General features: G+C 68.6%; 51 protein-coding genes. 27 read left to right on the top strand and 24 right to left on the bottom strand.

Annotation, left to right across the window (positions count from 1 at the left end):
- The 3 genes from CF8_RS08325 to mobF form a co-directional block, all read right to left on the bottom strand.
- The coding region (locus CF8_RS08325) for a hypothetical protein (RefSeq protein WP_036490576.1) at positions 1-1,161 on the bottom strand (1,161 nt) is incomplete at its 3' end.
- Positions 1,158-2,204 carry a helix-turn-helix domain-containing protein gene (locus CF8_RS08330; protein WP_198016975.1) on the bottom strand — a complete coding sequence of 349 codons (1,047 nt, stop codon included), beginning with the start codon at positions 2,202-2,204 and terminating at the stop codon, positions 1,158-1,160. The genes CF8_RS08330 and CF8_RS08325, both read right to left, overlap by 4 nt.
- A 244-nt stretch (positions 2,205-2,448) precedes the next feature.
- Positions 2,449-8,316, bottom strand: coding sequence for a MobF family relaxase (gene mobF / locus CF8_RS08335; RefSeq protein ID WP_036490578.1), 5,868 nt, complete (start codon positions 8,314-8,316; stop codon positions 2,449-2,451).
- A gap of 299 nt (positions 8,317-8,615) precedes the next feature.
- On the opposite strand from mobF, the gene CF8_RS08340 reads away from it, so the two are divergent.
- Both CF8_RS08340 and CF8_RS08345 read left to right on the top strand, forming a co-directional pair.
- On the top strand, positions 8,616-9,026 hold the full coding sequence (locus CF8_RS08340; RefSeq protein WP_010832685.1) for a hypothetical protein: 411 nt from the start codon (positions 8,616-8,618) through the stop codon (positions 9,024-9,026).
- Entirely contained in the window at positions 9,004-9,531 is a 528-nt protein-coding gene (locus CF8_RS08345; RefSeq protein WP_084623054.1) for a hypothetical protein, read from the top strand. The genes CF8_RS08340 and CF8_RS08345 overlap by 23 nt, the downstream gene beginning before the upstream one ends.
- Positions 9,532-9,596: 65 nt before the next feature.
- Here the strand turns inward: CF8_RS08345 and CF8_RS08350 are convergent, their stop codons facing one another.
- The 7 genes from CF8_RS08350 to CF8_RS08380 form a co-directional block, all read right to left on the bottom strand.
- On the bottom strand, positions 9,597-9,944 hold the full coding sequence (locus CF8_RS08350; RefSeq protein ID WP_010832687.1) for a hypothetical protein: 348 nt from the start codon (positions 9,942-9,944) through the stop codon (positions 9,597-9,599).
- Positions 9,941-10,183, bottom strand: a complete 243-nt coding sequence (locus CF8_RS08355; RefSeq protein WP_010832688.1) for a hypothetical protein — start codon at positions 10,181-10,183, stop codon at positions 9,941-9,943. Before CF8_RS08355 ends, CF8_RS08350 begins: the two co-directional genes overlap by 4 nt.
- Positions 10,180-10,479 (bottom strand): hypothetical protein, encoded by a 300-nt coding sequence (locus CF8_RS08360; protein ID WP_010832689.1) that lies wholly within the window; start codon positions 10,477-10,479, stop codon positions 10,180-10,182. The genes CF8_RS08355 and CF8_RS08360 overlap by 4 nt, the downstream gene beginning before the upstream one ends.
- Positions 10,476-10,715 (bottom strand): hypothetical protein, encoded by a 240-nt coding sequence (locus CF8_RS08365; protein ID WP_010832690.1) that lies wholly within the window; start codon positions 10,713-10,715, stop codon positions 10,476-10,478. The genes CF8_RS08360 and CF8_RS08365 overlap by 4 nt, the downstream gene beginning before the upstream one ends.
- Positions 10,712-11,008, bottom strand: coding sequence for a hypothetical protein (locus CF8_RS08370; protein WP_010832691.1), 297 nt, complete (start codon positions 11,006-11,008; stop codon positions 10,712-10,714). Before CF8_RS08370 ends, CF8_RS08365 begins: the two co-directional genes overlap by 4 nt.
- A gap of 76 nt (positions 11,009-11,084) precedes the next feature.
- On the bottom strand, positions 11,085-12,089 hold the full coding sequence (locus CF8_RS08375; RefSeq protein WP_010832692.1) for a DUF932 domain-containing protein: 1,005 nt from the start codon (positions 12,087-12,089) through the stop codon (positions 11,085-11,087).
- A gap of 115 nt (positions 12,090-12,204) precedes the next feature.
- A complete protein-coding gene (locus tag CF8_RS08380) occupies positions 12,205-13,782 on the bottom strand; it encodes a ParB/RepB/Spo0J family partition protein (protein WP_036490580.1) in 1,578 nt (525 codons plus the stop codon).
- A gap of 312 nt (positions 13,783-14,094) precedes the next feature.
- Between CF8_RS08380 and CF8_RS08385 the strand changes: the two genes are divergently transcribed.
- From CF8_RS08385 to CF8_RS23035, 7 genes are all read left to right on the top strand, one after another.
- A complete protein-coding gene (locus tag CF8_RS08385; RefSeq protein ID WP_084622825.1) occupies positions 14,095-14,550 on the top strand; it encodes a hypothetical protein in 456 nt (151 codons plus the stop codon).
- Positions 14,551-14,792: 242 nt separating this feature from the next.
- Positions 14,793-15,185, top strand: a complete 393-nt coding sequence (locus CF8_RS20855) for a single-stranded DNA-binding protein (protein WP_010832695.1) — start codon at positions 14,793-14,795, stop codon at positions 15,183-15,185.
- A gap of 14 nt (positions 15,186-15,199) precedes the next feature.
- Complete coding sequence (locus tag CF8_RS08395) at positions 15,200-16,228, top strand: DUF4192 domain-containing protein (protein WP_010832696.1); 1,029 nt, start codon at positions 15,200-15,202, stop codon at positions 16,226-16,228.
- Between the two features lie 11 nt (positions 16,229-16,239).
- Positions 16,240-16,395 (top strand): hypothetical protein, encoded by a 156-nt coding sequence (locus tag CF8_RS22470; RefSeq protein ID WP_198016976.1) that lies wholly within the window; start codon positions 16,240-16,242, stop codon positions 16,393-16,395.
- The gene (locus CF8_RS20860) at positions 16,392-17,069 is read left to right on the top strand and encodes a hypothetical protein (protein WP_010832697.1); all 678 of its coding nucleotides are present in this window, start codon (positions 16,392-16,394) and stop codon (positions 17,067-17,069) included. The genes CF8_RS22470 and CF8_RS20860 overlap by 4 nt, the downstream gene beginning before the upstream one ends.
- The gene (gene dprA / locus CF8_RS08400; protein WP_010832698.1) at positions 17,066-18,097 is read left to right on the top strand and encodes a DNA-processing protein DprA; all 1,032 of its coding nucleotides are present in this window, start codon (positions 17,066-17,068) and stop codon (positions 18,095-18,097) included. The genes CF8_RS20860 and dprA overlap by 4 nt, the downstream gene beginning before the upstream one ends.
- A 208-nt stretch (positions 18,098-18,305) precedes the next feature.
- Complete coding sequence (locus tag CF8_RS23035) at positions 18,306-18,824, top strand: M28 family metallopeptidase (RefSeq protein ID WP_232211597.1); 519 nt, start codon at positions 18,306-18,308, stop codon at positions 18,822-18,824.
- Positions 18,825-19,352: 528 nt separating this feature from the next.
- Here the strand turns inward: CF8_RS23035 and CF8_RS20865 are convergent.
- The 3 genes from CF8_RS20865 to CF8_RS23455 are packed head-to-tail and all read right to left on the bottom strand — an operon-like array spanning position 19,353 to position 24,113.
- Positions 19,353-19,880: a hypothetical protein gene (locus CF8_RS20865; protein ID WP_051204159.1), complete on the bottom strand. Its 528-nt coding sequence runs from the start codon at positions 19,878-19,880 to the stop codon at positions 19,353-19,355.
- Positions 19,881-19,921: 41 nt separating this feature from the next.
- Positions 19,922-21,100, bottom strand: coding sequence for a cytochrome P450 (locus CF8_RS08415; RefSeq protein ID WP_010832701.1), 1,179 nt, complete (start codon positions 21,098-21,100; stop codon positions 19,922-19,924).
- Between the two features lie 22 nt (positions 21,101-21,122).
- Positions 21,123-24,113 carry an MMPL family transporter gene (locus CF8_RS23455; protein ID WP_010832702.1) on the bottom strand — a complete coding sequence of 997 codons (2,991 nt, stop codon included), beginning with the start codon at positions 24,111-24,113 and terminating at the stop codon, positions 21,123-21,125.
- Positions 24,114-24,196: 83 nt separating this feature from the next.
- Between CF8_RS23455 and CF8_RS08425 the strand changes: the two genes are divergently transcribed.
- Both CF8_RS08425 and CF8_RS08430 read left to right on the top strand, forming a co-directional pair.
- A complete protein-coding gene (locus tag CF8_RS08425) occupies positions 24,197-24,907 on the top strand; it encodes a TetR/AcrR family transcriptional regulator (protein WP_232211598.1) in 711 nt (236 codons plus the stop codon).
- Positions 24,904-25,392 (top strand): PaaI family thioesterase, encoded by a 489-nt coding sequence (locus tag CF8_RS08430; protein WP_010832704.1) that lies wholly within the window; start codon positions 24,904-24,906, stop codon positions 25,390-25,392. Before CF8_RS08425 ends, CF8_RS08430 begins: the two co-directional genes overlap by 4 nt.
- Before the next feature lie 340 nt (positions 25,393-25,732).
- Here the strand turns inward: CF8_RS08430 and CF8_RS08435 are convergent, their stop codons facing one another.
- Positions 25,733-26,752 carry a helix-turn-helix domain-containing protein gene (locus tag CF8_RS08435; protein WP_010832705.1) on the bottom strand — a complete coding sequence of 340 codons (1,020 nt, stop codon included), beginning with the start codon at positions 26,750-26,752 and terminating at the stop codon, positions 25,733-25,735.
- A gap of 106 nt (positions 26,753-26,858) precedes the next feature.
- Here CF8_RS08435 and CF8_RS08440 point away from each other — a divergent pair, with 106 nt between their 5' ends.
- From CF8_RS08440 to CF8_RS08470, 7 genes are all read left to right on the top strand, one after another.
- Positions 26,859-27,179, top strand: coding sequence for a 2Fe-2S iron-sulfur cluster-binding protein (locus CF8_RS08440; protein ID WP_010832706.1), 321 nt, complete (start codon positions 26,859-26,861; stop codon positions 27,177-27,179).
- Between the two features lie 22 nt (positions 27,180-27,201).
- Positions 27,202-28,602 carry a cytochrome P450 gene (locus tag CF8_RS08445; RefSeq protein ID WP_036490586.1) on the top strand — a complete coding sequence of 467 codons (1,401 nt, stop codon included), beginning with the start codon at positions 27,202-27,204 and terminating at the stop codon, positions 28,600-28,602.
- The gene (locus tag CF8_RS08450) at positions 28,599-29,801 is read left to right on the top strand and encodes an NAD(P)/FAD-dependent oxidoreductase (RefSeq protein WP_010832708.1); all 1,203 of its coding nucleotides are present in this window, start codon (positions 28,599-28,601) and stop codon (positions 29,799-29,801) included. Before CF8_RS08445 ends, CF8_RS08450 begins: the two co-directional genes overlap by 4 nt.
- Before the next feature lie 81 nt (positions 29,802-29,882).
- On the top strand, positions 29,883-31,511 hold the full coding sequence (locus CF8_RS08455; RefSeq protein ID WP_010832709.1) for a long-chain fatty acid--CoA ligase: 1,629 nt from the start codon (positions 29,883-29,885) through the stop codon (positions 31,509-31,511).
- Positions 31,512-31,547: 36 nt separating this feature from the next.
- Positions 31,548-31,838 carry a hypothetical protein gene (locus CF8_RS23055; RefSeq protein ID WP_010832710.1) on the top strand — a complete coding sequence of 97 codons (291 nt, stop codon included), beginning with the start codon at positions 31,548-31,550 and terminating at the stop codon, positions 31,836-31,838.
- Positions 31,835-33,343: an aldehyde dehydrogenase family protein gene (locus CF8_RS08465; RefSeq protein ID WP_010832711.1), complete on the top strand. Its 1,509-nt coding sequence runs from the start codon at positions 31,835-31,837 to the stop codon at positions 33,341-33,343. The genes CF8_RS23055 and CF8_RS08465 overlap by 4 nt, the downstream gene beginning before the upstream one ends.
- Before the next feature lie 14 nt (positions 33,344-33,357).
- On the top strand, positions 33,358-34,185 hold the full coding sequence (locus tag CF8_RS08470) for an SDR family oxidoreductase (protein ID WP_010832712.1): 828 nt from the start codon (positions 33,358-33,360) through the stop codon (positions 34,183-34,185).
- A 122-nt stretch (positions 34,186-34,307) separates the two neighbouring features.
- On the opposite strand, the gene CF8_RS08475 is transcribed toward CF8_RS08470, so the two are convergent.
- Positions 34,308-35,969: a GMC oxidoreductase gene (locus tag CF8_RS08475; protein WP_010832713.1), complete on the bottom strand. Its 1,662-nt coding sequence runs from the start codon at positions 35,967-35,969 to the stop codon at positions 34,308-34,310.
- Positions 35,970-36,302: 333 nt separating this feature from the next.
- Positions 36,303-37,424 carry an acyl-CoA dehydrogenase family protein gene (locus CF8_RS08480; protein WP_010832714.1) on the bottom strand — a complete coding sequence of 374 codons (1,122 nt, stop codon included), beginning with the start codon at positions 37,422-37,424 and terminating at the stop codon, positions 36,303-36,305.
- 153 nt (positions 37,425-37,577) lie between these two features.
- On the opposite strand from CF8_RS08480, the gene CF8_RS08485 reads away from it, so the two are divergent.
- Entirely contained in the window at positions 37,578-38,255 is a 678-nt protein-coding gene (locus CF8_RS08485) for a TetR/AcrR family transcriptional regulator (protein WP_010832715.1), read from the top strand.
- 1 nt (position 38,256) lies between these two features.
- Here CF8_RS08485 and CF8_RS08490 read toward each other — a convergent pair whose 3' ends face one another.
- On the bottom strand, positions 38,257-38,829 hold the full coding sequence (locus tag CF8_RS08490; protein ID WP_084622826.1) for a PaaI family thioesterase: 573 nt from the start codon (positions 38,827-38,829) through the stop codon (positions 38,257-38,259).
- 145 nt (positions 38,830-38,974) lie between these two features.
- Here CF8_RS08490 and CF8_RS08495 point away from each other — a divergent pair, with 145 nt between their 5' ends.
- Complete coding sequence (locus CF8_RS08495) at positions 38,975-39,817, top strand: lysophospholipid acyltransferase family protein (protein ID WP_232211599.1); 843 nt, start codon at positions 38,975-38,977, stop codon at positions 39,815-39,817.
- Here the strand turns inward: CF8_RS08495 and CF8_RS08500 are convergent.
- On the bottom strand, positions 39,751-40,422 hold the full coding sequence (locus CF8_RS08500; protein WP_010832717.1) for a transglutaminase-like domain-containing protein: 672 nt from the start codon (positions 40,420-40,422) through the stop codon (positions 39,751-39,753). The genes CF8_RS08495 and CF8_RS08500 overlap by 67 nt on opposite strands.
- Positions 40,422-41,498 (bottom strand): BtrH N-terminal domain-containing protein, encoded by a 1,077-nt coding sequence (locus tag CF8_RS08505; RefSeq protein WP_010832718.1) that lies wholly within the window; start codon positions 41,496-41,498, stop codon positions 40,422-40,424. Before CF8_RS08505 ends, CF8_RS08500 begins: the two co-directional genes overlap by 1 nt.
- Positions 41,499-41,639: 141 nt before the next feature.
- On the opposite strand from CF8_RS08505, the gene CF8_RS08510 reads away from it, so the two are divergent.
- A complete protein-coding gene (locus tag CF8_RS08510) occupies positions 41,640-42,254 on the top strand; it encodes a TetR family transcriptional regulator (RefSeq protein ID WP_010832719.1) in 615 nt (204 codons plus the stop codon).
- Between the two features lie 9 nt (positions 42,255-42,263).
- Here CF8_RS08510 and CF8_RS08515 read toward each other — a convergent pair whose 3' ends face one another.
- The gene (locus CF8_RS08515) at positions 42,264-42,587 is read right to left on the bottom strand and encodes a hypothetical protein (RefSeq protein WP_010832720.1); all 324 of its coding nucleotides are present in this window, start codon (positions 42,585-42,587) and stop codon (positions 42,264-42,266) included.
- 197 nt (positions 42,588-42,784) lie between these two features.
- Here CF8_RS08515 and CF8_RS08520 point away from each other — a divergent pair, with 197 nt between their 5' ends.
- The 3 genes from CF8_RS08520 (at position 42,785) to CF8_RS20870 (ending at position 45,826) form a co-directional block, all read left to right on the top strand.
- Positions 42,785-43,702, top strand: coding sequence for a site-specific integrase (locus CF8_RS08520; RefSeq protein ID WP_010832721.1), 918 nt, complete (start codon positions 42,785-42,787; stop codon positions 43,700-43,702).
- Between the two features lie 226 nt (positions 43,703-43,928).
- Positions 43,929-44,648: a type IV toxin-antitoxin system AbiEi family antitoxin domain-containing protein gene (locus CF8_RS22480; RefSeq protein WP_010832722.1), complete on the top strand. Its 720-nt coding sequence runs from the start codon at positions 43,929-43,931 to the stop codon at positions 44,646-44,648.
- Positions 44,645-45,826 (top strand): nucleotidyl transferase AbiEii/AbiGii toxin family protein, encoded by a 1,182-nt coding sequence (locus CF8_RS20870; protein WP_010832723.1) that lies wholly within the window; start codon positions 44,645-44,647, stop codon positions 45,824-45,826. The genes CF8_RS22480 and CF8_RS20870 overlap by 4 nt, the downstream gene beginning before the upstream one ends.
- A 267-nt stretch (positions 45,827-46,093) precedes the next feature.
- Here the strand turns inward: CF8_RS20870 and CF8_RS08535 are convergent, their stop codons facing one another.
- The 4 genes from CF8_RS08535 to CF8_RS08555 all read right to left on the bottom strand — a co-directional run bounded on the left by CF8_RS08535 (position 46,094) and on the right by CF8_RS08555 (position 51,497).
- Positions 46,094-46,615: a PaaI family thioesterase gene (locus tag CF8_RS08535; protein ID WP_010832724.1), complete on the bottom strand. Its 522-nt coding sequence runs from the start codon at positions 46,613-46,615 to the stop codon at positions 46,094-46,096.
- Between the two features lie 372 nt (positions 46,616-46,987).
- Positions 46,988-48,568 (bottom strand): long-chain-fatty-acid--CoA ligase, encoded by a 1,581-nt coding sequence (locus CF8_RS08545; protein WP_010832725.1) that lies wholly within the window; start codon positions 48,566-48,568, stop codon positions 46,988-46,990.
- 126 nt (positions 48,569-48,694) lie between these two features.
- Positions 48,695-50,380, bottom strand: coding sequence for an FAD-dependent oxidoreductase (locus CF8_RS08550; protein WP_010832726.1), 1,686 nt, complete (start codon positions 50,378-50,380; stop codon positions 48,695-48,697).
- A gap of 4 nt (positions 50,381-50,384) precedes the next feature.
- On the bottom strand, positions 50,385-51,497 hold the full coding sequence (locus CF8_RS08555; protein ID WP_010832727.1) for an AurF N-oxygenase family protein: 1,113 nt from the start codon (positions 51,495-51,497) through the stop codon (positions 50,385-50,387).
- Positions 51,498-51,834: 337 nt separating this feature from the next.
- Between CF8_RS08555 and CF8_RS08560 the strand changes: the two genes are divergently transcribed.
- The 3 genes from CF8_RS08560 to CF8_RS08570 form a co-directional block, all read left to right on the top strand.
- The gene (locus tag CF8_RS08560) at positions 51,835-52,863 is read left to right on the top strand and encodes an alpha/beta fold hydrolase (RefSeq protein WP_198016977.1); all 1,029 of its coding nucleotides are present in this window, start codon (positions 51,835-51,837) and stop codon (positions 52,861-52,863) included.
- A 139-nt stretch (positions 52,864-53,002) separates the two neighbouring features.
- Positions 53,003-53,785 (top strand): MlaE family ABC transporter permease, encoded by a 783-nt coding sequence (locus CF8_RS08565; protein ID WP_010832729.1) that lies wholly within the window; start codon positions 53,003-53,005, stop codon positions 53,783-53,785.
- A 1-nt stretch (position 53,786) separates the two neighbouring features.
- Positions 53,787-54,508, top strand: a 722-nt coding sequence (locus tag CF8_RS08570; RefSeq protein WP_036490592.1) for an MlaE family ABC transporter permease, incomplete at its 3' end; no start/stop codon positions are given.

Raw genomic sequence — 54,508 nt, forward strand, 5'->3', positions numbered from 1 at the left:
ACCTGTCCGGACAGAACACCTAGGCGGGTCAATCTTGGTTCCGACGTACTGGCTCAGGGCGGCGTGGGCGACGATGGCGTCGCGGACCTTGTCGGGCCAGTACAGCGGGAACCCGCCGGCAGCGCTGGCCTCGTTGATGTAGCTGATGACCATGATCGCGTTGTGCTGTGCGGCGATGACGCAGTCGTAGTCCTCGCTCGTGAACCGGTCGATGGGCTGGCTGTCGCAGACCTGGCAGTCGCAGTCGGGGGCGGCGCGGGAGGCGTACCACTGGTCCTGCATGTCGAGGCTGCGCCGGAACCGCAGCAGGTCGTCGATGAGGACGTTTGCGCCCCTCTTGGTCCGCGACGCGAACGGTGGCCTGCCCGGGACGCCGCCGCGGCGCTTGCTGGCGATCACGCCGACCGACGCGGCGAGCGCGCCGTGGGCCATGGCATCGAGACCGGCGAGGTCGGTCTTGTGGAACATGGGCGGGTTCTCCATTGCGGCGAGCTCGTGCGCACCGTCGAGAACACCCTTGTGCGACATCGGGTCGCTGTTCGAGTCGCACAGCGTGATCGCGACCGGGTGCGTGCTTCGCTTAACCGCGGCCATCACTGTCTTCAGGGCGGGTCCGACGAGCCACTTGGGGGCTAGTGGCAGCACGACGACGAAGTCGTCGCGCTTCAGCTTGTTGGTCTCGGTAATCACGGCGCGCAGCGCGGACCGGTCGCCGGCCTGGATGTGCCCGGTCGGCGTCATGGCGATCGAGGCGCCGGCGTCGATCTGGGACTGGATGCGCTCGACCAGGGTGGCGCGAGGCAGCGAGAAGAGGGAGTCTTCGGGCTCGCCTTCTTGTGGGAACGGGTCGTCGGCCGTCGCCGTGAACCGGTCGTTCTCGGGCGGGTCGAACACGAGGAACAGGTCGGGGTGGCTGGCCCTGATGCGTCGCATCGTGGCGACGGCGTCGGCGCCGCACACAACCAGGCCGGTCGTGTCGAGCGAACTGGCCTCGGTCTTGATCAGCTCGGGGTACTTGTACTGCTCCTGGCTGCCGGCTGCTACCAGGACCCGGCCGCTGATGCTGGTGCGGGCGAGCCCCGGGGCCGCCTGCCGGGTGGCGGGGGTGCGGCCGGATCCCGATGACGGGACGGTCTGTGGAGTGTTGGTCTCGGTGGTCATCGGCTGCCCTTGCAGTAGACGTTGGTGAACTCGTTGACGGTCATGAGTGCCCGGTCGGCGAGCTGCGGAATGAGCTCGCCCTCCTGGAGGTGCTGGTGGACGGCCTGGTCGACCAGGGTTGGCAGCTCCTCGTGGAGAGGGACGGGCTCGTTGGTTCGGTACCCGGCCGTGGACAGTGCGATGTTCAGCTGCTTGTAGTCGTGGTCGGTGATGGCGTCGACGTCGCGGGCCTTGCGGATGATGGCGGCCATCGACGCGCCCCAGCGGGGTTTCAGGTGGACGAGTTTGGGCAGGTCGAGCTTCGTCAGCTCGGAGCGGATCGAGTTCGACGGCATCAGGAGCTCGCTGGCGAACCGGTCGGCTTCGGCCTCCTGGTCGCTCCTGGGGAGCTCGTGCATGACGGCGTGCCCGTACTCGTGGGCGAGGGTGAACCGCCGACGGTCGGCCGGAGTGCGGGAGTTCAGCATGAAGACGGGCCGGTGACCGGCGGGCCAGCTCCCGATCGCGTCGATGCGGGCGGCGCCGAGGTCGGCGACGATGACGACCGCTCCGGTGCTCTCGACGGCGGCGACGAGGTCGTCGATGGGGCCGTCTCCGAGGCCCATCGCGTCGCGGACGTCGAGCGCGATCGTCTCTGGGCTGTCCCAGTCGTCGTCGGAGGGCGGGGTGCGCGGCACCGTCACCTCACCGTCCCTCAGGGGCAGAAGTGCCTCCACCTGCATGCGTCGCAAGTCAAGGTTGGCGCGGATCCGGTTGGCGTCGGAGACGGGGAGACTGTTGCGCTTGCGGTGGAACGCACACGCGGAGAGCACTCCTCCCGTTGGCTCGCAGGTTGTCAGCCGGGCCAGTGGCACGTCGAGGTGCTCCGCGAAGACGGCCAGACGTTCGTCGTCGAGCGTGACGATGCCCGTCTCGACCTTAGAAAGCACTGCCTGCGAGATGCCGGCCCGTTTTGCCAGCTCGGTCTGCGTCAGCCCGCGCGCGACTCGAACCAGCTGGATCATCTCCCCAGTGGATTTCGAATCGCGCAGAACCTCGGTCACGGCGCAACTCTAACATCCATCGCAACCTCGGTGATGCAAAAATATTTCCGCATGTCGCACGACCAGCGGTAAGGGGGCGACGGCGTGTGCCGGCTCGGCTCCTCAGGGGGGCGGCGGACGCGGTCGACCCAGTCGTGCCGGCCAGGTCAACGATGGCCAGGTTGACGATGGCCGCGAGGGAGTTTGCTTGTGTTCGGGTGGGGTGACCACCAAGTCTGGCGGCCATGCCCTTGCAGAGCGGAGATCAGCGGCGGGGCGTGCCGGGCCGCGGCGGCCGGGGCCGGGCTGTGTCTTGGCGGTCACTCGCCTCCGTGCGCGAGAGGGGCGGGGGGCCGCTGGTCGCTTCGCCGGTGATGATGGGGAGGCGAAGGCGGGAGACGATCCGGTAGCGAAGGTCGCGGGCCGGGCTGTCGCCCAGGGGAGCTTCGGCGACCAGGGCTCGCGTGGCGGCACCGACGTCGTGCCCTTGCTCGTGTGCCTGCTGCAGCATCGCCGCGGTGGCGGGCCAGTCGCACTGCTCCACCAGTCGCGGGTCGACCTCGCGGGCCAGCGGAGCCCAGCGTTCCGCCGGCGACTTCGCGGCCGCGGCCTCGAGGCGGGCGCGGACCTCGCTGCTGCTGTTCAGCTCGGCCTGGGCGGCCTTACGGGGGTCGGCGTCCCACGCCTTGACGGCGTCGCCCAGGTCCCGCCGCGACTGCAGTTCGGAGAGCAGCAGTCGGGCGCGCACCTGGTTGGTGCCCGGCGCCCAGGCGCGGCTGGGCCGGGCGGCAAGGACCCGCATCGCGGCCACGCGGGCCTGCTCGGGCGCGAGGTTGTCGAGCCGCTCGGAGAGCAGCTGGTCACCCAGCGTCTGGCCGCTGGCCAGCGCCGCAGCGAGGGCCGCGGGGCCGCGGTGGGCGAGCAGGTCGGCCGGGTCCAGACCCTCGGGGAAGCGGGCGTAGCCGGGGTCGAGACCGTGCGGGGTGAGCATCCAGAAGTCGCGCTCGGCCGCGACCTGGCCGGCGAGGTCGGCGTCGGTGGCGACGATCGGGTCGCGGCCGATTCCGCCGAGCTGGGAGGCCTGGTCGTCGGTCAGTGACGTGCCGAGCGGGGCCACGCCGAGGTAGCGGCCGGCGCTGGCCAGCGTGACCGCGATCGCGTCCATGGGGCCCTCGACGATGACCGGGACGGCGCCCTCGGCGAGGAGCTCGTCGACGACGCCGTACAGCTGAGCGCCCTTGTGGAACAGCGGGGTGTCGGCGGTGTTCAGGTACTTCGGGCCGCCCTTGTCCGCGTCGGTGAGGTCAGGTCGGCGTCGGCCGACGAACCCGAGCACCTCACCGTTGTGGACCACCGGGAACATCACCCGGTCCCGGAACCGGTCGATCAGTCGGCCGGTGCTGGCGGTGGTGGCGACCCCGGTGGCCACCATCTCGGCGTCGCTGACGCCACGGTGGCGCAGGTGGTCGACCAGGTTGGTCCACCCGGCCGGCGCCTGCCCGGGACGGAAGTGCTCGTGCCCGGCGAGGTCGATCCCGAACCGGCCGGTGAGGTAGTCGCGACCCCACGAGTCGGTGAACCGGGACTCGAAGAAGGTCTGCGTGATCTCGCTTATCTCGAGCATGCGCGCGCGGGTGACCGGGCTGGCCGCTGCCTCCTGCTCCCACTCGTAGACGCGGCGAAGGTAGGCGTCGGTGGGCTCCATCGGAGTGGCGTTGTCGCGGCTCAGCTCAGCGAGGAGCAGCTGCCATACGATGTCCTGCTCCTCGTCGGCGACGGGCTCGGCCGAGACGTCGGTGTCGCTGACCTGGGCGACAGCGTCGATGACCTGGTCCGGCTCGGGCTGGTCGACCAGGTGGTCGACGTCGGTCTCGAGGTCGTGCGGGAGCGGCCATTCGATGTCGTCGGGGTGGTCGACCAACGTGGCCGGGTCGGGCTCGACGCCGTCCCACATGTCCACCGGCGGCTCGTCGAAGTGGTCGTCGTGCTCGTGCTCTTCGGGGATCGGTTCGAGCGCGATCGAGGTTCGCCACACCAGCACCTGGCACTCGTCGACGTCGTCGGAGGGCAGGGCGGCCCCGGCCGACAGAAGGGCTTCGAGCTGCCATCCGCGCTGCAGTCCGTGGTCGACGTTGGAGATCAGCGCGGGCCACCAGGCGCTCGCCTGAATGCGGGCGGCCCGCTCCTCGCCAAGCAGTTCGGGCAACTGCGCTGCCCAGGTGGTGGTGACCCCCTCGCCGTGAGAGCCGTGCCCGACCTGGGCGGCCACGGCGGGCGAGAGGTGGCGTGCCATGCGCCACCACAGCGCCGCCGCGGCGTGCTCGTCGGGCAGCTGGCCGGCTCCGGCGGCGGTGCGGAGCAGCTGGTGGGCCTGAACGCCGGCGCGCGACATGGCCGCGAGCCGTTCGGCAAGGAGCGGGGTGAACTCGTCGCCGCGGACCTGCGGGGCCAGCGAGCAGAGCAGTTGGCGCCATTCCGTGAGCGCCGGGGTGTGGTCGCCGGTGATGCGCCGGTTGAGCCGTCGCTGGTAGGTGGAGGAGGCCTTCTGTAGCTGCGGCGCGCCGGTCGGGCGACGGTCGTCGACGGGGACCTGCATGGCCGCTCGCCAGACCTCGACGTCGGCCACCGTGTCGGTGTCGGGTCGGATCCCGTTCTGCGCCCAAGTCGGCAGCGACGTCTGTGCCGCGGCCCGGCCGCGGACCTCGTCAGCGAGCTGGTCGACCAGGTGCGCGCGCTGGTCGAGGTAGGCACCCCAGCGCGGATCGTCGGCCAGTCGCTCCGGTACGCCGGGCATCCAGGGCAGTGGACTTGGAATTGCGGCGTTGCCTGTGCTGCGGAGTCCGGAGGCGTCCAGCCGCCAGTCGAGCACCGCGGCGCGGTCCTCGGCCGAGACCAGTTCTCGGTCGATCGCGGCCGTGCGCAGCGCCTCCACGGGGTTCTCACCCGCGGCGCCAAGCAGCAGCATATGGGCGCGCAGCGTGGGCCAGGCAGCCTCATCGGCCAGGCCGGGGAGCAGCTGGTCGACGGTGCTGTCCAGGGCCTCGACGACATCGGGACCGACGACGTTCTCGGCGGCGACGTAGAGGCTGTCGAGGTAGCGCTGGGCTGCCTCACCGAGCCGGGTGGCGGGGTCGGCCTGCTCGCGCATGAGGCTGGTCGCGGACCGCTGTGCGTCGTCGCGGGCCAGCATCGACTCGAGGATGTCGGTGGGGGTGAGCGGACGGACCAGGGTCGGGTGGATCACCGAGTGCGGGTCGCCGTCCCCCACGACCTCGAGGTAGACGTGGTTGCCGCTCTTGCCGCGGGTGAGCATCGTGTAGAGCTGCTGGCGCGACTCGGTGCCGGTGGCCAGGCCGTGCATGGTGTCGGCGGTGACGCCCTGGGCGGTGTGCACGGTGCAGGCGTAGCCGAGTTCGGTGGAGGTCTCGACGTACTCACGGGGGAGGCGGACGGTGCGGCCGTGCTGGGTGTGCTGCACGGTCAGGTCGCCGCTCTCGTGGAGGCCGAGGACGGTCCACCGGTCGCCGTTCTTGACCCAGTCGGTGGCCGAGGTGCGCAGCTTGCGGTCGTTGGTGCGGGTGATGATCAGCTCGCCGATGCTGGCCTCGTTGCCGTCGGCCAGGCGCCGGGCCGGGCCGACGCTGGCGGGGTCGGCCCCCTCGAGTCGGTGGGCGCGGGCCTGCTGGTTGAGCTCGCTGACCAGCTCGCGGGTCGGGGCGAGCATGATCGCGTCCAGCCCCGCGGCACGGTCGGCCTGCCAGGCCGCGAACACGTCCTCGGTCATCGTGGCCAGGTCGCCTACGTGCACCCGGTCGCGGTCGAGGTAGAAGCCCAGAGCCTCGCCCTTGCCCTCGCGCAGCGCCAGCGAGGCGGCGCCTTCGGCCGGGTCGGTGAACCGGACGAGCTCGGTCAGCTGCAGCGCGCCGTGGGTGGCGCGGATGTCGCGCAGCACGCCGCCGGCGCCGATCGCGGCGAGCTGCTGGTCGTCGCCGACCAGGCGGACGCTGCCGCCGCGCTCTAGGACGTGCTGCACGGCGATGTCGAGGGAGAGCGTGTCGGCCATGCCGGCCTCGTCGATCACCACGAGCGTCTGGGGGCCGATGCCGGCGACCCAGTCGGGGGCATCGCCGGTGATCAGGGAGTGGGTGAGTTTGGCGAGGGTGTCGGTCTGGGTGTCGATCTGGGAGCCCATCGAGACCCTCAGCGCGTCCGCGGCTGCGGCTGAGGGGGCGAGGCCGATCATGCTGCCACCGCCGTCGGTCCAGGCCTGGGCGAGCGCCCGCATCGCGGTGGTCTTGCCCGATCCGGCGGGCGCGATGGCCAGCTGCAGCCGGGCGCCGGAGGTGGCCATCTCCTTGACCAAAGTGGCCTGGCCGGCGTTGAGGGTGACCCCGTTGGCTTCGGACTCCAGGAGCGCCAGGGCGACGTTCTGCTCGTCGACCGCGTAGCCGTCGCGGCGGCCGGCGGCCTCCACCAGGCGCTCTTCGGCGGCCAGGACCTTGCTCGAGGTGAACAGGTGGACGCCGCCGACGGTGTAGACCGAGGCGCCGTCCAGCTTGCGCAGCTCGGGCGGCTCGGAGATCTCGTCGAAGGGGCGAGTGATGCTGACCGATCGGCCGTCGAGAACCTCGCTGACCAGCAGGCCGACGACGGTGTTGACCTGGTCGGTTGGCACATTGGCGGCACGCACCTGGCGCTGGGCCTCGGCGTAGACGTGCCAGTACTGCCAGGTGGCGCGGCCGCCTTCCATCGTCGTCACGATGCGGTCGCTGGACTTGGCGAACCACTCCGCGTCGGCGACCGGGGCGGTCCCGGCGGCGGTCGGGTTGAGTGCGCCGTGGAGCATTTGCTGCAGGCCTCGCGGTGAGCCGAGGACCTCGACCGCCTCGCGGTTCCAGGCCTCCCGCTGCTCGTCGAGGGAGCGGGGCTCGTGCTTGGCCTCGCGGGTTTCCAGCGTGGCCCGCTGGGCCAGCTGCAGCGTCTCGATCGGTGTCGGCGGGCGGCCGTGGGATGCCTGGAACTCGGCGGCCAGCACCTTGCGGCGGGCCTCGACGCTGACTCGGCGCTTGGAGAAGCGGTGGTTGAGGTCGGGGTCGACGCCGACGATCTCGCGCACCGGCCGCTTCCGGGCGTCGGGATTCGGGCGCTCCGCGAACCGCACCCCCAGCGCATCGCCCAGGTGCCGCTCGAGGGCGGTGTTGTAGGTCTCCGAGGCAGAGACCTTGGCCTTGTAGAGCAGCCGGCCGTCGATCGCCAGCCACTTCCCGTCGAGGGTTTGGACCTTGTTCGCGACCGCGACGTGGGTGTGCAGATCGGGGTCGCCGGCGCGGGAGTCGCGGTGGGTGAACGCGGTGGCGATCAGGCCGCGGACGTTGACCTGGCGGATCCCGTTGGTGCCCTGGCGGGTGAACAGCGCCTTGGTCTCGATGAAGAGCAGTGCGTCCTTGATCGCCGCCTGGTGGGCGCGCTCGATGACCGCGGCGGTCTTGGGGTCGGCCAGTGCCCACAGCGTGGAGACGCTCTTCACCGGCGAGAAGGTGAGGTCGTATCCGGCCACGGCGTTGGTCTTGGGCCGGGAGTGCTTGGCGATCGTGGCGGCGAGTTCGCGCGCGTCGGCAGGCTCGCGGCCGTGCTCGGCCCGGAAGAAGCCACGCCCGATCTCGGTGCGGATCCGCGCCCGCTCCGGGGCTGGGACCGGCCAGTCGCCCGGCAGTCCGGCGGCCTCGTTGACGGCCGCGAGGCGTTTGGCGACCTCGACCCGGAAGGCGCTGACGTCGTTCTCGTAGACCTTGTACGGGGTGCCGAGACGAGCGGCAGCCTTGTAGTCGGCATCGGTCGGGCTCGCGACGTCTGCGCGACCGACCCGCAGGTCCAGCTCCATGGTGCGTGCGGTGGCCAGCGGGTGGTTCCCGGCGCCGAACAGGTTCTGCATGTGGTCGGCGGTGACGGTGTCGCCGGCGTCGAGGCCCTCGATGCCCTCCATGCCGGATCCGACCCACACGCCGGGGGTCTCGCCCTTCTCGGTGTAGTAGCTCGCGAGCCCGGTGTGACCCTTGTCGGTGGCGTCCATCGCTGCGACCTGGCGGGTCAGGTAGTCGTACCCCGACCCGGCCGTCAGCTTGTGGAGGCTCATCGTCACGGGCACCTACGTCCGATCGGGGCCTCGGAACGATCAGTTTCGCCGCGAAGTTTCGTCTGTTCTTTCTATTCGGAGAACCGGGAATGCACTAGGTGTGTGGCACTTGGTCGGTCGAGGAAATCTGGGGGGACGCTGAGGGCTGTCGGTGACGGCTGGGGCGTCGGGTTCGGATCGGGTGGGCTGAACGGGTCGAGGGAGCGGGTTTGAAGGTTTCTGCGGTTCTGTGATCGCTCGGGGTCCGGGAAATGTCGTAGGTGACTGTCAGAGTCCATGTCGACACGAGTGAGGACCGGATGAGTCAGCAGACGATCAAGCAGCAGGCACGGCGTACGGCGCGGGAGATGGCCGAGAAGCGGCGGCGCGAGCGCGAGGAGCGGGAGCGTCGGGTGATCGACCTGGCCGAGCGGGTCATGGTCGCGATCGGTGAGCGCGACGCGGCGGTGGCCGAGACCGAGAAGCGCGCGGGTGAGGCGCTCCGGGAGTTGACCGAGCGCGAGGGCCTGTCGCTGGGCGAGGCCGTCGAGTGGTGCGGCGAGACGATCACCGCGCGCGAGGCGACGCGGCTACGGCGGCTCGCCAGTGAGTCGCTGGCGAGCGACGACGGCGAGCAGGACAGCGACCGTGACGGCGCGCAGGGCGGCGACGGTGCGGCGCTGGCGACCGCTGGGGGTGGGGGAGCGGGTGCCGGTTCGTCGGCTGGATGACGCCGGCCTCGCGGCGGTCGCGGCCGCGATCACCGATCCGGCTGTGCTCGCGCGGTACCGGGCGAAGGTCGCCACGGTGCCGGGGAGCGAGTGCCTGTGGTGGACTGGCGCGGTTGCCGGTCGGTCCGATCGTGAGCGCACGGACGGCGGCGGGCATGGCCGGTTCTGGTACGCGCCAGGGCGGGTGATCATCGCGCACCGGTTCGCGTTCGCGGTGATGAACGGGGTGGACGCGCTCGCGGAGGCGCGGCTGCTCGGGCATCGGTGTCACAACCCGCTGTGTCAGCGGATCGCACCGGATCACGTCGTGGTGTCGAGCGCGACGCAGAACCGCCGGGAGTGGTCGGTGCAGCGGCGGTTGCCGTACAGCCCGCTGGCCGATCCGCGTGGGCCGCGACACCGGGCGCGGGAACTGCGCGACCTGGCGCGCGAGGACCCGCAGCTGGTGGCCGACGACCTCGCGCGGCTCCAGGAGCTGCTGGGCGAGCAACTGACGCTCTGGTGAGGTTGGGCCGACGCAGAAGGCCGCCCGCAGCGGACAGCGCTACGGGCGGCCTTCTGACTGGGCGGTCAGACGCGCTCGCCGTCGAGGAGGCGACCGAGCGTCTCCCACAGGTCGAGGTAGCCGTCAGCGTCCTCGGGCGACTGCTCGCCCCACTTGGCGTGAAGATCGCGGATGCGGTCGAGTCGGTCGAGGCGGTCGGGGAGCGCGTCACGGGCGGCGGCGATGAACTCGACGTCGGCGGCATGGCCGGTGGTCTTGAGGCCGAGCCGGTGGTCGTGCCCGGTGTAGTGGGCCACCACGATGGTGTCGGGCAGCAGGGCGTCGGCGGTGGTGGCGCGGATCTTGTCACCGTCCGGAGTCCAGGGGCCGGGGGTGGCGCGTGTCTCCAGAGCGCGCAGGGCGTCCTGGCTCATGCGGGCTGGTCCTCCCGGGCGGCGAGGTCGAGCCGCCCGGATGCGGCGGTCGCCACGGCGGTGATCCGGGCGGCCAGCGCCCGCAACTCGGCGGGCGTGCCCTGAATCGCCACCACGTCGTCACCGGCGAGGGTGAGGACCGGCTGACGATGCTCACCGGCACCAACCCAGTCCTCGCCGGGGGTGAACACCTGGACGCTGGTCTCCCGAGCGGCCAGCCACTCGATGTGGGCGCTCATGGGGTCACCTCGGCGGGTGCGGTGCCGATGATGCGGCGGAAGGCCTCCACGTCGGCCTCGAGGGAGAATAGTCGGCGCCGGTGCTTGTCGTTCTCGGCGGCGACCTCGCCCAGGACTTCCGCGAGCCCGTGGAGGAAGGCCACGACGGCATCGGCGTCGACGGCATCGCCCATGGCGACCCACGGCTTGGGTACCCGCTCGGTGGCGGCGTAGGGCATCGCGGACATGGCGGCTCGGATGCGGCGCTGGTCGTGCTCGCTGATCACCGTCGTGGTTGAAGCTGCGTCGTTGGTCATGACTGCTCCTGTTCGGTGGTGCGGTGGGTGTGCTCGGCGTGCAGGGCGTCCAGCGCCGTGGCGACGCTGGACAGGGCCGCGTCGAGGTGGGCGCGGGCGGTCTCGGGGGTCCAGCGGCGTACGTCGCGCAGCCGGTGCTCGATGACGATCAGGTCGCAGGCGACCTCGCTGAGCGTGTGCCGGTCCTTGGCGGCGCTGGCCTCGACGTCGGCGGGCGTGGCGGTCGGCTGGCTCATCGCAGGACGTCCTCGACTGCGCGGCGCTTGGCCTCGTCGAGCGTGCGGGTGTTGATCGCCCAGTGCTGCCCGTAGCCGCCGTCGATGTCGGCGTAGAACCCCGGGGCGAGGTAGGTCGCGTGGTCGCCGGGCGTGATCCGGATCAGGTACGTGCGCCCGTGCGCGTGGACGCTGGCGGCGTGCGCGGTCCAGCGACCCGGCCAGCGGTCGTCGGCGTCCACGGTGTACCACTCCACCGGCGTGCTGTCGGGCGTCGTCGGGGCGGCGCTGGCGTGGGTGGTCGTGTCGGTCATGGCTCCTCCTTCGGTCGGGCCGGTGGCGGGCCGGACTCGGGGTCTCAGCCCGCCACCGGAGGAACTGGCGGAACGGTCAGGCGGGGGCGAGCGCGGTCCAGGCGCGGCGCTTGATCCGGTCGGGGTCGTCGCTGGTGAGCACCCGCGTGGCGCGGGCGGTGTGCTCGTCACCCTTGGTGCGGACCGGGGCGTAGTGGTCGACGTACTCAGCCACGGCCTGGTAGCCGGCCCACGCGGTGTCGCGGATGCCGGCCTGGGTCTCGGCGTCGGCGAACAGCCAGTGCAGTCGGGAGCGGCGACGGCGCTCGGTCTCGCGGACTCGCTTGGTGGCGTTGCCCTCGGCCTTGCCGAACGTGGCGTCGATCAGGGCGTCGAACGCGGCGTCGGTCATGGTCTGCTGGATCAGCCGCTCGGCCTCGACCTGGAACGCGTCGACGTAGGTGAAGGTCAGCCCGAGCGCGTCGCGGGCGGCCTGCACGGCGGCCTTGGCGTTGCGGGTGTGCCGGATCGAGAACGACGACTCGTGGTTGCGCAGGGCCGCGCTCTGAGTGTTCGCGCAGACGACGCGGACGGGGGTGACGAGGATGCGGAACGCGCTGGTGCCGTCGTGGCTGTTGAGCGCGGCGATGTTGAGGTCGACGCGGTCGGTACCGCCGACTGTGAGCGAGTTCGGCAGCTGCATGGTGATGAACACCTGCCGCCCGCCGCGCAGTGACCCGGCGGTGTCGAAGATCGCGCCCGACTCGTCGGCCAGCAGGTTCAGGAACTCGGCGTGGTCCTCGTTCTGCAGCGGGGTGTAGCCGCCGCCTACGACGCCGAGCGCCTCGGGTGCTCCGGTGAACGGGTTGGTGCGCACCGTGGCGAAGCCGGGGACCTCGATCGGGGTGACGCCGCCCTCGCTGACCTCGGCGGTGGTGAGCGGCAACTTGCGGACGTCCCAGCCGCCCAGGTGGCCGAGCCTCATGGCTTCCTCGGCGGTGAACGCGCGGTCGCGGACGGTGATGCCCAGGCGGTGCCAGGCGTCCTTGCGGGCGAAGACGGCTGCGGCCTGCGTGCCGTGGGTCTCGATCTCGTGTGACATGTCGGGGTCCTCCCGGGTAGCGGATCAAACGAACTGCGTTCAATCTATGGTTTCTATTCCACTAAGGGCGGTTCTCCACAGGAAGAACCGCCCTCAGGTGGGGGAGGGGAGCCGATCAGGCGGCGCTGTCGCTGGCCTCGTCGGCGTCGTCGCCGCTGTCGTCCTCGGTGCTCGGCTGCGGCTCCTCGCCGAGCAGGATCCGCTCGACCTCGCTGGGCTGGTAGCCCCACTCCACGAGCGCGCCGAGCACGCGGGCGTCCCACGCGCTCGGGTTGCGCCACGAGTGCTTGCCGGTCGTGGCCTCCCAAGCGGCGACCACGGCGGCGAGCGTGGTCATGGTCGCGGCCTTCGGCGTGCTCGCCTTGGTCGCGATCTTGTGGCACTCCTCGTACCCCGCGCCGTAGTAGCCGGTCGGGACGTCGATCCCGAGCAGCGTGAAGAGCATCGGGTGTCGGTGGTCCATGGCCTTGCTCAGCGAGTGGTGGCCGGTCACGACGGCCTCGCAGATCAGGGCCTCCGCTCCCTTCGGAGCGGTCGTGCGGGCCACGAACGTGGCCAGCCACTCGCGGCGCACCGTCTCCGCGCTCGACCAGGCCTTGTTGTTGGCGATCACGCGGCGGCGCTCCTCGCGGCGGGCCTCGGCCTCCTCCTCGCTCTCGCCGCCCTCGTCCGCGCTGGCGGTGCTGCCGGACCCGCCGCCGCGACGACGCAGGCCGGACGCGGCGAGGTCGGTGACGACCCACACCGGCACGTACTGCTGGTAGGGCTCGCCGGGCTCGTCGTCCTCGCGCTCCTCGTCGCTGTCGTCCTCGTGCTCCTCGTCGTACTCGTCCTCGGGGTAGACCCACTCCTTGACGACCTGGACGCGAGCGCCGGGAACGTTGGGCCACTCCTCCTCGGGCAGCGACTCGCCGTCCTCGGTGACCAGCCGCTCGATGCGCAGCACCTCGTCGGCCTCCGCGACCTCCTCGGCGCTCAGCACCGGCAGACCCTCGGAGCGCAGTCGCTCGACCTCGGCGGCGTCGGCCTCGCGCTCGGCGGCCTCGTCGCGCAGCCGCTGGGCCTCGTGCGCGAGCGAGCGACGCCACCGCTTGGCATTCTCCAGGCGCTCGACGGCCTCGGGGTCGTGCTCGAACTCGGCGAAGATCGCGGCCTCCTCCAACGTCAGGTCACCGGAATCGAGCCGGTTGCGGCTCTGGTCGGCCTTGGTGACCACCAGGGCGGCGTTCACGGTCGGGCGGTCGATGCTGGTGCGCTTGGCGATCTGCGCGGCACTCACGCCAAGCAGGGCCAGCTGCTCCACGCCCGCGACGATCTCAGCCTCGCGCATCCCGGCGCGGTGGATGTTCTCCACCATCTGGTCCCCGATCCGGTCGGCGTCGGCGGGCTGGGGGACGACGCGGGCAGGGATCAACCCGGTGGGGGTGCCGACCTCGGCGGCGGTGACGGTCCGGCGCTGTCCGCGCAGCAGGACGTACTGGCCGTCCTCGTTGCGGTAGACCGTGACGGCCTCCAGCACGCCGCGCTCCTTGATCGACTTGCGGAACTCCTTGTGGTCGGCGCGCAGGTCGGTCCGGACGTTCGTGCCGATGATGATCGCGGCCGGGTCGAGGTACAGGAACTCCTCAGCCTGAACGGCCTCGGAGGCGTCGTCGGCGGCGGTGTCGGCGGGGGTCTGGATGGTGTCGGTCATGCGGCCGTCCTCCATGTGTAGAATAGAAAGAACTGACAGAACAAAGTCTCCCAGTGGGGGCCGACGCCTACCGGGCCACAGGGCGGACCTGTGGAAAGGTGGGCACCCGTCGAGGGTGGGGAAAACCCGGCCTCACGGGGCGCGCGGACTCCGCTGCGGCGGCGCGGCGCAGCTGCACCTCGTAGCTGGCTGGAACGGAAGGAATCGGGCGAGGGTGGGAACGGCTGCGCAGGGCCCCGACCGGGAATGCAGCGGCGTTGGTGTTAGCCGCTGCAGCTCGACGCCGGCGGAGGAGACCAGGGGAGTGATCAGGTGACGAGCCAAACCACGATCCCGGTCGGGATCTATTGGAAACCCGGCGTGTGGGACCTCGCACGATCGGCCTACCTCGCAGACCTGGACACCGACGCCGACTCACCCGGCTCGTTCGTCGGCTGGCTCGCCCAGGCGCTCGAGCTCCACGCCCGGCGATCACCACAGCAGCGGGCCGAGCTCGCGGCCGCGGGCGAGAAGCATCCCGCCCTGGTCAGCGTGACCCGCAAGAGCTTCAACAAGAAGCACGACCTGCCCGCCTCGACCATCGAGGCGGTCGAAGACGCGCTCGTGGCCGACCGTCAGGAGCTCGGCCGGATGCTCGCCCGTTCGGCGTTCGCCCAGGAGGCAGTGATCGTCGCCGCCGAGGAGGCCCGCCGGCGCCTGGGCCGCGAGCTGCCGCCGCCACCGCAGAAGCTCAGCAACCGACCGCCGCGGCGCCAGCCTGCCCGGTAGCCGGCGAGGACGACGCCGGCAGTTGGGTCGGCACCTGGTCCTAGCGTGCCTCCCCGCACCCCGATCCGGTACCCGAGAGCCGGTCGGGGCGCTTCTGCGTGCCCTGGGTGATCTCCCGCCGCGCCGCCAGCCGGGTTCGAGCGGTGGAAACGACTTCGGCCGATGTGATCGCTGCCGGGCCTGGATGACACCTAGGTGACTGCGGGACCGATCAACGTCTGGCAGTCACCTAGGAGGAAGCCATGTCCACCACCGTCACCTTCGCCGGCAACCTGGCCGAGGCACCGGAGCTGCACCACACCCGCGAGAACAACAAGCCGTTCGTCACCTGCCGCGTCCTGGTCAACCGCCGGATCCAGAACGACCAGGGGGAGTGGGTCAGCGACGAGCCCACCGCCCACAACGTCAAGATCTTCGGCTCGGCCGCCACCCACGTACACGACAGCTGCGGATCCGGTGACCCGATCTTCGTCCACGGCCTCGAGCGCACCGAGAGCTGGCCGGACAAGGAGACCGGCGAGAAGCGCAGTAAGGACGTCGTGGTCGTCGACAACCGCTTCGGCGAGGTCGGCATCTCGCTCAAGTACGTGTCCGCGCGCATGGACCGCGCCCCGCACGCGGCCCAGGCCAGCTGAGGAGGTTCGCTCCGATGGATCTCGTCGTTCAGTCCCCGGACGAGCTGCTCGCCGCAGTGCCGCACGTCCTCGGCTTCAAGCCCGAGGAGTCGATCGTCCTGGTGCCCTTCCGGCCCGGGCTGCCGATCACCCGCGTTGACCTGCCCCGGACCGCCGCCGATCGCGAGCAGGTCTGGGACGCACTCAGCGGCCCGTACGGCCGCCACGCCCAGCCCGGTGCCCGCCTCGCCATCATCTGCATCACCGAGGACCGCCGCAGCGCCGAGCTGGCCAGCCAGCACCTGTCCAACCGGCTCCAGGACGTCGGCATCACCACCCACATCAGGCTGTGGTCCGACGGCGAGCGCTGGCGCGAGTTCAACACCGGCCAGACCGGGCTGCAGACCCTGTCGACCGCTGAGCGGATCGCGGCCGCGACCGTGCTCACCGGCGCCGCCCAGCCGGCCGCCAGCCGCGAGTCCCTGGCCGCCTCCATGGTCGGCGACCGCGAGCCCATCGCCCAGCTCCTCCCCGCGGCTCGAGCGGCGGCCGCGGCCAGCACACCCGCTGCGGAGCGGGACTGGGCCCTGGACCGGCTCGAGCAGTTCCACGCCGACGGCCACCGGCTCTCCGACGTCGACGGTGCGCGGATGCTCGTGGCCCAGGAGACGATCAGCACGCGGGACGCGCTGTGGGAGGACATGAGTCGGGAGAACTCCACCTCCCACATGGCCATCTGGACCGACCTCACCCGCCGCGGTCCGGACGAGGTCCGCGCGGCGCCGGCCTCCATGCTCGGCTTCGCCAGCTGGCTGCACGGCGACGGCGCCAAGGCCTGGTGCGCGCTCGACCAGGTGCCCGTCGACCGGCCCTACTCCATGGCCGCCATCGTCGCCTCGGCCTTGCAGAACGGCATCCACCCCCGCGAGTGGGAGCGATACCAGACCCAGATGCGCGACATCGCCGCCGACCTGGACGAGTCCTTCGTCCCCAAGCCACCCGGCCAGCAGCGCGACATTCCGGGCACGCAGCCCGTCACCGACCGCCCGGCCCCGGGCCGCTGAGGAGGACCGCGATGAACCACGACGACGACACCCCGGTGCAGCACAGTGCGACCGAGCGACAGCTGCGACGCCTGGTCGTGCCCGAGCCCGCGGCCTACGCCTCCGACAAGCGCCTTGACGTCATCCACGAACCCGACCTCGACCTGCTGTGGGGAGGCCAGGAATGAGCACCCCTCGCACCGACGTCGACGAATGGGTGCTCGCGAGCGCGGCGGAGGTCGCCCGGAATGTTGCACGCCACGGCGTGCCCATCACGTGGTCGGAGGCAGCGGAACGGCTGCGACGCACCGTCGAACTGTTGTCCGGGCTGGGTTTCGTCGTCGACGACGGTGGCACGTTCACTCCGTTGCCCCAGCAGGAAGTTCCCCGGTGGCAGGAGACCGGGTTCGCAGAGTCTGTCGCCTGCGCTGCCGTTCACTACGCAGGCCAGCCCTACTACCCGGAGAACCCCCAGAGTTCGCGAGTCGAGCTCGCGGTTCCCTGGGACACCGCAACTGCGCTGGTGCATCTGCTCAGCGCACTCTTGGTTGCGCGGCTCACCGGCCCCACTCCCAGCTGCAACGAGGAACAAGTTGAAGCGGCGCAGCTGCTGAACAGGCTCAGCGCCGACGTGGCCTTCGAGTTCTCGCGTGACGACGACGCACTCCTGGGCGACGAGGAGAAGGTGGGGGAGCGCGTCTACCTCCTGATGCGATCCTGCGATGTCTGGCAGGCACTGGACCTCCTGGGCAACGGGAGGGAAGCGCTCCGGCTCGCCGGCGTAACGGACATGGAGATCTTGGACCTCACCCTTTGGGAGGCCAGCTGCTGGCTGTTTGGACCCTACGAGCAGGCGTCATGAGCACCCCGCACGCCGACGTCGACGACGCCGACAGGCTGGCCCGCGTCAAGCTGAGCAGTGCCATCGAGCCCGGCGACCTGCGCGTCACCGGCCTGGTCAGCGAGCTCGGCGCCGTCAAGGTCCTGGACTACCTCGAGGCCGCCGGCGAGGTAGAGAACCACTGGGGCTTCACCATCGGCCACGAGCTCGCCCACGTCGATCCCGGCAAGGTCCTCGAGCAGGCCGACGGTCGGGGCATCCGGTTCGTCATCCCCGGCGATGCCGAATGGCCCGACCGCCTCGCGGGCCTGCGTGGCGCCGGCGCACTGCACGATCGCGGCGGCGAACCAGTCGGGCTGTGGGTCAGGGGAGCCGGCGACTTGACCCGGCTCGCAGCTAACGCGGTGGCCGTGGTTGGGTCGCGCGCCGCGACAAGCTACGGCACACACCAGGCGACGGAGCTGAGCCGGGACCTCGCGACCATGGGCCACACCGTCGTCAGCGGACTCGCGTACGGCGTGGACCAGGCAGCGCACCGCGGCGCCCTCCTCGCCGGCGGCCCGACCATCGCCGTCATGCCCTGCGGGGTCGACCGGCCCTACCCGGCCGCGCACGCCCAGCTACTCGAGGCGATCGCCGACCGCGGCCTGGTCGTCGCCGAGGCGCCACCGGGCGCCGCGCCCACCCGCGCCCGGTTCCTCGCCCGAAACAGGATTGTCGCCGGCCTGACCGAAGGCACCGTGGTCGTCGAGGGCGCCATCCGCAGCGGCACCCTCAGCATGGCCCGGTGGGCCGAGGCCCTGCACCGGCCCGTCATGGGCGTCCCAGGGCCCGTCACCAGCGCCGCCTCGGTCGGTGTAAACCAGCTGATCCGGCTCGGCCAGGCCAGCATGGTCACCACCGCCCAGGAGGTCATCACCGACCTCACAACCCACGCCTACTCGGCGGCGAGGGATCAGCTCGACGAGTCCTTCGTCCCCGGGCCGGTGCGCTCGCCGCAGGGCCAGGCCCCGAGCTCGATCGCGCCGGCCTCCGCGCCTCGACGATGACCCCAACCGCACCCCTGTGGATAACCCGATGTCGCCTGGCGTCCACGCCTACGCTGCTGAACTGACAAGGAGGCAACACCGATGATCAACCTGACCGGCCCGCCGTCCGCGCCGGCCGTCCGCGTCGACTGGATCTGGACCGTGAGCGTTGAGCGCGTCCTGGAGGGTCCGCCGGACCTGCTCAGCTGGGCGAGCTGACCAGCTGCTTGTGACAAGCGAAATGCGGCTCCGCCGCGACGTCGACGCGCTCTGCCCCACGCCGCGGCACCGCGACGTGCCCGGCAGCCTCCAGGCCGCCCGGGCGCACTGCCGCGAGCAGCTCGAGGAGGCCGGATGGACCGCGGAGGAGCGGGTCTTCCGCCCGCGGCCGGCGCTGCGGCTCTCTGACGCCGGGCACCCGGTCTCGCCCCTGGCCATGCGCTGGATGTCCGACCTCGAGGGCGTCAACCTGCTCGCGACTCCACCCGGCCATCCTGGCCACCAGGCCGGCGACGTCCTGCTCATGGCACACCTCGACACCGTCCGCTGCAGTACCGGCGCCGACGACAACGCCTCGGGCGTCGCCGTGACACTCGAGGTCGCTCGTCAGTTGCGAGGGCGCGACCACCGCGTGGTGATCGCGCTCGTCGACCTCGAGGAGCTGTGGCACCTCGGATCCCGCGAACTCGCGCGGACGCTTCCTCACCCGGGCCTGGTGGTGTGCCTCGACGCGGTGATAGGTCCTTGAAGCTGATGTCGCCACGAGTTGCGTCGTGCCAGGAGCCTGCGAGGACCTTCTGCTCCTCCAGCTCGCTCTGCGGCACGTCGGCTCGAGAACGACCCCGCCGATCATTCCGACATCCGAGTCGCGGTAGCAGCCTGTGAGGGCCGTGCCGCGCCCACTTACGTTCCATGCCACGTAGCTTCCATCTCGTCCGGGTCGGTGGTTGCTTGTCCGCCATTTGTCCGCAAACCTCGCCGGGACACGCCGGGCAATTCTCGACGTGGACGTCGTTTCTGAGGGCGTCTTCGCACGACCTCTGGGTGGTGGTCTCCAAGACGTTCATCGCTCGCCAGAGAGCGGTCCGAGACACCGCTGACAACTGCCCGTTGCTCGGACCGGTCGTCTCGGTGCGGAAGCGCGAGGCGAGGATCGTGCGGGGGGCGAACGATGCCGCAGACTCTTCCGCGGGCTGGGATCGTGAACCAGCACTGAACCTAGCGGCCGGCTTCGTTCAGGGGAGGGGAGCAGGCGCCATTCCTTCGCGGTGATCCCTCAGCCGGTGAGCATTGCCTTGACCTTGCCGAGCACGGTTCGCGGCCGAGGCATGCGGGCCGTGCTGTGCTCTACGAGGTTGCGCCGTCGCGCTTCGAGCTCGAGACGATGGCCAACTCGAACTGCTGGTTCATCGAAGCCGCTGGCCAGCCCGGCCGCGACGGCCATGGCGGCCCAGTCGTTGCGCGCGGTCGTGCGGACAGCGTGAGCAACTCCTTCGGTGGGCGGATTCTCTGCAAGCTCATCGATGACCTTCCGCACGCCCCAGTAGATCCAGGTGGCGTGCTGCCATGCCTCAATCACGGCCTCCTCACGGTCCTCGGGTTCGTCGGCGAGGCCCCGTTCCAGGGATGCCACCAAGCGGGTGTGCCATCGAAGCAGAAGAGCGTTCACGAGGTCTTCGATCCCGTCGAAGAAGGTGTCGATGCCGTCGATGTCGGTGGGGATCTGCCCGTCCTTGCGGATAAGGATCTCCTCGATCACTTCGTGGAGGACACCGGCGCGACTCGGCTTCGGTTCGTTCCTCATGAGCTGCTCCTTTGCAGAAGGTTTGGGGATGTGCGCCTGCGCTACTGCACGGACAGCGAGGCGTAGCCGCGGATCGGGCCGGAGCGGAGTCGGACCGCTGAGTCGAGGTCGACGTCCCAGTCACGATGGCGGGCTAGGAGTGCCTGCAGAGCGATGCGTGCCTCGAGGCGGGCCAGGGCTGCGCCGAGGCAGAAGTGGATGCCGCGTCCGAACGCGACCTGTCGTTCGGGCGCGCGGTGGATGTCGAAGTGGTCGGCGTCGGGGAAGGCGTGGTCGTCGCGGTTGGCCGAACCGAAGAGCATCAGCACGGTGTCGCCGGCCTTCATGCTTTGCCCGTGCAGATCCACTTGCCGGGTCAGGGTGCGCGCAAGGCCTTGGACTGGTGAGTCGTAACGGAGCAACTCCTCGACTGCGGCCGGTAAGAGATCTGGGTTGTCTGCCAGTTGCTGTCGGCTCTCGGGGTGCTGGGCGAGTATGACGGCGCTGTTGGAGAGCAGGTTGGTGGTGGTTTCGTGCCCGGCGACGAGCAGCAGCAGGCAGAAGCCGAGGAGCTCGTCGTCGCTGAGGTGTTGGCCGTCGACTTCGGCGTGGACGAGTGCGGTCATGAGGTCGTCTCTGGGGTGCGCGCGTCGTTCGGTGAGGAACGCCGAGAAGTACTCATAAAGCGCGGCGGCGGCGTCCAGGCCGGGGCCGAACTCGCCTCGTGTGGGGTTGGACTGGATGAGTGTGGTGGACCAGGTCCGGAACTGGTCGCGGTCTTCGCGCGGGACGCCGAGCATGTCGGCGATGACGATGGCCGGGAGGGGCCCGGCGAACCCTGAGACGATGTCCCAGGTGCCATCACCGGGAGCTTGGTCGAGGAGGTCGTCGACGATGGTGTGGATGTGCGTCTCGAGCTCGGCGATGCGGCGCGGGGTGAAGGCCTTGCTGACGAGGTGACGCAGCTGGGTGTGGCGGGGTGGGTCGCTCATGATGAGCATGGGCAGGAACAGGTCGGTCATGTCCACGCCGGGCGGGGTGGGGAAGATCCCGGACGCCGAGGAGTACGTCGTCGGATCGGCGAGGGCGGTGGTGACGTCGTCGTAGCGGCTGAGCACCCAACAGCTCGCCTGCGAGGACCAGTACACAGGAGCGTTGTCGCGCAGCTCGCGGTAGACGGGGTAGGGGTCCGCGATCACCTTTGGGTCGAACGGGCTGTAGGTGAGCTGCTGGTTGCTCATGGGATCTCTCTCGGTCGTCGGTTCACGCGTTTGCCTCGGATGTGGTGGCTGGCTGCAGTGCGGACGGTGCGCGTGTCGGCCTCCGGTGTGGCCACCAGCTGCGGTCCTCGAACAGGGCCGCGCAGGCGGGTACGACCAGGGTGCGGACGATGAAGGTGTCGAGCAGGAGTCCGGCGGCGACGGCGAAGCCGGTCTGGGCAAGCGCCTCGACGGGGGAGAAGAGCAGGGCTACGAAGGTGGAGGCGAAGATGAGGCCGGCGGCGGTGATGACGGGTCCGGTGGCGGTGACTGCGCGTGCGACCTCGTCGCGGTCCAGGGCGAGGCCGCTTTCGCGCATCCGGCTCATGAGCAGGATGTTGTAGTCCGCGCCGACGGCCACGAGCAGGACGAACACGATGACCGGGACGGTGAAGTGGATGTCTTGTCCGGCCAGGTGCTGGAACACGAGCGTGGTGAGCCCCAGGGCGGCTGCACAGGACAGCACGACGGAGGCGAGGAGGTAGAGCGGTGCGGTGAGGGCGCGCAGCGTGAGGATGAGGATGAGGAGCACCATGAGCAGGACCGCGGCGACCACGAGGACGGCGTCGTCGGCGAGGTAGTGGGCCAGGTCGGCGCCGAGGCCGGCCGCGCCGGTGGCGAGGATCGTGGAGTCGTCGAGGCGGGTGTTGTTCATGGCCTGGTCGGCGGTGTCCTGGACTTCGTTGTAGCGCTCCTGTCCGGCGGGGGTGAGGGGGTCGGTATCGCCGGTGACCTGGATGCGGGCCAGTTTTCCGTCCTCGGAGAGGAACTGGGTGCGGGCCAGGGCGAAGTCGGGCTTTCCGAGTGCGGAGGCGGGTAGGTAGAAGCCTCCGGCCTCTGGGGTGTCGGCGCGCTGGTTGATGGCCTGGAGGTAGTCGCCGGATTCGTCGAGCCCGTTGCTGAGCTTCTCGGTCTGGGTGAGGAGCTGCTCGATGCCAGGTGCGATGCCGGCGGCACCGGTGGCGAGCCGGTCGGTGCCGCCTTCGAGCTCGCCGAGCTTCTCGCTCAACAGCGCTTGGCCCTCGGCGATCCGGTTGCTGCCCGACTGGGCTTGGCGGAGCCCGGCGGCGAGCTGGTCGAGCCCGGCCGCGAGGCGTCCGTCACCGGCGGCGAGGCGTTCCGCGCCGGCGGCCGCTTGGGCCAGTCCGGGCAGGAGCCGGTCGCGTTCGCCGGTGTAGATCTTTCGAAGGCCCTCACGGGAGCGTTTGCAGATCGGGTCGGCGGTGCAGATCGGATCGTCCTCCAGGGCTTCGACGATCATGCCGAGGCCCTCGACGGCCTGGGCGACCTGGTCGTGTGCGGTGCGGAGCCCGGCGGCCAGCGCGGCGGCGCCGTCGCGTAGCCGGCGGGCGCCGTCGGCGGCCTGGCCTGTGCGATCGGCGGCCTGCCCCAGACCACCGGCGATGCGACGGCTGCCGTCGCTGAGCTTCCCGGCGCCGTCTTGGGCCTTCCCGGCGCCTGCGGAGACCTGGCCGAGGGCGTCTCCGAGGTCACCGGCTCCCGACGCGAGTCGCTCCAGCCCTGGCTCCCCGGACTCCAGCTTGCGGTCGGCCTTGTGGAGTCCTCGGGCGAGCTTCCCGAGCTGGTTGGCGATGGAGGCTGGTTCCAGTCGCTTGCCGGCCGGCTGGGTGATGCTGCGGACCTGGTTGACGCCGTCGACCTTCGCGACCGCGGTGCTGACGGAGTTGATGACAGCCAGGTCGCGGGTGTTGGCCATGTCGTGGTCGGAGCGGATGAGCAGGTAGTCGGGCAGGGTCTGGTTGGGCGGGAAGTGCTCGGCCATCGCCGCCAGTCCCAGGTTGCTCGGGGTGTCGGGCGGTTGGGCGGCACGTTCATCGAAGGAGAGCTGCATCGTGGGCAGCGCGAGCGCGAGTAGGACCAGGACCATCACCCCGACTACCAGGATCCGGGCCGGGTGGCGGCCGACGAGGCGGCCGGTGCGGGCCCACCGCGAATCCGCCCGGGTTGGCGGAGCTGGCCCGATCCGCGGTCCGAACCAACGCATCAGGGCGGGGGTGAAGGTGAGGCTGACCGCGACGGTGACCGCGATACAGATCGCCATCGGGGGGCCGGTGGTGGCGAAGATGGCCAGGTCGGTGAAACCCAGGCAGATGGCGCCGAGGATGACGGTGGCTGCCGAGGCCAGCAGCGCCGGCCCGACGCGAGAGACCGACTCGGCGACCGCATCGAGGGGTTCAAGGCCGTTGCCGTACTCCTCACGGAATCGTGAGATCAGGAAGACGCAGTAGTCGGTCCCCGCCCCCAAGGTGATGGCCACCACGAACGCGTCGGTGTAGGTGGACAGGGCCAGCCCATGCTCACCCGCCCAGGCCAGGGCGCCGCGGGTGCACAACAGGGCGACACCGATGGTCACCAGCGACACCAGGACGGTCGCGACCCGGCGGTAGACCAGCCACAGGATGCCGACCAGCAAGAACAGCGAGACCGCGGTGATCTTCAACGAGGCCTCGTTCACCGCCGTGGTCAGATCCGAGATCATCGCCGGGTCACCGGTCACGTGAACCTCGGTGCCGGGTGGAGCATCGAGGTCCTCGACGACCGAGCGGAGCCACTTCACGTCCTCGTCCGAGGCCGGTGATCCGACCGCGGATCGCAGCCCGACGACCAGGTAGGTCGCCTCGCCGTCCTTGCTGGTCATCGAGCGCCGGGCCTCGGGCTTGCCGAGGTAGTCCTGGACCTCCGAAACCCGATCCGGCTCCTCCTCGAGGGTGCCCACGAGGTCGGCGTAGACGCGGCGGTCCCCCACGCCCAGGCCGTCGTCGTCGGTGATGACCACGAACACGTATGACTGGGTGTCACCGGACCCGAAGGCGGTGTCCATCACCCGCAACCCGTGCAGGGTCGGGGAGTCCTCGGGCAGGAAGGCAGTGCTGCTGCGTTCGACCACGGTCCCCAGCGGGGTCACCAGCAGCGAAAGCGCCGCGGCGGCCAGCACCCAGCCGAGCACCACGATCGATGGGAAGCGGTGCCCCACTCCGAGGGCAGACCTCAGCGGTCCGCTGCTCCCGGCTCGTGGTCCGCGACCCATCACCCGCACCAATGCTCTGGACTGAAATGTTGTACTGGCAGTACAACATAGGATGTGGTCGAGGTCGAGGCCAGTTGGCCCGATGGGGCACAAGGGGAGGAGTGAGAGCGGTGAGGAAACTTCCGGCCAAGTTGGCAAGCCAGCTCTACGGCGCGGCCGAGCTGATCGCCGAGCGCGGTCTGGACGGCACCAAGATCGACGACATCGCCGAAGCCACGGGTATCCCGAAGGCCACGATCTACTACCACCTGGACGGCAAGAACGGTGTCTTGGCGTTCTTGCTGGGTGACCTCCTCGACCTCATCGCTGGCGAGGTCGGTGTCGCAGTCTCAACTGTCGAGGATGCCCGTACCCGGCTCGAGGCCGCCGTCGCAGCACAACTAGGGGTGATGGTCGAGCACCCGTTCCTGTGCCGGGCACTCGTGGGGGACCTCGGCCGCGCCACCCGGCTGCCCGACCTCGCTGAGGCGTTGCGCAGCGCGTTCTACCAGCCGATCGAGAAGCTCCTGTCCGACGGCGTCGCCGACGGCTCGCTGCGCCAGGTCGCCGATCCGGGTGCCGTTGCAATGAGCGTCTTCGGTGCCATCACCGTGGCCGGTCTCAGCGCCGCGGTCGAGGGGTCTTCAACTGGCCCGTCCGCAGATGCGGCCCGTTTCTCTGCGGCGATCTGCGAACTGATCCTCGACGGTCTCGCGACGCATCCCCGTCTCGATGACCACGAGCCGGGTGAGCGGCCGTGACGAACCTGGATGAGCTCCTCGCGAGCTGGAATGAGAAGTTCCGGCCGCACGAGGACGGCGCTCGGCTTCCGCCGCACCACGACCACTGCCTCGCCTGCGGACCCGACAACCCCCACGGCCATCACCTCACCGTCCAGCGTCGCGGCGACGAGGTGCATGCGGTTCACGTCTTCGACGAGCGCCACGTCGGCGCTCCCGGGATCGCGCACGGAGGCGCCGTGGCAACGGTCCTCGACGACCTGTTCGGATTCCTGCTCTACCTCACCGGCAGTCCAGCGGTGACCCGGAAGCTCGAGGTGCGCTACGACTCGCCCGTCATCCTCGGCACCACCTACGAGCTCGCGGCCAGGGCCGTCCGGACAGAAGGGCGCAAGCTCTTCGTGGAGGCCGACATGAGTGAGACCGGAGGACCAACTGTCGCCTTCGCTTCGGCCCTTTTCCTGAGGGTGGACGTGACCCACTTCGACCAGGGCAGGCCGCGATGACTAGGACGTGGGTGGGCGGCGTTATCCCCGAAGTCCCCGTGGGCGCCACGGTCGCAAGCGCACCGTGGCGGAGGGACTCTGCGGGATCTCAGCACGGTCGGGTTCGACACGGGCGCGACCGGCACTCCCGGCCGGTACTCCCGGCTGGTGCCTGTTCCTCTGCCGTGTGACGACGGAAGGGTGCGAGTCGCACGCTGGGCTGACATGGCTGGCGGCGTGCGTGTCGGGAGGGATGACGCCCCCACTTGGATCGTGAACGGTGACGTGACTGCGTGAACAACGCCGCGAGCGTGCTGCTTTAGTGGCGCGAAGCGAGCGAAGGTTGGTAGCCGGGCCCTACCTAGCCCGGTTCGCGGCGACCGAACTGACGGAATTCGCTTGGCGACTGCCCGGTCCAGCGTTTGAAGGCATGCGAGAAGTTGCCCAGGTCGCTATAGCCGAGATCTATGGCGATCTGACCGACCGTTAGCGATCGGTCGAGCAGGCGGACGATCGCCCTCTCGCGCAACAGCGATTGCTGTACGTCGCGGAAGGTCGTGCCCTCCTCGTGGAGGCGTCTTTTCATGGTGCTCGGGGAGACTGCGAGGAGCTCAGCGATGTCATGGCTGCTGATGTGTCCGGGGTCCTCCTCGAGCAATCGCCTCACGGTCTCGGTAAAGCTGGTGGCAGTGGTGTGACGGTCGAGGCTTCGGCGCAGTTCGCCGATGGCCATGCGATAGGCGATCGGGTCGGGGAAGCGGCAGGGTGCTTGGAGGATGTCGACGGGAACGTCGATGAACGACGCGCGTGCGTCGAACACCAAGCGTCCGGCCAGCATGCCGTCGACGTGGTGGGGGGACTGGGGGCTCTTCCAAGCCAGGTTCATCGTGACGCCTGGCAGCGGGCCCGTCAGCATGTCGAGGAGCCGCAGCAGTGCCGCTCCGCCGTAGGTGATGACTAGGCAGTCGAGATCACGGTCGCCGGTGTGGCCGGTGAGGCCCACGGTCAGGCTGCGCTGGCTGCGGTGGAAGTGGGGGCGCAAGGCGCTCGAGATGATCGGAAGGTACCCAAGCAGCTCGAAGACCTCGGCCACGGAGCCGGAGCTGACTAGCGGCAAGCTGAGCGGGCCGAACGACGTCAGTTGTGCGTGCTCGGCGAAGGAGAGCCCGAGGCGTGTGGCATCGGCGTGGTCGAGTCCGGGGTAGACCTCACGGAACCACCGGATCGGCACCTGTCGGTCGCGCTGGACCAGCTCCAATTCGGAAGTCCCCTCGCGGTCGATGATCGCACGGAAGCGACCTACGGCCTGGGGACCGAGAGCATCGCTGGTCAAGAGCTGGACGAACGCCAACGGAGGCACGCCGGGCTCGGGGGACTTCATGGGCACGACCTCCTGAGCCGAAATCACAAGCTATTGACACGAGTGACCATAGCCACGCGGGGGCCGGGGGCCAAGACTTGAAAGACGTTCAAGTCAGGAGTTCGACATGGCAGTTGTCACCTTTATCTCCCACGACGGCGAGAAGCACGAGGCCCCCTTGGAGGACGACCAGTCGCTGATGCAGGTCGCCGTGGACAACATGGTCCCCGGAGTCGACGGCGACTGCGGCGGGGAGGCCGCCTGTGGCACGTGCCACGTGTTCGTCGACGATCAGTGGGTCGACACGGTGGGCCGCTCAGGCCCAGTCGAGGAGGAGATGCTGGCGATGAACCCCGAGCGCGAGCCGACCTCGCGGCTCTCGTGCCAGATGCGGGTGAGCGAGAGCTGGGACGGCCTCGTCGTCCGACTCCCCGAGTTCCAGATGTGACCGTCGAGAGGAAGACTGCACCATGACGACCCTGACTACCGTGACCGACGCCGTGGCTGAGCGAGCCCAGTCCATCATCCCGATGGAGATCCAGATCCGCGGGGCGCACCTGTACGACAAGACCCGTCGCTTCGTGACACGGACCAACGGGAAGAAGATCTTCGTCGAGGAGCCCATTCCCCCCGTGGAGGACGTCGCCCTCGCCGACATCGACCTGAGCAACCCGTTCCTCTACCGTCAGGGCAAGTGGCAGTCCTACTTCGAGCGCGTGCGCAACGAGGCACCCGTCCACTACCAGGCCGACAGCCCGTTCGGACCTTTCTGGTCCGTCACTCGGCACGCCGACATCATCGCGGTCGACAAAGACCATGAGACCTTCTCGGCTGAGCCCTTCATCATCATCGGCGAGCCCCCACGGTTCATGGATGTCGCGATGTTCATCGCCATGGACCCGCCCCGACACGACCGCCAGCGAGCCGCGGTCCAAGGCGTAGTCGCACCCAAGAACCTGCGCGAGATGGAGAGTTTGATCCGCACGCGGGTCCAGGAAGTACTGGACGATCTCCCGCTAGGTGAGCCCTTCAACTGGGTCGACCGCGTCTCGATCGAGCTCACCGCGCGAATGCTCGCCACCCTACTCGACTTCCCCTACGACCAACGCCGCAAGCTCGTCGAGTGGTCGGACCTGGCCAGCTCCATGGAACAGGCCAACGGCGGACCATCCGACAACGACGAGGTCTTCCGGGGCTTCGTCGACGCGGCGCGGGGACTGAGCACGCTGTGGCGGGACAAGCAGGCGCGACTCGCGGCAGGTGAGGAACCCGGATTCGACCTGATCACCATGCTCCAGAGCAACGAGCACACCAAGGACCTGATCGACCGCCCGATGGAGTTCCTGGGCAACCTGGTGCTCCTGATCGTCGGCGGCAACGACACCACACGCAACTCTATGAGCGGGGGGGTCATCGCCCTCAATCAGTTCCCCGACCAGTTCGAGAAGCTCAAGGCCAACCCGGACCTCATCCCCAACATGATCTCAGAGATCATCCGCTGGCAGACGCCGCTGGCCTACATGCGTCGCGTTGCGAAGAAGGACACGGTCCTCAACGGCCAGTTCATCCGCAAGGGCGACAAGGTGGTCATGTGGTACGCCTCGGGAAACCGCGACGAGCGGGTGTTCGAACGGCCGGACGACCTCATCATCGACCGCAAAAACGCACGCAACCACATCTCGTTCGGTTTTGGTGTCCACCGGTGCATGGGCAACCGTCTGGCCGAGCTGCAGCTGCGGATCCTGTGGGAAGAGCTGCTCCCGCGCTTCGAGAAGATCGAGGTCGTGGGTGAGCCGGAGTATGTCCAGTCCAACTTCGTGCGCGGGATCAGCCGGTTGATGGTCCAGTTGACGCCGAAGACCGACGCGTGACCTCGGGGAGGGCGCTGATCGTCGGGGCCAGCCACGCCGGGGCCCAGTTGGCCGCCAGCCTTCGCCAGGAGGGGTGGGCAGGTGAGGTGGTCGTCATCGGTGATGAAGCTGCCCTTCCGTACCAGCGCCCACCCCTGTCCAAGGCCTACCTTGCCGGCAAGAGCAGCTTGGAGGAGCTCGCCATCCGCAAGGCGGAGTTCTACGACAAGCAGAAGATCCGCCTGCTGCGGGCGACGGTCACCGAGATTGATCGTGCGGCCGGACAGGTCGTGCTGGGCGACGGTCAGACGCTCGCCTACGACGGCCTCGCGTTGTGCACCGGGGGCCGGGCGCGTCCGCTGGCTGTTCCTGGCATCGATCTGCCGGGCGTCTTCTACCTGCGCGCGTTCGCGGACGTCGAGGCGATCCGTGAAGCCGCGGCCTCGGGTCGCCGAGCCGTGATCGTCGGCGGGGGCTACATCGGACTGGAGACCGCCGCGTCGTTGCGCGCCCTCGGGCTGGAGGTGACGGTCCTGGAGGCCGCCGAACGGGTCCTTGAGAGGGTCACGGCTGCTGAGGTGTCGATGTTCTACGAGCGCATCCACCGCGACGCCGGCGTCATCGTGCGGACGGGCGCTCTCGTCGAGGCCGTGGTCGGCGACGGCCGAGCCCGTGAGGTGGTGCTAGCCGGGGGTGAGCGGATTCCCGCCGACCTCGTCATCGTGGGTGTGGGCTTGGTCCCGAACACCGAGCTCGCCTCTGAGGCGGGCCTGCAGGTCGAGGATGGTGTCGTGATCGACGACTTCGCCTCGACCAGCGATCCCAAGATCGTCGCGGCGGGGGACTGCGCCATCCATCACATTTCTCGCTACGGCCGGCGGGTGCGACTTGAGTCGGTGCCCAGCGCGGGTGAGCAGGCGAAGGCGGCTGCCGCCACGCTGTGCGGCAAGGAGCGGCCCATCTCGGCGCTGCCGTGGTTTTGGTCCGACCAATACGACCTGAAGCTGCAGATCGCGGGATTGAACACGGGCTACGACGAGATCGTGCTGAGCGGCGACCCCGCGCGCGATCGCGACTTCACCTGCTACTACCTCAAACGTGGGCGGTTGCTCGCCGCGGACTGCGTGAACCGTCCCCGGGACTTCATGAAGGCCAAGAGAGCGCTCGGCCAGGGTCTCGACGTCGATCGGGCGGAACTGCAACGGCCCGCCGCCTCCTGATTCACAGTGCCGGGCGCGCCTCGGCGAAGCCCCGCACCCCATCACGACCCCCCTCAACATTTCATCGCCGGAGGACCACTCGTGCAGAGCACCATGATGAACGTCCAGCTGACGACGGCAGCCATCCTGCGGCACGGTGCCCGTGTGCACGCCACCGCGCGCGTGCGCACGCTCCAGCCCGATGGCTCGGTCAGGACCGGCACGTTCGCCGAGGTGGGACGCCGCTCGGCGCAGCTGGCCCACGCGCTGCGGGCCTGCGGGGTCGTGGGGGACGAGCGGGTCGCCACCTTGATGTGGAACAACCAGGAGCACGTCGAGGCCTACTGTGCAGTGCCCTCCATGGGGGCGGTCCTGCACACCCTCAACCCCCGACTGACCCCCGAGCAGCTGGTCTACATCGCCAACCACGCTGACGACCGGGTGGTGATCGTCGACGGTACGCTCGCCCCGCTCCTGGTGGCGGTCCTGCCGCAGCTCGCCGAGGTGCACACCGTGGTCGTCACGGGGGGTGTCGATCTCGCGCCGCTCGAACGTGACGGCCTCACCGTCGTCGGTTACGACGACTTCATCGGAGGTCACCCAGAGACGTTCGAGTGGCCGGAACTCGATGAGCTCTCCGCCGCGGCCATGTGCTACACCTCGGGCACGACCGGCAACCCCAAGGGCGTCGCCTACAGCCACCGATCGACCTACCTCCACTCGATGGCTGCGTGTGCCGCCGACGGGCTGAGCGTCACCGGTGACGACGCCATCCTGGCGATTGTGCCGATGTTCCATGCCAACGCCTGGGGACTGGTGTACGCGGCTTTGATGGCAGGAGCCGACCTGGTCATGCCCGAACGGTTCCTCCAGGCCGAGCCACTGGTGCGGCTTATCAGCAGCGAGCGGCCCACGATCGCCGGAGCCGTGCCGACGATCTGGAGTGACGTCCTGAATCACCTCGATTCCAACCCCGGTCACGACATCTCGTCGCTGGGGTTGGTGGCCTGCGGTGGATCGGCTGTGCCGCTTCATCTGATGAAGGCCTTCCAGGAGAAGTACGGCGTGCAGATCGTGCAGGCGTGGGGGATGACCGAGACCTCGCCCCTAGCCGCTATCGCTCGGCCGCCGGCAGCGGTCGGGGGAGAGGAGCACTGGGCACTGCGGGCCTCCCAAGGTCGTCCCGTCGCCGGGGTCGAGCTGCGACTGATCGACGACGACGGCAACGAGGTGCCGCACGACGGGAAGTCAGTCGGGGAGATCCAGGTTCGCGGCCCATGGATCACGGGGTCCTACATCGGTGACGAGGACGCGGAAAAGTTCGACGACGGATGGCTGCGCACGGGAGACGTGGGACGCATCGACGAGCGTAGTTTCGTCACCTTGACCGACCGGGCGAAGGACGTCATCAAATCGGGCGGCGAGTGGATCTCGTCAGTGGAGCTCGAGTTGCTGCTCGCAGGTCACCCGGACGTGCTGGAAGCGACCGTCATCGGCGTTCCGGACGAGAAGTGGCAGGAACGGCCCCTGGCCGTGATCGTCGTTCGGGACGGGTCCGAGGTGACTCCCTCCCAGCTGCGGGACTTTCTCGAGGGCAAGGTCGCCAAGTGGTGGCTGCCCGAGCGGTGGTGCTTCGTGCCCGACGTGCCCAAGACCTCGGTCGGCAAGTTCGACAAGAAGCTGCTCCGCGCCCGGCACGCCGACGGCGACCTCGCTGTCATCGATCTCTGACTGCATGGGAAGGCATCACGGCGCGAGGCGCGATTGGTGGACGAGCTCGCGGCCGAGTCCGGCCAGGAGCTGCCGCCGTTGCCGCCGATCCCGTTCCAGCAGGAGCCGTCCAACGGCATCCCGCGCCGCTCCCAGCGCGAGCCCGGGGCGTGGTGCCGCGAGCACGGGATCACCCCGCCTCCGAACTCCTTCGCCAGCGACATCGCAACTGCTCCTGTCCCGCGCACTCCGCTGCAAGCCCACGGCGGCCCACGGCGGCCGTCGTCTGACGGCGCAGCAAGCCAGGCCCTCCCGGGCACCGTCACCGACCTCGAGGAAGTGTCATGAACGCTCCGTCCACACCCACCCTGCACATCCGTCGTCCCGCCGACGGCGAAGCACTCCGATCGGTCCCGATCGTCGACGGCGACCGCGTGCGCGCCGCCGCTGAGGACCTGCGCGCGGCGCAGGTCGCGTGGCGCGACATGGGTCCTGCTGCGCGAGCCACCTGGCTGCGCAAGTGGCGGGGCTGGATCCTCGACCACACCGATGAGCTCACTGACCTGCTCGTCGCAGAGACCGGCAAGGTCCGCCCGGACGCCTTGGTGGAGACGACCGCTTCGTGCGAGTTCATCTCCTTCTACGCCGACCATGCGAAGGAGTTCCTCGCCCCCGAACGAGTGGGGGCAGGAGGGCTGCTCAGCCTTCCGAAGCGGCTGACCCGCAGCTATCGGCCCTACCCGTTGGTCGGACTGATCATCCCGTGGAACTTCCCGATCACCCTGTTCCTGATGGATGCAGCGCCGGCGCTCGCAGCGGGGTGTGCGGTGCTGACGAAGTCGTCGGAGATGACCCCGCTGACTTGCGCGCGCGTCATCGAGGGATGGCACGAGATCGGCGCCCCGCCGGTCCTCCGGCACGTCGCGGGGGCCGGGGACACCGGAGGAGCGGTGGTCGAGGCTGTTGACTTCGTTCAGTTCACGGGCTCGACGGCGACGGGCCGTCGGGTGGCCACGCGCTGTGCTCAGCTGCTCAAGCCGGTCAGCCTGGAGTTGGGCGGTAAGGACGCTGCCATCGTGCTCGAGGATGCCGACCTCGATCGGGCCGCGCACGGGATCGTCTGGGGCGGGATCTTCAACTCGGGGCAGGTCTGCATCTCGGTCGAGCGGGTCTACGTGGTGGACGCGGTCTACGACCGGTTCGTGGAGAAGGTGGGGGCGGCCCTCGGAGCGCTGAAGCAGGGCTCTCGAGCCGGGGATGATGTCGGCGCCATGGTGACCCGGGCGCAGGTGGACACGGTTGAGCGGCATGTGCGGGAGGCTCAGGAGTCCGGTGCGCGCGTGCTTGTCGGCGGGGCGCGGGGCGGCGAAGGCAACTTTTTCGCCCCCACGCTGCTGGTGGACGTCGACCACAGCATGGCCTGCATGACCGAGGAGACGTTCGGGCCAACACTGCCGGTCATGCGGGTGGCCGACGAGGCCGAGGCTGTGGCCCTGGCCAACGATTCCGCGTACGGGCTCTCGGCCACCGTGTGGACACGAGACGTCTCCCGAGGGCGGCGCATCGCCGACCAACTGGAGGTCGGTGCGGTCAACATCAACGACGTCTTCAGCAACCTCTTCGCCGTGGGGTTACCCCACAGCGGCTGGAAGTCCTCGGGCCTGGGTGCTCGCCTCGGCGGCGCGCAGGGTCTGCGGAAGTACTGCCGCGTCCAAGCGATCACCGAGCCGCGGATCCCGCTGACCACCAAGGAGCTCACCTGGTACCCGTACTCCGCCCGGCGTACGGCGATCGCCGGCCGAGTGCTGCGCCTGGCCGCTGGTCGCGGCCTGCGGCAGCGACTCGGCCTCTGAAAGGAAGAGGAACCATGACGACAATGAACAAGCGACGGGTGGTCGCCATCACCGGGGGCGCCCGGGGGATCGGATATCACACCGCGGAGGAACTCATCCGACGCGGTCACCGGGTCGCCATCGGGGACATCGACGAGATCCAGCTCAAGGTGGCCGCCGAGGAGCTCGGCCTCGACGTCGCGGTGCGTCTGGATGTCACCGACCCTGCCTCCGTGGCGTCCTTCCTCGACGTGACCGAGGAAGCACTGGGGCCGATCGACGTCCTCATCAACAACGCGGGTGTCATGCCGACGGGGCACGTGCACGAGGAGACCGACGAGGTCACCCGCCGGCAGGTGGAGATCAACATCCTGGGCGTCATCTTCGGCACCAAGATCGCCCTGCAGCGGATGCTGCCACGGCGACAGGGACACATCATCAACACGGCTTCACTGGCCGGGGAGCTCCCGGTCCCGGGGCTGGCGACGTATTGCGGGACCAAGTTCGCGGTCATCGGATTCACCGAGGCCGCCCGGCAGGAGTACCGCAGGTCGGGTGTCACCCTGTCCACTGTGCGTCCGACCTTTACCAACACCGAGCTGGTCGCGGGGACGAGCGGGGCCAAGGGCATGCGCAACGCGGAGCCGCAGGAGATCGCGCGCGCCACGGCGGATCTCATCGAGCGCCCGCAGCCCTTCGTGCGAGTCACGCGTATCGCCGGCACGATGGTGGCGGCGATGAAGTTCGTTCCCGAGCGGATCGCGACCCAGCTCGGGGCGATGCTCGGGACCGACACGGTCTTCCTCGACCGCGTGGACTCCGCGGCGCGTCAGGCCTACTTGGAGCGGGTCGGTCGCAGCTGATGCCACAGGGCGCGATCGCGCGCCACGGATCATCCGAAACGACCGCGAACGTCGCGTGGCGCTCGCGGTCGTCTCCTGTCCCGTGGCTTAGGCCCGGTGCTGGCCGCCCTCGACGACGGGCATCAGGTCCGGGGGGCGAAGGCCGGCCGCTCCGGCTCAATGGCGGAGATCCGCTGGTAGCCGGCGCCCAACGGGGGACGCTCGTCCCGGTTGCCCTTGTTGGGCCACAGGGAGGCTGCCCGCTCGGCCTGCGCGGTGATGGTCAACGACGGGTTAACCCCCAGGTTCGCCGTGATACTGGAGCCGTCGACGACGAAGATCCCGTCGTGCCCGTAGAGACGGTGGTAGGGGTCGATGACCCCGGTCTCCGGGGAGTCACCGATGGCACACCCGCCGATGAAGTGAGCGGTCATCGGGATGTTGGCGATCTCCCCCGTGGACCCGCCGGCCACGCCGTTGATCTTCTCGGCGACGCGACGGGTGACTTCATTGCCGACGGGGATCCAGGTGGGGTTGGGCGCCCCGTGGCCAGGTCCCGAGGTGATCGTGGGGCGACCGAGGAGGGTCTTCCTCGACCGCACCGTGATGGAGTTGTCCAGCGTCTGCATGACCAGCAGGATGACTGTGCGCTCCGACCACCGTCGCGGGCTGAACCACGTCAGGTGAGAGGGCTGGGTCGCGATTGTCCGCAGCCAGCGCCACCACCGGGGGCCATGGCCGTCCCCGTCGGTGAGGGCGGTCTGGAGTAGGGACATGGCGTTGCTGCCCTTGCCGTAGCGCACCGGCTCGATGTGGGTGAACTCGTCGGGGTGGATCGAGGATGTGATGGCCACGCCGCGCGTGAAGTCGCTGGATCGATCGCGGGACTTCGCCCCCAGGATCGACTCGGAGTTGGTACGGGTCAGGGTGCCCAGTCGGGCGGAGATGTGCGGCAGGGAGCCCGTGGCCTTCAGTCGGTGGAGCAGCTTCTGGGTGTTGTAGGTGCCCGCTGCGAAGACGACGTGGTCGGCCGTGAATGACTGCCGGTTGCGGCGACGGCGCGCGGACCTGCCGGTGCGGACGGTGTCGACGACGTACCCGCTTCCCTTGCGCGGGCGCACGTCGACCACGGTGGTCAGGGGACGTACCTCGGCCCCGAGCTTCTCCGCGAAGTACAGGTAGTTCTTGTCCAGGGTGTTCTTCGCCCCGACCCGGCACCCGGTCATGCACGACCCGCACTGGGTGCAGCCGGTGCGGCGCGGCCCCGCCCCGCCGAAGAACGGGTCGGGAACCTCTTTGCCGGGCTCTCCGAAGAAGACGCCGACGGGGGTCAGTGTGAAGGTGTGCTCCACACCCATGTCGCGCGCGACCTCGCGCAGCACCTCGTCCGAAGGCGTCACGTGGGGGTTCTGCGTGACACCCAGCATCCGCCGTGCCGTCTGGTAGTGCGGGTCCAGCTCGGCGTGCCAATCGGTGATGTGCGCCCACTGTGGATCGTTGAAGAACGGGGCAGGAGGTTGGTAGAGGGTGTTGGCGTAGTTGAGCGAACCGCCGCCGACGCCGGCGCCCGCCAAGATGACGACGTCGCGCAGCAGGTGGATGCGCTGGATGCCGAAGCAGCCGAGCCGTGGCGCCCAGACGAACCGACGGGTGTCCCAGGACGAGGTGGGCAGGTCGTCGGTGTCGTAGCGCTTGCCTGCTTCGAGCACCCCGACGTGGTAGCCCTTCTCCGCCAGGCGCATGGCGGTCACCGAGCCGCCGAAGCCGGAGCCGATGATCAGCACGTCGTAGTGGGCCGAGGTCATGGGATGTGGATCCTTCTGTGAGGTGTTCGACGCGAGTGGGGCGGCGGACCGGCAGTGCCGCCGATCTGACGGGTGTACGTGCAGGCGGTCAGCTGCTGATGGCGTGGAGCGGTCTCCACTTCTCGGCCAGGAGTACCGAGTCCGGGTCGATGCCCGGTCGATGAGGGCGACTCGCTAGCTCATGGCACTCCTGTCAGACGATGTCTGTCGAGGGTGTCACCTCGGTGGAGTGGGCGTCCTGTGCCATTGCTCAACGCGGAGGATCCCGGCGGGGCTCGGCGCACAACGCCCGGCCCGCCGGCTCCGGCGGTGCCGCCGGAGCCGGGTCGGTCCTCACAGGGACCGGCTGATGATCTCCTTCATGATCTCGGAGGTGCCGGCGTAGATCTGCGAGACGCGCATGTCGGCCCAGATGCGGGCGATGGGGTACTCGTTCATGTACCCGTAGCCGCCGTGCAGCTGGAGGCAGGTGTCGGCGACGCGCTGCGCTCGTTCGGAGCACCACAGCTTCGCCATGGCGGCGGTGGGGATGTCCAGACCCTCGCCGACGTGGAGCTGGATGCACTCGTCCACGAAGGACCGTGCCACGCGAGCTTCTGTAGCGACCTCTGCCATTTTGAACTTGGTGTTCTGGAACCCCCAGATCGGCCGTCCGAAGGCGCTTCGGTCGCGCACGTAGGCCAGTGTCTCGGCCAGGCAGAACTCCATGGCTGCGACGTTCGAGACTGCGACCAACAGCCGCTCCTGGGGGAGCTGCTGCATGAGCTGCACGAAGCCCTGGCCTTCGGTGAGGCCCAGCAGGTTGGTGACCGGGACGCGGACGTTGTCGAAGAAGAGCTCCGAGGTGTCCTGCCCCTTCATCCCGATCTTGTCGAGCACCCGACCGCGGGAGAAGCCCTCCGTGCTGGTGGGGACCACCATCAGCGAGATGCCGGCGGCGCGGTCGTCCGGATCGGTCTTGACCACGGTGAGCACCAGGTCGGCCTGCGAGCCGTTGGTGATGAAGGTCTTGGAGCCGCTGACAAGGTAGTCGTCACCCTCGCGCACCGCCTTGGTCTTGATGTTCTGCAGGTCCGAGCCGGTCCCGGGCTCGGTCATTGCGATCGCGCCGACGACCTCGCCGGACGCCATCTTGGGAAGCCACTGCTGCTTCTGCTCTTCCGTGCCGTAGGCGAACAGGTAGTGGGCGACGATGCCGTTGTGCAGGGACGCCCCCCAGGAGCTGTCGCCGACCCGTGCCTGCTCCTCGATCAGGATGGCCTCGTGGGCGAAGGTGCCGCCGCCGCCGCCGTACTCCTCGGGGATCGACAGGCAGAGCAGACCGACGTCACCAGCGCGGTTCCACAGTTCCCTGTCGACGTGCTTGTCGGCGATGAAGGTCTCGATGTGCGGTTTGATCTCCTTCTCACAGAACGTACGTGCCAGGTCGCGCACGTCGTCGAGGTCTTTGTCCATCCAGGGGGAGCGGCGAGTGGGCAAGGGGTGCCTCCGGCAGGTCGGGTACAGGGTGTACCAATCTGACCACACCCGTAGTCTTGGGTACAAGGTGTTCCATGCATGCGGACCCGGGAGTCGTTGGTTTCGTCGACCCCGCATAGGCTGCATCTTGTGGTCGAGGTCGGGCGATGGGTGGATTCGACGGTGCGGCGCCGGTCGTCGCGCGATGATCAGGTCCGGGCGCGGCGACGACAACAGGTGGCGAGCGCCGCTCTGCAGGTCGTCGACGAGGCAGGAGCGGGTGCCGGCACGGCCCTGATTGCCGAGCGGGCCGGCATCCCGAGGCCGCACGTCTACCGCTACTTCTCCAGCCGTGAGGACCTGGATGACGATGTGGCACGCCTCGCCGCGCAGGACCTCATTGCCTGCGTCCGGCCCCACCTGACTCGGCGCGGCACACCCTCACAGGTCGTCGAGGGGCTGGTCCATGCCTGCGCCACCTGGGCCGACGTCCACCCTCACCTCTTCCGCTTCCTAGCTGCACGGGGGCAGAGTCGAACCCTTCACCGCGCTCGGATGGGTCGCTCGCGATTGCTGGACGAGATCGCTGCGGCGGCGCGCGGCTATACCAACTCGGCCGAGGAGACCTTTCCCGAGGGCATCTTGGTGGGCGTGATGGGGATGGTCGACGCGACAATCATCTGGTGGCTCGACCAGCGCGACGAAACCCTCGACGTCATGGTGGGGCGCCTCTCGCGCCATGTCACCCTGGTGCTGCACGATGCCTTGGCCGCCCACGGCATCGACCTCGACCCAGCGGTCGAGCTGGAGCCGTTCATCGGCGGGTGAGTCAGGAACGGCCCACAGGATTGCCCTGCTCAAAGTGCTCAACATCAACGACGACGAATGTCGCGTGTGCGGTTGCGACCGGGCTGTCGTCCGCATCCAGCGCCGCGGCTTCCACGTGTAGCCGCCGTCCCGAGCGGTCCCGGACGTGGGCAGAGAACTCGTAGTCGGTCCTCAGCAGCACCGGACGGAGGTACTCGACGGTCAGGGACCTCGTCACGGCAAGCTCTCCGACCCGGTAGAGGAGGAAGCCGAAGAGGTCGTCGAACGCTGCAGCGACTAGGCCGCCGTGGGTGATCCCGGGCGCCCCTTCCTGGCGGGGGTCGAAGCGGTGCACGGCGCGAACGCCGCCCTCTGTGGCGTCGACCTTCAGTGCAAGACCAGCAGGATTCTCCGTCCCGCATCCCGCGCAGGTGGGGGAGTGTGAGGGGAGGCGTCCCTCCGCCGACGGCTCGGGCCGCGACATCGAGCGGATCCACGCCTCCAACGCCGACATTGCGCCCCCGTCGGGGCGTACCTCTTTCGCCGGGGCGGTTGGCTCGCCTGCGCCGGAGGCGCTTCGTAGCGGGTCGTTCATGGAAAACTCCTCAAATTCAAGACCGATGGGAGCGGAGGCACAACGTCGCATCTGTCTCTGTCGCATACAGGATCAAGTCGTCGTCGTGATGAGCGAGCGATCAAAGCCGAAACTAAGGGCCCGCCGTTCGCCAACGCGGCAAGACATGATGGCATATTTGTTTTCAATCGAGACGTTGAGGCTTTATTTGTCTACACTCGACGCTGTGCGTCTCATTTGGACACCTCACCGTCCTCAAACCGATGCCGAGCGACGTGGCCTTGCCTGGTGGGTGGCCGTGCTGATCTGCAAGCCGTTCCTGATGGTGCTGCGCCGGCCTGACTGGCGCGGAGTCTCAGGGATCCCGAGGTCGGGGGGAGCAGTGCTGGCCGCCAACCATGTCTCGCACATCGACCCTCTGCTGGTCGCGGAGATGGTGCTATCCACGGGGCGGGTGCCGCGGTTCTTGGCGAAGGACAACCTCTTCCACGGTCCGATCGTGGGCAGGTGGTTCCGTGCGGCCGGCCACGTCAAGGTCGACCGGGCTGCCGGACGCGCAGGGTACGACGACGCGGTGAATGCGGCACGCTGTGGTCAGCTCCTCCTGGTGTATCCCGAGGGTTCTATCAGCAAGCGGGAGGACGGTCTGCCGATGACGATGAAGTCAGGGGCGGTTCGCATCGCCCTCGAGGCGTCGGTCCCTCTCCTCCCGGTGGCCCAGTGGGGTGCTCAGGAGATCCTGCCCGCATACAGCGGGCGGTTGCGATGGGGTTGGCGACGGCAGGCGAGCGTGTTCGTCGGCGCTCCCGTCCCGCTCGAGGACCTCCGTGACCTGGAGCCTGCACGTGCCGTCGAAGTGGGCCGTCAACGGCTCGAGGACGTCCTCATCACGATGGTGTGCGAGCTGCGTGGAGCCACCGCGCCGGCGCGGTCCATCCGTGCTCAGGCGCCGAAGGCGGGATCCTCAGGGCGCGAGGATCCCGAGCCGCGCACCATCGCGGGGCCGTAGGTGTCCAGCAGTGTTGCCATCAACTCATCGAACGGTAGGTCCACGAACGTCCCGCGCTCGCGGACGTATTCCATGTGGCGGCGGCCGGCGCCGTCGGCTGCGTGGAGCAGGGCGTCCTGCGATCCGTCGAACTCCAGCGCAGGAACGCCGAAGCGGCGGCACAGCTCGGAGTTGAAGGCCGGCGAGCCCTTGCGCCACCGGCCGTCGACGTACGCCGCGCTCCACCCGTGGAACACGAACAGGTCCGTGCCCATCAGCTCCAGCAGCGCCTCGCTGTTGAGGTGGTTGCGGACATCGGAGAACCCCAGCACGGCCGGGATCCCCGCAGCGCGCAGGCTCGCGGTGAGCAGCACCGCCTTCGGGACGCACCAGGTGGGGCCACCGTCAAGGATCGCGCTGGCGCGGTAGGTCGGGGGGGCCGCGGTGACGCTGTAGGGGTCGTAGCGGAGTCGGTCGCGGACCTCCGCGAAGAGCAGCCCGACCCGCTCACGCGGATCCTGGACACCTCGCACCACGGACTCGGTGAAGTCGCGCACGTCGGGGTGGTCGCTGTCGATGAACCCGGTCGGGGCGAGGGCCTGCCGGGGGTCGAGCTCGTCGCCCATCAGGCACTGACCTCAGCGTCCTGGGGTGCGCCGGCCGCCCCGAGGGCCGTGACGAGGTCCCGCTCGAGGGACGGCAGGGCGGCAGCTGCGAGGGCGGCTTGCTCCGTTCGGCCCTTGGCCGGGCCCTCCTGCCGGCCCAGCGACGCGACCAGTGACCATGTCTCCGCGCAGAGGTGCGCAGCGTTGGCGACTTCGCTCGCGCGAACATCCCCGGTCAGACGCGCGATGTCGGCGGCGCCGCTGGAGAGCAGTCGCCGGAACAGCCCACCGCCGGTGCCGGCCTTCTCCACGAATGCGCTGAGTCCCTGGAGCACCAGGTCCAAGACCTCGTCGGGGAAGACCTCTGGCCATCGAGCGAGGTCCTCGGCGAACAGGTCGACGGCGGCCAGCCCCGTGGCCCCGGTCGCCGTATCCCTCCCGGTGACGATCGAGGGACCGGTCGAGGTGGTCATCGAGACAGCCGCCTGGGCGAACGCCGCCCGGGCGACGGTGGCCAGGTCGGGCAGCGAATCGGGCCAGGCGATGTCGAAGTAGGTGTGGCGCGTCGGGACCGGGAATCCTTGGGACGAGCGAGCCCGAGCTAGAGCCTCGTAAGGCACCAGTTGCACCTCGTCGCGGTCGTTGTCGACGACGTGCGCGAGCTGCTGCACGTCGTCGTAGCCGATCACGACGATGTCATGGCGACTCATCTGAAGGCGCACGCGCAGGTAGGGCAGTTCTGCGATGTCGGCCCACACCAGGGCCGGGCGACCGGCGCGCACGGCATCGCGTACGTAGGTCCAGCCCACCTGGGGGACGTCCGTGGCGTGCACGGTGACCACGGCGCCGAGTCGTGTCGGGAGATCGGTCTCCAGGTCCCCGCCCCGCCCCACGAGGTACACCGGTGGCATGAGCGCTGCATTCCGGACGTAGGAGAGGTCAAGCGACCCGCTCAGCGCGAAGACGAGGCCCTCGTCGGGTGGGCCTTCCCAGCCGAGCCCGGCCCATTCGAGGAGGTCGCGCATGGCGCCGGAGCCGCAGTGGCCGCCACGTCGGTGCGGGTAGGGAACCACGACGGCGTCGCTCGAGCTGGTCATGGGACTCATTTCCTAGAGACAATTCACATGTTTTGTTCCAATCTAAGGCACGGGCTTCTGATTGTCACAGCCCGGTCCCGAGGTGACATGAGTCCGTTTGGCAACACGATCGCTATCGTGTCCCCTGTGTCATCCCCCTCCATGCGCGAGCGGTACCGCGAGCACGTCCGTACGGCGGTGCTGGAGACTGCTCACGACCTGATCGCCGATCGAGGCTGGGAGCGAGTCCGCATGGGTGAGATCGCCGAGGCGGTCGGTATTTCACGCGCCCTGCTCTATAAAGAGTTCGGCGACAAGCCCGGATTGGGGGAGGCCGTCGTCCTGAGGGAGGCGGCGCGCTTCATCGAGGGCATTGAAGGAGTGCTCGCGCACCACGACGCCGACGCTGCTCGCGGCCTCGCGGCCTCGGTGGAATTCGTGCTCGAGGAAGCTGAGAACAGCTCTCTACTCAGGGCGGTGCTGATCGCCAACCGCGATTCCTCCCCGACCGCGACGGGCATTCTCCCCCTGCTGACGACCTCCGCGCAGCTGCTGGAACTGGCCTCGAACTCGTTGGCCCGGTGGCTCATGGCTCACGTGCCCGGGGTGCAGGCCGACGATGTGGCGGACGCTGCGGAGGCCCTGGTGAGGCTCACCGTGAGCCATCTAGCCCTGCCTACCATGTCCCGCAAGGACACTTCACGGAAGATCACCGAGGTCGGACTGAGGTACCTCGGGCTCTCCGTCGAAGCGGCGACGTCCGAAGCCACGACCTGACGTCCACTCTCAGCCGGTGATCGGGTCCGCCGCCACCCCAAGGACCAAAAGCCGGTAGATGGAAGAGGACAGGGTCGCCGCATCCGAGCTGTCATGCGGACGGTCGCCGGCAACGGCGCTCAATCCGGCGACCGTCACGGCGCCGAAGATGCAGGCCGCTACCCTTGACGGATCCTCGACGCGGCGCAGCGAGCCGTCCTCGACGCCCTGCACGAGCAACTGCTCGATAGGGGTGAGGAAGGCGGCGTCGATGGCGACGGCGAGGTCGGGCAGGCGGGTGGCGCGACCCAGGTCGCCGACCAGTGCGCGGCATAGGTGCGGGTGCTCGAGCATGACTGGTATCTGCGCCTTTCCGTCCCATGGCCCCTCCCGAACGCAGGATCGGGGGGCGTGACCGGTAGGACCGGCGCATGACTCTCGCAATTGTCGTGGCTCACAATGCCGCTATCCCCAAGCCCGCGCCCGTACCCGATCCCAGTGGATTCGGATGGCCCGACAGCGAACTACCTCGGGGCCTGACGGCCCAGGACGTGACCCGAATCTCCGCGGCCATCGCCGCCGGCCGCGCCGAATCCACCCGCAAGACCTACGCCTCGGCCTGGCGTCGGTTCGAACGCTGGTGCACCGATCGGACCATCCCACCGCTGCCCGCGACCCCAGCCACGATCTGCGCCTACCTGGCCGACTTCGCCCAGCAGGGGGTGGTGTCCGGAACGATCGAGGGCGCCTGCGCTGCCATTGCCGACGCCCACCACCGCGACGGTCACCCCAACCCGGTCGCCGACGAGCCTGTCAAGGCTGTCCGCCGCGGCATCCGCCACACCCTGGGCACAGCCCCGCGTCGCCAGGCCCGGCCCCTGAACACCGACGAGATCCGCCAGATGCTCACCGGCATCGACCGCACCACCATCAAGGGCGTTCGCGATGCGGCCGTGATCCTGCTCGGCTTCGCCTCCGCCCTACGTCGCTCCGAGCTCGCCGACCTGAACCTCGACGACGTCGAGCCCAAGCCCGAGGGTCTGCTCGTTCACGTCCGCCAATCCAAGGGCGACCCCGAGAAACGCGGCCAGCTCGTCGGCGTCGCCCGCGGCAACCACCCTGACACCGATCCGATCTCCGCACTCGACGCCTGGATCGACCTCCGCGGCCGCGAACCAGGGCGACTGTTCGTCGCCGTGCGCAACGAGCAGATCGGCCCACAGCCGTTCACCGGCAGCGGCCTTGCCAGGATGCTCAAGGATCGAGCTGCCGCCGCCGGACTTCCTTCCGAACGGATCAGCGGCCACTCCCTACGGGCAGGGCACGCGACTACCGCCGCGATGGCCGGCGTCGACCTCGCCCGGATCGCCGCCCAGACTCGCCACACCCGCATCTCCACCCTCGTCGAGCACTACATTCGACCGCTGGAGGCACTTCAGGTCACCTCCAGTCGCAACCTCGGCCTGTAGGCCGGGCGGCGACGGGGATGCGTGTCCAAGCAAATAATCACAAGCCGGAAGAAGACACTCGACGAGAGTTACTGGTGCAAGAGTGTTACGCTATCCTGAATCCAACACATCGCTTCATGAGAGAGTTACTGGCCTGCGGATGTCTCACTCGGGAATCAGTGCAACCGGACGCGGGGAACTGGCGACCGTCATGGCCGGGGGCCGACGTTTCGTTAGGCCTGAGCATGTGTCCAGCCTGCTGCAGGTCAATGCAGACGAGGCAGCCAAGAAGCTGTCCCGGTGGGCCGCGCAAGGCTGGCTCCGCCGCGTTCGTCGGGGCCTGTACATCGGAGTCCCGGTCGAGGCCGCTCACCCGGCTTCATGGTCGGAAGACCCTCTTGTCGTCGCGGCTGAGGTGTGGCCCTGCTATTTCACAGGGTGGACCGCCGCAAACGAGTGGGCTCTCAGCGATCAGGTCTTCCGCACCACCGTCTTGAAGACCACCTCACGCGTGCGCGCATCAAACGTCCGGCTTCTTGACCACGACTACCTGATCAGCTCGACCACCGACGCCGATATGCGCTGGGGCATGAAGAGCCAATGGAGGCATGAGTCCCGGCTGCGTTTCGCGGACCCCGCTCGCACCGTCGTCGACATCCTGGACGCGCCAAGGCTCGGGGGAGGAATGCGTCACGGCGCCGAGATCCTCGCCGCATACCTCGACGAGCACGACCCCACCACGCTCCTCGACTATGGCGATCGGCTCGGCAACCGGGCTTTGTTCAAGAGACTCGGGTACAGCATCGAGGCTATGGGCAGGGATCTCCCGAGAATGCTCAGCGCATGCCAGGAACGAGTCTCGGCGGGCATCTCGGCGCTCGATCCAGACGGCCCACCGGGAGGTCGCAGCAACACCCGCTGGGGGCTTCGAATCAACGTCACTGTCGGCGCGGAGGAGCCCGCGTGATCTCGCGGCGCGAACTCGACGAACTGGGCGGTGAGTGGTCGCTCGACATCGGAGTCATCGAGAAGGACTACGTCCTGGGTTGGCTCCTCGCAGGCGTCGCACAGCACGCGGATCTGTCGCAGACGTGGGTCTTCAAAGGCGGAACCTGCCTCCGCAAGTGCTACTACGAGACCTTCCGATTCTCGGAGGATCTCGACTTCACTGTCATCGACCGGGGACCAGAGGAGGTCGAAGACCTCCAGCGCATCTTTGGCGAGATAGCCGACTGGATCCGCGAAGAATCCGGCATCGAGCTCATCCTCGACGATCAGGCATTTCGGCGGCGCCAGAACCGCCGCGGCAACCCGACGACTCAGGGCAAGATCGCCTATCGGGGGCCGAACGAGACGCGTGGCACGCTCCCCAAGGTGAAGTTCGACATCACCAGCGACGAGCTCCTGACGCAGGCGCCGGTCCTCCGGCCGATCGGGCACCCCTACAGCGACACCCCGCTCCCGGTCGACGGGGTTGCGTGCTATCCCATAGACGAGCTGTTCGGGGAGAAGCTGCGAGCCCTCGCTGAACGATGCCGGCCCCGCGACCTCTACGACGTCGTGCACCTCCATCGGCACCCAGATCTCGTTGGACGCTCATCCGCAGTCCGAGACGTGCTGCGTCAGAAGTGCGAGCACGCAGGTATCGCCGAGCCCACTCTGGACTCGATCCGCGGCACAAGGTTTCGCGCGGAGATCGAGTCCGAATGGGAGAACATGCTCGGCCATCAGCTCCCGCGCCCGCTGCCCCCCTTCGCGGACTTCTGGGCGACCCTCGATGACGTTTTCGGCTGGCTCGACGGAACGCGCCCGACCACCCTCCTGCCGCGGGCACAGTTCGCAAACATCGACCCGAATTGGAGCGCGCCGGCCGCTATCACGTCGTGGCGCCGAGGCGTTCCCCTCGAACTCATTCGCTATGCGGGCGCGAACAGGCTCAAGGTCGACATCGACTACCGCGCCGAGAACGGTCGCTGGGGATCGCGTCGCGTCGCCCCGTACTCATTCCGCCGCACCCGCGACGGCAACATCGTCCTGTTCGTCGTGAACGACCAGGGGCAGCTACGCAGCTATCGAACTGACCGCATCGCTGGAATCCGCCCAACGAGCGAGTCGTTCACACCCGCATTCAGGGTCGAGTTTTAGTCAGTCCCCGACGCCAGGGATCAGCGGTCCTCGGGGACCTCGGTGAGGCGGAACCCGAGGGACTCGTTGAACTTGCCCAGACAGTGGTCACGCAGGGCGGCGTCGCAGTCGGCGTACCGGCTGAGCACGGGGACTCCCGAGCGGCTCCGCAGGACCGGTGCGCTGTGTCTGAGGCGGCGGTAGGCGTCGTAGGGACCTGCGGTTCCGTGGTCGCCGTGGTCATCTCGACCAGGAGCGACTCGGGATCGGTGGGGGTGATGGTCGCGCTCATTGTTCCACCGCGCGGTGGAAGTGGGCGACGTCCACGACGACGAAGAGTGCCTCGGAGCGGACGGTGAGCTGTCCGTGCGGGTCGGTCAGGGTGGCGGAGAGGTGCAGCTTGCGTCCGGCCTGGTGATCAAACTGGGCGCGCAGTTGGTACGGCGACCCCAGCACGACCGGTCGTAGGTACTCCACGGTCAGGTGTCTGGTGACGGCGAGTTCGCCGACGAGGTAGAGCGCGAACCCGTAGAGGTCGTCGAGGACCGTTGCGACCGCTCCGCCGTGTGCGACACCCGGTGCGCCGACGTGGCGTGCGTCGAAGGTGTGCTCGGCGACGACGGCGGTGGCGCCGTCTCGGTGAGCGACCAGGTGGTGGCCGTGGGGGTTGGCTCGGCCGCAGCCCAGGCAGTCGTTGTGGTGGCTGGGGAGCGGTTCACCCTCCGGCCCGACTGCCGTGGCGAGGAGCCAGCTTGCGAAGATCGCGGCGCGGTCCCCCTGCTCGTCGGACAGCGGGCCCTGGTCGTTCATGGCCTCTCCTGGAGTTCGAGCGCCGAAACAGCACGAGCCATGCTGGACACGGCCGCCTCCTCCAGGGTGGGATGCGTCTGAGCCACCTCGGCCACGGCCCTCCACCGGTCGCCGATGGTCTCCCCAGTGCGTGCGGCCAACGCGAGGGCGGACCAGCCGTCGGCACAGCACAACACCGCCCCCCCCGGCCTGTGCCAGCTCGGTAGACTCGCTCAGCCCGGCCACATCGAGACGGAGCGCAGATCGTCGCCGGTATTGCGAACATCGCCGCGATCCCCGAACCCGGCAAGCTGGCCCAAACCGTCCCGCACCACCAATCAATAACTCGGAGAACTGCACCCCGGAGCGCCGGCCGACCATGCGACCTCCTAGCTAGGAGAGCTCGCGCTTGAGGATCTTGCCGGTGGCGGTCATGGGCAGTTGCTCGACGACCTCGACCAGGCGGGGGTGCTTGTAGTTGGCCATCTGTTCCTTGCCCCAGGCGAGGAGCTCCTCATTGGTGGTGTTCGCACTCTTCTCGAGGATCACGAATGCCTTCACCTCCTCGCCGTGGGTCTCGTGCGGCACGCCGATGACAGCGGCCAGTGAGACGTCGGGGTGCGTCATCAGCACCTCCTCGATCTCGCGCGGGTACACGTTGTAGCCGCCGCGGATGATCATGTCCTTGGAGCGGTCGACGATGTAGTACCAGCCATCGGCGTCCTTGCGCCCGAGGTCGCCGGTGCGGAACCAGCCGTCCTCACTGAGAACCTCCGCCGTGGCCTCGGCGCGGCCGTAATAACCCTTCATGATGTTGTGGCCGCGGATGGCGATTTCGCCGACTGGGCTCATGCCGTCCTCTTCGATCGCGATGGGCACGCTGTCCCACGAGTCGGGCTGCAGCAGTTTCATCTCCACGCCGGGGATCGGTACCCCGATGGACCCGGCCCGCACCGGCTTGCCGTATTCGGAGAAGCTCGCCACCGGCGAGGTCTCCGAGAGGCCGTAGCCCTCGAGGATCGTGACGCCGAACTTCTTCTCGAAGTCCTTGTGAACCTCGACCGGCAGCGCGGAGCCGCCGGCCGCAGCGACGCGCAGGTTGCGGGCGATCGCCTCGACGTCGACGGAGTCGTCAAGGGCACCCAGCAGCCCCCAGTACATGGTCGGGACGCCGGCAAAGAACGTGACGTTCTGTTTCGTCATCAGCTCCAGTGCCGACCCTGCCTCGAAGCGCGGAAGCATCACGACGGTGCCGCCGTAGGCGAACGCGCCATTCTGGATGACGGTCTGCCCGAACGAGTGGAACAGCGGCAGCACGCACAAATAGGTGTCCGGCCGCTCGGCATCGGCGCCAAAGAGGTCCGCCCCTGCCAGTGCGTTGTCGCGCATGTTGCGGTGCCGGAGTTCGGCGCCCTTGGGCTGCCCTGTCGTACCCGATGTGTACAGGATGACCGCGGTGTCGTCGTCGTCGGTGTCGACCGCCTCGAACGTGGCCAGCTGCGAGCCCATGGCCCCACCCATCGTCTCGACGCCCTCGAACGGTGACTCCGCGACCGGGTCGGCGGTGATGACGAAGAAGTGCTCACAAGAGTTGGTCTGGTCGAACCCGACCTTGCCCTCGACGCCGATCGGCAACTCGGCGGTGCCCTGGAAACACAAGTACGCCTTCGCGTCTGAGTCGTCGAGGTGGTAGGCGACCTCACGGCCCTTGAGCAGCACGTTGAGCGGTACGACGGTGCCGCCGGTCTTGAGGATGCCGAAGTAGGCGATGGTGAAATAGGGCAGGTTCGGGCAGGACAGCGCCACCTTGTCGCCTGGCTGGATACCGCGCTCGACGAGCAGGTTCGCGACCTGGTTGGCGGCACCATTGACCTGGGCGTAGGTGAGCCGGGTGTCGGCGAAGCCGATGGCATCCCGCTCGGGGTAGCGCTCGGCAGAGTTCTCCAGGAGGGTTGCGAGGTTGTGACTGGTCATACCGTCTCCAAAATGGCTCGTTGGGCAGGGAGTCGACGGAGATAACCCGAGAGTTCGAGCATGCCGCCGGGGTCGAGGCGCTGGAGTGCCGTGGCCCGTTGCCGCGTCCGTGTCACGGGTTGGGACTCACACTTCTGCGCGCTGCGCGCTGCGCGCCGATACCCCGCTTCTTGAGCGCGGGAGGTCGCGGCTTGCGATCACAGCGCGCATTGCCTCCGGGTCGGTGAGCTTGACCCGCGGACGCCCTGCCTGCGCGCCGACGGCACGCTCCGCGTCGTCCAGGTATCGCCAACCTTCTCGGCCGATCCCGGCCGGGTGCAGTCTTCGCAATGCCGGAGCTAGGTCCGCGGTGCGGTTGGCTGGCTCGGGCAGGTGGCCGGCGTTGAGGTCGTCCAGCAGATGGTTGACCGTTTCGTGCGCGCAACTCCTGTTGGTGCCGATAAAGCCGCGTGGTCCGCGCTTGATCCACCCGACGACGTAGGTGCCGGGCATGTCCTTCACGCGGCCACCAGAATTCGGCACGATGCGGCGCGCACTGTCAAACGGCAAGTCCCGCACGGGGACTCCTTGATATCCGATCGACCTGAGGACCAGGCCGGTCTCGATGGTTTCAGTGTCACCACTGGCCACAGCCGACGACATGCCGTCCAGAGCCAGTTCGTTGCGCGCAACCTCAAGACCAGTGACCCGCTCAGTCCCCAAGACTCGTACGGGGGAGGTGAGGAAGCGGAGCACAATGCGCCGGCGATCATCGCGAGGGCTGGCGGAGGAGGGCAGACCTCGCAGCAGGGCGAGCTTGAGGTCTTGTTGCACATCATCACCCGGTTGCGTGTCCGGCACCTCGCCCTCAACGACCACATCGATGTCGGCGCGGTTGACGAGGCCGGTCAACTCGGGCAGCGTGAAGGCGGCCTGAGCGGGGCCTCGTCGGCCGAGGAGCACGACTTCGCGCACTTCGCTGCGGCGCAGCGCCTCTAACGCGGGATCAGCGATGTCCGTGCAGGCCAAGCGTTCCGGGTCGGTCGCCAGGATGCGAGCCACATCGAGGGCAACGTTCCCGTTGCCCACGATCACCACTCGTTCGGTGGACAAGTTGAACTCGTGATGAGCGTGATCTGGATGGCCGTTGTACCACGCGACGAACTTCGTGGCGGTGGCACTGTGCGCCAGACTCTCGCCCGGGATCTCCAAACGACGATCCTGCGAGGCGCCCGTCGCGTAGATCACCGCGGAGTGAACACTCAGCAGGTCTTGGTGCGTGACGTCCACGCCGACCTCCACGCCGAGGGCATAATGAAACCCTGGTAGGTCCTCGACGTGACGGAACAGCTCGGTGACTGTCTTGGTCTCGGGGTGATCAGGAGCAACCCCAGCGCGGACCAAGCCGTACGGCGTGGGCAATCGGTCATACACGGTTACCTCGACACCATCTTGCTTGAGCAGCTCGTCAGCGGTATACAGGCCCGCTGGCCCAGCCCCGACGATGGCCACGCGTAACCGGGCCGGCTGCGAGATCTGGACGAGAGTCGGCACGCGTGCCTGTACGCCGCGCGGCCGCGGCGTTGCGTGATACTCGGCGTTGATCCCTTGGAACGGACGCTCGACGTCAGTGAGAACAGTGTCCCGGCTGATGGCACCGACCGGGCACGCCGGTATGCACGCGCCGCAGTCCACACACGTCTTGGGATCGATGTACAGCATCTCCGCGGTGCCGAAGTCCGGGTCTCCGGGGTTCGGTTGAATCGCGTTGACCGGGCAGGCGAAGACGCACGAGGCGTCACTGCAACACGCCTGGGTGATGACGTGGGGCACCTGGTCAGGCCGCCCTGCGGAAGCTGACCGGGGGCTCGCTACGGTAGCGGGACGGGCGGCCGTCGATCTTGCACCAGCGCCACAATCGCCTCGCAGTCGGCGTCATCAGGCCGGTGTCCTCGGCCAGCATCCGCACGTCGGCGAACAGGTCACGCAGCCGTGCGCGTGACTCCGGGGCCTCCCAGTACAACTCCTTGATGACCTCGTCGGGAATGTCGAAGCGGTCGCGGAAAGCCTTCGGCGGAACCAGGATCGCATCGCCCAGGAATCGCATGATCAGCGGCAGAAGTGCACCCGTCACGCTGCGTGCCGTGTGGCTCAAGTGAGGAGCCCTGAGTCGGACCGCCTCGTGCGCGAAGGAGATGTGTCGAGCCTCCTCGGCGATGTGGATCTCCATGACGCGAGACAGGACCGGAGGCAACTCGGCGCCGGCCCGGAAGATGGACTTCTGGGTGTGGTCGATGGGCTCCTCGCCAGCCAGGACCCCGAGGAAGAACACCACGGGATACTTCGTCACCAGCATGGGGAGCACCGGCGCGAGCTTGCGCAGGATCCACGGCATGCCGTCGACGTCGGCACCGATCCGGTTCACCACCTCCTGGAACATCTGTGTGTGGTGGCACTCCTCGGTTGCCTCGTGCGTCAGGTACCGGTACTCGATCGAGCCGTTGGGCAGGGCGAAGACGTACTGCATGATCGCCCGGATCAGGACGTTCTCGAACTGGAGGCCCACCTTGAGGATATTGGCCTGTCGCCACATCCCAATCTCGATCTGGCGCTCCAGCGACTGGCTCTGGTACCACGGGTGGCCCCCGAGCGGGTCGACGCCGACTGGCAGGACCCAGCGAGGGTCGTCGGCGCGGACCTGAAAGTCGGGGGAGTCCCAGGGAACGTCGGCAAATGCGTCAAAGTGACGGTCAACGGACGCTTGGCACAGGGCCTTGAGGATTTCGTCATAGTTCTCAGGCGTCACGTCAGTTGACAACGCCTCTTCGAGGTCCATCTGCGGTTGGTCCACCACCGAGGTGGTCCCGTCGGTGCCTTCGCTGCTGATGTGGTGCTGCATTGTGCCTCCGGTCGACATCACGGCCTCCTTTTCAGCCTTGCGGAACGCCATTACGGTTCATAACGTATCGTCAGTTACTGTCACGGTCAACCAGTCGGCTCAGATGTCTCGCTCGCTGGTTCGGACGCCTGAAATCCCGTCTGTCGCGGGGCAATCCTCACTGCGACGAGGTCTCTTCGGGACTCAGCAGCCCAGGCGAGGTTGCGTCCGCCGCGGGCGCCACCCCCCCTTGACTTGTCGATGGTGACCATGTCATGGTCTGGCGACACGGTGATAGACGTCACGATCTCTCGGAGCCTCCGCGGTCGTCGATGGTCCACGTTCTTGACATGACTGAATCCGAAATGCGACAGGGGGATCCCAGATGCGGTCCGTACGCTCGACGGGTGTGAGCGGGGCGATGCTGGCGCTGTTCGCAGCACACTCGCGCGCCAAGCGCCGCGTGAGGGAGGCGAGAACAACCCCGGACCACGGGGTGCTCGGCTCAGTCCCGGAGGCTACCCGAGAACAACGGGTGCAGACCTCTGACGGCGCCACGCTGCAGGTGTGGGAGTACGGCGACCCTGGAAGTCCGACGACGGTCGTCTTGACCCATGGCTGGACACTTTCGGGCGAGCTGTGGTCGCAACAGGTGTCTGCGCTGTCGAAGCACGCCCGGGTGGTGGTGTACGACCACCGCGGTCACGGCCGATCCGACCGAACGCCCGACGACAGCTGCAGTTTGGACCAGCTCGGGGCGGATCTGGGATCGGTGATCGACGCCGTCGCACCTTGGGGCTCCCTCGTCCTGGCGGGGCACTCGATGGGCGGCATGACGCTCATGCACCTGGCTGCGCAGCGCCCGTCACTGTTCGCCGAGCGCGTTCGGGGCGTCGTGTTGGTCAGCACGAGCGCCGGTGAACTGTCCCAGCTTGATCTCGGACTTCCGAGGCCCTTGGGCGCACTCGTGCGGAGGTTTGGCGCACGGGGCATCTCTGCGCTGGGCCGGCTCGAGCGAAGGGTCGAGGGACGATGGGTTGCACCGCCGGAGGTTTGGCTCGCAGTGCGCCACCTCAACTTCGGTCCGGGCGCTCCAGCCCGACACGTCGACGAAATGCTCAGGGTGGTGTCACGGACTCCGCTCGGCGTCGTGTCGGCCTTCTACGCTGCGCTTCTCGCGCACGACGGCGCTTGCGGCCTTCCGGTGCTTTCCACGGTTCCGGTCACCATCGTCGTTGGCGGCGAGGACCGGCTGACCCCGCCGGAACACTCTTATCGCCTCGCTCGTGGGCTGCCGGACGCGGAGTTCCGGGTGGTTCCCGGCGCCGGGCACATGCTGACCCTGGAGCGTCCGGAGCAGGTCAGCGAGGCGATCTCGGCGTACTGCGATAGTGCTGCAAGTGACTCCAGGAACCACTTACTGAGCTCGGCGGGCTAGAGCGTGACTCGGTCAAGTGTCACGCGTCCAAGTGTCACGCGTCCAAGCGTGACGTGAGACACGTTGCGTCGTTGAGTGTGATATCGGACGCAATACGTGAGCGAGAGTAGTCCAGACAGAGAGTGGGAGATCGGGTCGAATGACGTCTGAACTCGGGGCTGTTGCCCGTCCGCTCAGCGCCGCTGGTGGTCTCTTCGGCATGTTCGCGGATGTCGCCCGAGCCAGTGTGCGCCCCCCGTGGGCGTGGCGCGAATACGTCGAACAGACGTGGTTCGTAGCGCGGGTCACGACCGTTCCGACGGCCCTCGTCGCGATACCCTTCGGCGCGGTCATCGCGCTCCAGCTCGGAAGCCTGACGCGTCAGCTGGGGGCGCAGTCCTATACCGGGGCTGCGTCTGCTCTCGCCATCATCCGCGAGGCCGCCCCGATCGCCACCGCCCTGCTCGTGGCGGGCGCAGCGGGTACGGCGATCTGCGCCGATCTGGGTGCCAGGAAGGTGCGCGAGGAGATCGATGCCATGGAGGTGCTCGGCATCGACCCCGTCCGCCGGCTGGTCGTCCCCCGAGTGATGGCGGCTGTGACGGTGGCGTTGTTGCTCAATGGATTCGTGGCCTTCGTCGGCATCGTCGGGGGCTACTTCTTCAGCGTTGGCATGCAGGGCAGCAGCGCGGGTTCGTACTTCGCCGGGTTCGCAACCCTCGCGCAGGCCCCTGACCTCTACGTCGGCGCCTTCAAGGCGGCCCTGTTCGGGCTGATCGCCGGGGTGGTCGCGTCGTACAAGGGCTTGACAGCCAAAGGCGGCCCCCAAGGCGTGGGCGACGCCGTCAACGCCGCGGTGGTGCTGACGTTCCTCTTGCTCTTCTCCGTGAACTTCCTGGTGACTGCGGTCTATGCCGAGATCGTCCCACCGAGGGGGCGCTGAGATGACTACCGTCGCAGCCCCGAACGAGCGCACGACGCCCAACCTGCTCGGGCGACCTGGCCGAGAGGCCGTCGGCTGGCTCGACGACCTGGGGCGCCAACTCGCCTTCTATGCCGCGGCACTGCGATCGATGCCAGCGGCACTGGTGCACTACCGGGGGGAGACGCTTCGGCTGCTAGGCGACGTCGCACTGGGCCGCGGCGCGCTCGCCGCGTTCGGCGGCAGCATCGGCGTCGTGGTCGCAATGTCCTTCTTCACGGGGATCGAGGTCGGGCTCCAAGGCTACGAGGGACTCGAGCAGATCGGCGCGTCCGCGCTCACCGGGTTCATCTCTGCCTACTTCAACACCCGCGAGATCTCCCCGCTCGTTGCGGGGGTTGCCTTGTCGGCCACGGTCGGTTGCGGGTTCACCGCCCAGCTCGGGGCGATGCGAATCTCGGAGGAGATCGATGCACTCGAGGTGATGGCGGTGCGCCCGATCCCGTTCCTCGTGTCATCTCGTGTGCTGGCCGGGCTGGTCGCTGTCATCCCGCTGTACTTCGTGGGGTTGCTGGCCTCCTACCTGAGCACCCGGACGGTGGTCACCCGTGTCTACGGTCAGTCCGCCGGAACCTACGACCACTACTTCCACCTCTTCCTTCCGCCTGCAGACATCGGGTGGTCGGTCTTCAAGGTCTCGGTGTTCGCAACGCTGGTGATCATCTCCCATTGCTGGTACGGCTT

Source organism: Nocardioides sp. CF8, assembly GCF_000389985.1.
GTDB lineage: Bacteria > Actinomycetota > Actinomycetes > Propionibacteriales > Nocardioidaceae > Nocardioides > Nocardioides allogilvus.

Coding starts and splice junctions, on each gene's coding strand:
- mobF (WP_036490578.1), bottom strand. CDS start 8,316: ATGAGCCTCCACAAGCTGACGGCCGGGTCGGGGTACGACTACCTGACC.
- CF8_RS08340 (WP_010832685.1), top strand. CDS start 8,616: ATGAGTCAGCAGACGATCAAGCAGCAGGCACGGCGTACGGCGCGGGAG.
- CF8_RS08350 (WP_010832687.1), bottom strand. CDS start 9,944: ATGAGCCAGGACGCCCTGCGCGCTCTGGAGACACGCGCCACCCCCGGC.
- CF8_RS08355 (WP_010832688.1), bottom strand. CDS start 10,183: ATGAGCGCCCACATCGAGTGGCTGGCCGCTCGGGAGACCAGCGTCCAG.
- CF8_RS08360 (WP_010832689.1), bottom strand. CDS start 10,479: ATGACCAACGACGCAGCTTCAACCACGACGGTGATCAGCGAGCACGAC.
- CF8_RS08365 (WP_010832690.1), bottom strand. CDS start 10,715: ATGAGCCAGCCGACCGCCACGCCCGCCGACGTCGAGGCCAGCGCCGCC.
- CF8_RS08370 (WP_010832691.1), bottom strand. CDS start 11,008: ATGACCGACACGACCACCCACGCCAGCGCCGCCCCGACGACGCCCGAC.
- CF8_RS08375 (WP_010832692.1), bottom strand. CDS start 12,089: ATGTCACACGAGATCGAGACCCACGGCACGCAGGCCGCAGCCGTCTTC.
- CF8_RS08380 (WP_036490580.1), bottom strand. CDS start 13,782: ATGACCGACACCATCCAGACCCCCGCCGACACCGCCGCCGACGACGCC.
- CF8_RS20855 (WP_010832695.1), top strand. CDS start 14,793: ATGTCCACCACCGTCACCTTCGCCGGCAACCTGGCCGAGGCACCGGAG.
- CF8_RS08395 (WP_010832696.1), top strand. CDS start 15,200: ATGGATCTCGTCGTTCAGTCCCCGGACGAGCTGCTCGCCGCAGTGCCG.
- CF8_RS22470 (WP_198016976.1), top strand. CDS start 16,240: ATGAACCACGACGACGACACCCCGGTGCAGCACAGTGCGACCGAGCGA.
- CF8_RS20860 (WP_010832697.1), top strand. CDS start 16,392: ATGAGCACCCCTCGCACCGACGTCGACGAATGGGTGCTCGCGAGCGCG.
- dprA (WP_010832698.1), top strand. CDS start 17,066: ATGAGCACCCCGCACGCCGACGTCGACGACGCCGACAGGCTGGCCCGC.
- CF8_RS20865 (WP_051204159.1), bottom strand. CDS start 19,880: ATGAGGAACGAACCGAAGCCGAGTCGCGCCGGTGTCCTCCACGAAGTG.
- CF8_RS08415 (WP_010832701.1), bottom strand. CDS start 21,100: ATGAGCAACCAGCAGCTCACCTACAGCCCGTTCGACCCAAAGGTGATC.
- CF8_RS08435 (WP_010832705.1), bottom strand. CDS start 26,752: ATGAAGTCCCCCGAGCCCGGCGTGCCTCCGTTGGCGTTCGTCCAGCTC.
- CF8_RS08440 (WP_010832706.1), top strand. CDS start 26,859: ATGGCAGTTGTCACCTTTATCTCCCACGACGGCGAGAAGCACGAGGCC.
- CF8_RS08445 (WP_036490586.1), top strand. CDS start 27,202: ATGACGACCCTGACTACCGTGACCGACGCCGTGGCTGAGCGAGCCCAG.
- CF8_RS08465 (WP_010832711.1), top strand. CDS start 31,835: ATGAACGCTCCGTCCACACCCACCCTGCACATCCGTCGTCCCGCCGAC.
- CF8_RS08470 (WP_010832712.1), top strand. CDS start 33,358: ATGACGACAATGAACAAGCGACGGGTGGTCGCCATCACCGGGGGCGCC.
- CF8_RS08475 (WP_010832713.1), bottom strand. CDS start 35,969: ATGACCTCGGCCCACTACGACGTGCTGATCATCGGCTCCGGCTTCGGC.
- CF8_RS08480 (WP_010832714.1), bottom strand. CDS start 37,424: ATGGACAAAGACCTCGACGACGTGCGCGACCTGGCACGTACGTTCTGT.
- CF8_RS08490 (WP_084622826.1), bottom strand. CDS start 38,829: ATGAACGACCCGCTACGAAGCGCCTCCGGCGCAGGCGAGCCAACCGCC.
- CF8_RS08495 (WP_232211599.1), top strand. CDS start 38,975: ATGATGGCATATTTGTTTTCAATCGAGACGTTGAGGCTTTATTTGTCT.
- CF8_RS08500 (WP_010832717.1), bottom strand. CDS start 40,422: ATGGGCGACGAGCTCGACCCCCGGCAGGCCCTCGCCCCGACCGGGTTC.
- CF8_RS08505 (WP_010832718.1), bottom strand. CDS start 41,498: ATGACCAGCTCGAGCGACGCCGTCGTGGTTCCCTACCCGCACCGACGT.
- CF8_RS08510 (WP_010832719.1), top strand. CDS start 41,640: ATGCGCGAGCGGTACCGCGAGCACGTCCGTACGGCGGTGCTGGAGACT.
- CF8_RS08515 (WP_010832720.1), bottom strand. CDS start 42,587: ATGCTCGAGCACCCGCACCTATGCCGCGCACTGGTCGGCGACCTGGGT.
- CF8_RS08535 (WP_010832724.1), bottom strand. CDS start 46,615: ATGAACGACCAGGGCCCGCTGTCCGACGAGCAGGGGGACCGCGCCGCG.
- CF8_RS08545 (WP_010832725.1), bottom strand. CDS start 48,568: ATGACCAGTCACAACCTCGCAACCCTCCTGGAGAACTCTGCCGAGCGC.
- CF8_RS08555 (WP_010832727.1), bottom strand. CDS start 51,497: ATGGCGTTCCGCAAGGCTGAAAAGGAGGCCGTGATGTCGACCGGAGGC.
- CF8_RS08565 (WP_010832729.1), top strand. CDS start 53,003: ATGACGTCTGAACTCGGGGCTGTTGCCCGTCCGCTCAGCGCCGCTGGT.